Here is a 57,671-nt window from a genome sequence, read left to right as displayed (position 1 = left end):
AGGGAATATACGGCTCTGTTCGGTACGATTGGCTTCACGTATGGCGGAGATAACACGAACAATTTCCGTCTTCCGGATCTACTAGGTCGCACGGTCATCGCCAAGGGAAAGGGAGAAGGTCTTGACCTTATCAATCTTGCGCAAAAGGTTGGGAAACAATCCATCGTCTTGAGTGATAGTCAAGTTCCGCTGAAGGCCCACACGCATACGGCAACGTTTATAGGGAGTGGAGCAGGTTCAAAGCCGGTTACTGTTCCCGCGAGTGCCGGTTCTCTTGGTGTAACCTCAAAGCTAGAGGCCCTGCAAGTAGCCGGTGTCGCCCAACCCCAGACAGGAAAATTTCTCGGAATGGGTGGAAGTGGCACTCAGCAAGCACCGATCTATGCAACGTCCACTACAACAACCACGGCCGTTGAGCTGGGAGGGTTGGAGGTCAAAGTGACCGGTACCGCAGGGCACGGCGCATTTCAATTCGACGTTCCGACAGGGATTACTGGCGGAACTGTTAGTGTGGCTCCTGCCGTGGCTCTTGCAACCGCGGGCGTATCCACCCAGTCACCAGGTTTGGGCATGACGGTTTGCATCGCCGTCGAAGGTCTATATCCCTCAAGACCCTGATCGCCAGAACAACGGAATGAGGAAGGGACAATAATAGGCTACTGTCCCTTTCATCGCCGCTTAGAACTTCCCGCTGATCCCTGCTTTCACACCGAGTGATTTTTCATCATCTGCCGAAAAATTGAAGAGTAAGCCAGCGTCGAGACTCCAGTTGTCCGCCGTATCGAGCGACAGGCCTGCCGAAAGTTGGCCGAAGGCTCTGTTGCTATCCCGATCAGTGACGCCGCCCGTAAAGCCGATTTTGGGTGTCAGGATCCTGTCTTTTTCCAGGGTGAACTGACGGGCCAGTTCTGCGCTCAGGCTAACCCGCAGCTGATCCTGGGTGAAGCCTTCGATCGTCAGGACATCACCATCACTGTTTGTCACTGAGTAATCCTCAGCGGTTTCGGAGAAGTACAGAGCGCGCAACTTGGGGGTTAATGTTGTGACGTCGTCGATATTCCATTGACCGCTAATCGACGTGTCGAACATCCAGCGCGTGGTATCGAAACTTCCGTCCCAGAACTGAGTATCAATACTGTTCGCTGATCCGCCATAAAGCAGGCTTGTATCCCAGAATATGCCCTTGCCAATCTCCAACGAGGCGTTGGGGCCAGCGAACCAGCCATTTCCGGTCAATGTGGCATCCTCTTTGGTCGGGTCGGTCATGTGGTCGTAATGGAAGGACAGGCCAATGAGGACCTTTGGGAAGAGCAAATAATCGGCACCTGCAGACACCATGGCGAAGTTGCCCCACTTGTCGCCATTGTCCTTCCGGTTATGAGCGAGGAAAGTGCCATCGATCCACACGTTAAATGGCAATTGTTCATCGGACACTCTGCCATCGCTGTTGTCCCGGGCAGCTTCCATCTGGGCAAGGCTTGTGGAGAAACCAAGCGTGATGCCCTGCGCCGATGGCGTCATGCGTGTTGTAACGGGAGCCGTGGCTCGTGCCATCTGGCGGCGTTCGAGCAGACCCGGAACCTTGATCGTTGATGATATGAGGTTTTGACGTGTCTGGACGAAGCCATACACGAGCGTGTCGATCTCGTACGCAACGTCGGCTGGATCATAAGCGATATTGTAGGTTATCGTACCTGTATTGGAGACGCCCAGCGTGCTGGTAAGGCGAAAACCGACACTGACCCTGCCCGAGAAGGCCGGATTCGGGGTGAATTTCATATACCATCCCGTCGGAGTCGAGCCACCTGCCTGTGCGAACTCTCCGTTCACAATGGCGAAGGTTCCCGCATTGCTTTGAGTGTTGGAAATGATTTCAGCAGAATCGAACGGACCACCGGTTGCGCCAGCTGCAAGGTTCACGTTGTTTGGCGCAGAGCCAGCCGACACGGTGACCGTCTTGTCATCGACGGTGACGGCGCGCGCGGCGACATGCAGTGTATAGCTAGCCGTTGCGGTGGCGCCGGTGTTGTCTCTAGCCTCGATCGTGAAGCTGTAATCACCCTCGGTATTGGCATCTAGCGAACCAGCCAATTCGCCAGTTGAAACATTGAGGACCAAGCCTGCGGGCAGGGCCGGGCTGCCTGTCGGGATTCCGTACGTCGTTGCTCCTACTCCACCCGTTGCCGAAATCGGCTGGCTGTATTCTTCGCCCGCCATGGCTTCTGGCAGAGGTCCGCCAGCGGGGGAAAATACGAAGTTGGTCGCAGGGCTAACCGTGATTCCGTAGTTCGCGGAACCGCTGTTTGGCGGAGCAGCATTGTCGCTTGCTTCTATCGTGAAGCTATAGTTTCCTGCCGTGGTCGGCGTTCCGGAGATTTCGCCGCTTGCGGTGTTCAGCGTCAAGCCGGAAGGCAGCGCACCCGTTTTGACGCTGTAGCTTATCGGCGCTGTGATGCTGGATGCATTCGCAGTCACCGTCTGGTCATAACGGGAGCCTACCCTTGCTGACGAAAGCGCACCCCCAGCGGGACTGAAAGTAAAAGTCGGTGCCGCAACGGCAACGGTGATCGCTGGCGATGTTGCTGCGGCATTGTTGGCGTCGCCACCATATTCGGCGGTGATGGAATGCGAGCCGACACTGAGCGCGTCGGTTGAATAGGTGGCCGTGGTACCGGATACCGTGCCTGGGCCGAGTGTCGTCGTACCATCCATGAAGGTCACGGTTCCCGAGGGCGATGAGCCATTGGAGAGTGTTGCGGTGAAGGTGACTGAAGCACCGAGCGCCGGATTGGCGTCGGAGGCGACTACTGCGACGGTGGGTGTCGATTGACCAACAACGGTGACGGTGATCGCTGGCGATGTTGCTGCGGCATTGTTGGCGTCGCCACCATATTCGGCGGTGATGGAATGCGAGCCGACACTGAGCGCGTCGGTGGAATAGGTCACTGTAGTACCGGAGGCTGTGACGGTGTCCAGTGTCGTTGTGCCATCCTTGAAGGTCACGGTTCCGGAGGGCGATGAGCTATTGGAGAGAGTGGCGGTGAAGGTGACGGATTCACCGAACGCGGGGGAGGCGTTGGAAGCGGAAACGCTGATGGTGGGGGTCGCTTGACCAACAACGGTGACGGTGATCGCTGGCGATGTTGCTGCGGCATTGTTGGCGTCGCCACCATATTCGGCGGTGATGGAATGCGAGCCGACACTGAGCGCGTCGGTGGAATAGGTCACTATAGTACCGGAGGCTGTGACGGTGTCCAGTGTCGTTGTGCCATCCTTGAAGGTCACGGTTCCCGAGGGCGATGAGCCATTGGAGAGAGTGGCGGTGAAGGTGACGGATTCACCGAACGCGGGGGAGGCGTTGGAAGCGGAAACGCTGATGGTGGGGGTCGCTTGACCAACAACGGTGACGGTGATCGCTGGCGATGTCGCTGCGGCATTGTTGGCGTCGCCGCCATATTCGGCGGTGATGGAATGCGAGCCGGCGGTAAGGGATGTGGTGGTATAGGTGGCTGTTGTGCCGGAGATGGAGATGGAGATGGTGCCGGTGCCGATTGTGTTCGTGCCATCCTTGAACGTCACGTTGCCGGACGGCGAGAATACGTTCGAGAGTGTCGCGGTGAAGGTGACGGATTCACCCAGCGCAGGGGAAGGGTTGGGGGCGGAAACGGTGAGGTTTGGAGTGCTTTTGGTGTAAGTGAAGCCATTGCTCAGCGTTCCGTTACCTGCCGGTGTGGTAACGACAACGTCAACGGCTCCTACACCATTTGCTGGTGTCTTGGCCGTAATCTCAGTAGCGGATTCCACGTCAACATTTGTCGCCAGCTCCCCGCCGATTGTGACGCTGGTTGCGCCCGTGAAGTCCGTACCGGTAATAGTGACAGATGTTCCACCCGCCGTTTTTCCCGTTGATGGGGAAATGTTTGTGACTGTCGGGGGGGCTGCTGCGCGCGTCACGGTGAGGGAATAGGTTTGTTTAGTCACACCATCGGCAGCGGTGACCTCTATCTCAATGTTGTTGGGGCCCGGATTGAGCGCGACTGGGAAGCCCTGCGCGGATGTGGCCGAAACGCCGTTGATCTTGATCGATCCGCCATTGCTGGTCGGCGTCACCGTCAGCGAAGTCACGCCATTGATCACTGAAGCTGTGTAGGTGGTTGTTCCGGAACCAAAGTTCGGTGAAAGTGTTCCGGAATTTATTATCAGGCTTGAAAGAGTTGCATCGGTGGACGCCGAACCGCTTGAAGCACGGCATGTCAGCGTCATCGAGGCCGATCCCTGCGATGTCACGCCAGTACCCGTCAGCGTCGATCCCATGACGTTGAAGGTGTATTGGTCCGTGACATCGATTTGAATTATTACCGTCTCGTCAACTTCTGCAATTGGCCCGGGTCTGTATTCACCGTATCCGCCATTATTACTATACCATAACGCACTGGCAGACGCGCGGTTTTCCGGAGTGTTTGCAACCATTTCACTGGAGTGGGAATTTTTTGTTGTTATTGTGAAGACGAATTCCTCGTCTGCGGCAAAGTTGCTTCCGTCTTGCAGAGTGAACTTTTCTTCTTCGCCGGCCTGCGACGTTATCTGCACGTTGAGACTTAAACACGCATTTGAGTCCGCAAAGGCCACTTGCGTGTTTGCTGCTATCGCCAGAATCGCCAACGTCAAAAGATGCAACCAACGACGTGCCGGGATTTTTACGCACATAAAAAATGCTGACAACAAGGCAAGACAACGAGATGCAAAAGACATGCGTTTGGCCTATTTAGCGGTGGCGAACATGGGCATTCGCCGCAATATTGAAGGGTCTGCATCATTGGTTTTTGCAATGATGAGGAGAAATGTTAGGTGATTTGCTTTTACCTTAGGATGTAAATTAATTTGCATCCAGCACACCCATGAATCAACGCAGGGTAGCATCAACAATTTCGCCCCGCCGTGTCTCGGATCTGCAACAATCCGCGCGAAATATCATCAAAATTACTGGGAATTCGGTATCCGAAATGATACTTTGATGATGCCAGCTTCGCTGGCGAAGCGACGCTATCGCATAGCCTGATTGGTCACCAATTTTGGGCATCGGTGGGTCGCTTAAATGGTATTGGCCCGCCCCATCAATGGGGCAGGCTTGCTTTTATCCGCTTCACCTCGCGTTTTCCAGACGAGGCCGATGCAGGAAATGAGCTTTGAGTACTTCCTGAATCTATAATGAAAGCAGTGGCTTCTGGTTGATACAGGCTTTTCTATAGGAAAAACGGAAAGCTCTTTGTTCTTTCGTTAGATCATGATCTCGCCGCCGGTTACCGGAATGACAGCGCCGGTCATGTAGCTACCCAGATTGGATGCCAGCAGAACATAGGCGCCAGCAAGCTCAGCCGGCTGTCCGGCGCGCTCCATCAGCGTATTTGCGCCAAATTTTGCCGTTTTTTCCGCCGGCATGGTGGATGGGATGAGCGGCGTCCAGATCGGTCCCGGAGCCACTGCGTTCACGCGAATACCCTTGTCTGCAACCATAGCCGCGAGACCAGCGGTAAAATTAGAGATTGCACCTTTCGTGGAGGCATAGGCGAGCAGATTGGGGGAGGGCTGACGCGACTGGATCGACGTCGTGTTGATGATCGCGCTGCCTGCTCTCATCAAGGGCACTGCTGCCTTGGCAAGGAAAAAGGGAGCATAGATATTGGTGCGGTATGTCTCATCCCATTCTTCGGCAGTGATATCCTCAATCGAGGCATAGGTGCGCTGGAAGGCCGCATTGTTCACGAGAATATCAATGGCACCGAGCTTTTCGACGGCTTCGGCAACGAGCGATTTGCAGTGTGCTTCAGACTTAATGTCGCCAGGAACGAGGATCGCCTTGCGGCCAGCTTCTTCAATCCACTTGGCTGTATCTTCGGCGTCCTCATGCTCATTCAGGTAAGACACCAGAACGTTGGCGCCTTCGCGGGCAAATGCAATGGCAACGGCTTTGCCGATGCCTGAGTCCGCGCCTGTAATCAAAGCGACCTTGCCTGCGAGGAGCCCGTTACCACGATATGACTCTTCACCGTGATCGGGCTTCGGGCTCATTTGCGCGGTTGTGCCGGGTGGCTCCTGCTTCTGGTCAGCGTAGGGCGGTGTTGGGTAATTTGTGTCGGCCATGATATGTCCAATCTGTTGCTTGCGGGAAATGGATTCCCTTCGCTAACAACTGGTGGCCTGATCTGTTCCCCGAAAACCGTCCCTTCCGCTGTCCTGCTACACCACATCAAGGTGGTTAAACCGCAAGAAAGCCGCCATCCACAGGCAGCATAGCGCCAGAGATCATTTTACTGTCATCCGACAAAAGCAGGGCAATGCTTTGCGCCACTTCCTCGGCTTCAGCAAAGCGGTTGAGAGGGTGGCGAACCATCATGGGGGCGCTTTTTTCAGCATCGCTCCAGGCCGCTGTGGCCAGTTCTGTGAGAGTTATCGTCGGTGCGACGGCATTGACCCGGATGCCGTGCGGGCCAAGTTCCTTGGCGAGAACACGGGTTGCGCCTTCCAGTCCGGCCTTTGAAGCTGCATAGCAGAGATGATCCTGAAAACCGCGATGCCCCGCAATGGAGGTGATGTTGACGATGGCGCCACCACCACCGGCGGCGATGCGTGCGCGTGCGAATTCCTGCGATGTAATGAGTGCTGCGCGTAGATTGATGGCGAGGACCGCCTCATAGCCATCTTCGGTCATATCCAGGACGCTTTCGAGAACGTTCGTTCCGGCACTGTTGATCAGGTAATCACAGGTTCCTGCTTCCTGCATTGCGGAACGTGCGCTGGCAGCATCTGCAAGATCCACGCGGATGGAGCGCCCGCCAATCTCTGCTCGCAACGCGTCGAGATCGGATTGGGTGCGGCTGAGAGCCACGACCTCTGCGCCACGCTCAGCCATCAAAAGCGCGCAGGCGCGCCCGATGCCTTTGCCCGCGCCTGTGATGATGACGGATTTTCCTGAGAATTGCATGATAGCCTCATATGTCTGGCGTGGAGCCGATGATGGTGATGCGAAATGCCGCCTTTGCGGTCAGGCTATTTCGTCCATGGAATGGCGGATCTGGCGTGCCACTGTCTGGAGCGACATGAAGGCCGCGTAACGTGTGTCATGCAAAGCTGCGACTGTCTGATCCGGATCACAGCGCATCGCCACACGCGACATTGCGGGCATCGCGGTTTGAAGATCGTCGTAAAGCCCTGCCGCGACAGATGCGAGGATGGCAGAACCCAGCAGAACCGGCTCTTCGCATTCGGTGATTTCGACCGGGTAGCCGGTTGTATCTGCTAGCAATTGACGTGTGAGCGGGTGAGAGCCTGCACCGCCGCTGACGCTGATGGTTGATATCGGCGCGCCATGCGTCGCCTGTGTCTCGATGATCTGCCGCAGCCCGTATCCCAGGCTGCATATCCCTGCGATATAAAGCGCAATAAGCGACTCCGGGCCGGTTTCCATTCCCTGCCCCATGATGACGGCGCGGGCATGGGGATCTGCAAAGGGCGCACGATTGCCCAGAAACTCAGGCACGACATGGAGATGATCTGCAAGGCGAACTGCTTTTGCTGATGTCGAAGCGTGCTCCAGCGCCTGGTCTGCAAGCCACTGCGGCAGTGATTTTCCGGCGGTGGCGGCAAGCTGCGCTGCCTGCTCGGTCGATGGGTGCAGTTGCACCAGTTGGTCAATAGCCGCTCCGGCGGCCGACTGGCCACCTTCGTTCAGCCATGCACCCGGCACCATGGCAGAATAGTATGGACCCCATACGCCAGGCACGAACACCGGCTTTTCCGTTGTCGTCATGGTGCAGGATGACGTGCCGAAAACGTAACCAAGGCAGTTTCGTGCGTCTCCACCGGCTGCAACCGTACCGACACCACCAGCATGGGCATCGATCAAACCGGCAGCGACGGCGGTGCCAGCCAGCAAACCCATGGCTTGCGCTGCCAACGCAGTCAGGCCGGTTCCGAGAGCAGTTCCCGGCTCGACAACGCTTTGGCCGATCCTCGGAAAATTCTGATCGGCCAGATCACCCAGCCCGATCTGGCGGAAATAATCAGCGTCCCACCGCGCCTCATGCGCGAGATAGGTCCACTTGCAGGTTACGGTGCAACTGGAACGATCCAATGCGCCGGTGGCTTTCCAGGTCAGAAAATCTGCCAGATCGAAGAAATGCTCTGCGCGCGCGTAGATCTCCGGTCTGTTTTCCTTCAGCCAGAGCAGTTTCGGCGTCTGCATTTCCGGAGAGATGCGACCGCCCACATATTTCAGAACGTCATGTCCCTGTTTGTTGATGCGGTCAGCCTGTTCGACCGCGCGGTGATCCATCCACACGATGATATCCCGTTCAGGGTGGGCGGGATCACCCACGGGCAAGGTCTCTTCGCCAGCGCCACGCACAACGAGTGAACAGGTCGCGTCAAAACCGATGCCTGCCACATGGGCGGGGTCTATACCCGCGTGCGAAACGCTTTCGCGCACGGCTTCGCAAACGGCATACCAAACCTGCTCACTGCATTGCTCGACAATGCCGCCATCTTCGCGATGCATGGAGATGGGCCGCTTCGCGACGGCCAGCAGCTGACCTGAGGTATCAAAGACACCCGCTCGCGCAGAGCCGGTTCCAACATCAACGCCGATCAGATACTGAGCCATCTATTTTCTCCTGCCTGCCTTGTCTTAAACGCGGTCGAAGCTTGTCGGCAAGACCAGCATGTCACGGATGGTGACGGTGCGTTTGCGTGTCAGCATGTAGACGATGGCGTCAGCCACCTCGCTCGGGTCAATCAAGGCACCGGCCTCTTTTGCCTTGCGCAGGTTTTCTTCAGGCCAATCTGCCAGAAGCGCTGATACGACGGGGCCGGGCGATACCTGACCAACACGCACGCCGTGCGGGATCATCTGGCGGCGCATTGTCTGGACAAAGCAGGTGATGGCCCATTTTGATGCTGCGTAAACCGGCTCCCAATAGGTTGGATAGTGGCCCGCGATGGAGCATGTGACGATGATATCGCCGGTTTTGCGCTCGCTCATATGGGGAACAACGGCATGCACGTTTTTCATGACTGCGTTGACGTTGAGGTTGAGCATCTTGTCGATGGCTTCGGGGTTGGTTTCCGTGAGGTCGCCGCCGATATAGGTCCCGGCATTGCAATACAGGATGTCGATATGGTCGACCTTCTGCAGGATTTCAGGGATCATCGCATTGCAGCTATCCGCATCCAAAAGGTTTGTAACCTGCGGAATGGCCTTTTCGCCCAATTTTGCGGCCAGTTCACCCAGAGCTTTTTCATTCCAGTCCACCATCACAACGGTGGCACCCTGCTCCAGCAATGCTTCGGTGGTTGCGAGGCCAATTCCCGATGCCGCTCCGGTGATGACGGCGATCTTGCCTTGTAGTGATTGAGACATGGTATTCTCCTATTATTTTGAAAAAAAGGTCAATGATTTCAGCGCCATTCGCGCCCGATATAGATGGCCAGCAAGATGATGCCCCCCTTGATCACATCTTGCAGATACGGGTTGATGCCCATGAGATTGAGCCCGTTATTGAGAATGCCGAGCAGGATCGCGCCGATCAGAGTGCCAAGGATGAGGCCGCGTCCGCCTGCAATCGCTGTGCCACCAAGGACCACGGCTGCAATGGCATCCAGTTCGAAACCCACACCGGCATTGGGCTGACCGCTCATCAAACGGCCGATGAGAATGATGGCTGCGAGAGCCGATGTGAAACCGGCAATGCCGTAGACGGCGAGTTTTACCCGCTGCGTCTTCACGCCGGAAAGGCGGGCGGCGTTTTCGTTGCCACCCAGTGCGTAGACATGGCGACCGAAGGCGGTGCGCTGGAGAAGCACCCAGGCGAGAGCATATGTCACCACCATGATGATGACAGGCACAGGTACAAAACCTGCGCGACCGACGCCGAACCACGAAATCCAGCTCGGAATACCGCTGATCGGATAGCCACCCGAATAGATCAGCCCCAGCCCGCGCGCCATGCCCATGGTTGCCAGTGTGACGATAATGGCTGGCATCTTGCCCCAGGCGACGAGCGCGCCATTCAGCAGACCGATTGCGATGCCGATGGAGAGGCCAATTCCCAGCGCCGCGATGGCTGGAATGCCCATTTTCACCATCATGCCCGCACACAGCGTGCCGACAAGGGCCATGACCGCTCCGACAGAAAGATCGATGCCGCCGGTGAGGATCACAAAGGTCATGCCGACCGCGAGGATGCCGACGATGGACACCTGGCGCAGGACGTTCATGATATTGTTCAGGGTGAAGAAATTATCGCTCGCCAGCCCCATGATGATGGAGACAACAATGAGCCCGACAAGGGGCAGAGCGAGAGGCGTTTGCAGCAAGCGTCCAAGGGTCAGGCCGTTGGATCTCGTTGCTGCGTCGGCGTTTGCATCAGGCAACATGTTCAACTCTCCCGGTGGTCGCATGGGTCATGATTGTTTCGGAATTCACAAGGTCACCCTCGACCGTCGCCACGATGCCGCCTGAGCGGAAGACGCAGACCCGGTCGGACATGCCGATGATTTCTGGCAGTTCGGATGAGATCATGATGATCGAGTAGCCCTGTTCGGTGAACTGGCGCATCAGGGCATAGATTTCAGCTTTGGCACCCACATCGATGCCACGGGTTGGCTCATCGAAGATCAGCACCCGCATATCGTGGTTCAGCCACCTGGCAATGACGACCTTCTGCTGGTTGCCGCCGGACAGGGTATCGACCCGGGCGTCTGGGCCTTGGGCCTTGACGCGGACCTGATCCATGGCGTCCTGGGTATCGCGGCGTTCTTTTTTCAGATCGATGAACCAGTGGTTCTTGCGATACTTCTTGTAGTTATTGAGCGAGATGTTCTGGAGGATGGAAAAGCTGGTGATCAGACCCTCATCCTTGCGGCTTTCCGGCAGCAGGCCGACGCCGCTGGCGAGGCCATCATCGGGGCCGGAAAAACGCTTTTCGATGCCGTCCATCTTGAGCTTGCGGCGTGCGAAAGAATGCGCGCCTAGCATGGCGAGCACAGTCTCCGTCCGCCCCGAGCCGACGAGACCGGCAAAGCCCAGTATCTCGCCTTTTCTCAAGGCGAACCGCGAGATCGGGCCGCCCTTCTTGAGTTGCAGCTCTTCCAATTCGATCACGATGGGCGCGCTGCTTGTCGTTCCCGTTTTGGGTGGGAAATTATTCTCTATCCGACGTCCCACCATCATCTCGACGAGACGGTCATTGTCCACATCGGACACGAGGCAGGATGCGATGAATTCTCCGTCGCGAAGCACGGTGATGCGGTCGCAGATTTCAAAGATTTCTTCCAGATGGTGGGAGATGAAAATGATCGCGACGCCCTGACTGCGCAAAGTGCGCATCACATTGAACAGGTGTTCGGTCTCTGATGGTGTCAGCGTTGCCGTCGGCTCATCCAAGACCAGAATACGGGCATTGAGGGAGAGTGCCTTGGCAATCTCGACAAACTGCTGCTCTGCGACAGACAGGCGGTGCACCGGCACATCAAGAGGCACATCGACCGCCAGTTGGCGCATGATTTCGGCTGCGCGAATGCGCATGGCTTTTCTGTCCAGAAGGCCGATTGGCCCTCGCAACTCTCTGGCGAGGAACATGTTTTCGACAGCATTGAGATAGGGTATCAGGCTGAATTCCTGAAAGACGATGCCTATCCCAGCCGCGATGGCCTCGTCGTAATTGGCGAATTGATGCTCTTTTCCTTCAATCAGGATCGCGCCGTCCGTCGGCTTTATGATGCCGCAGAGAATTTTCATCAGCGTGGATTTGCCAGCGCCGTTTTCGCCAAGAAGTGCGTGAACTTCTCCTGCGCGCGCTGTCAGATCGACGCCACGCAGGACTTCGATCTGGCCAAAGCTTTTTCTGATCCCTTTGAGTTCAAGCATTCTGCCCTCCTCGGTCGTTGAAAAATCCTGCACCCAAATTGCCGTGGGTGCAGGCTTGGCTGTGGCTTGTTACCAGCTGAAGTCAGCGGCGTTCTTGCTGTCTACAACGCGCACGTCGATCGGAACTTCCTTCGGCACGACAACGGCACCCCACTTCTGGGCAAGCGCCATGGCAAGGCCAACGCGAACCTGGTCACGCGGGAATTGGGCTGTTGTCTCGATGAAGTTGGTGCCATCGGCAATGGCCTTCACTGCTTCAGGCGCACCATCGACCGAGGTCAGCTTGATATCCCGACCGGAACCCTGAATGGCGGCAAGTGCACCCATGGCCCCGCCATCATTCACCGAGAAGATACCGGCGAGTTTCGGATGCGACTGGATCATGTTTTCAACGACGCCGAGCGCGACTGAGCGATCCTGCCGACCATTCTGGGTGTCGACCAGCTTGATTTCCTTGAACTCACCAAGAGCTGCCTTGCAGCCCTCGACGCGCTGGAGGATCGGCACAACGGGAATGCCGTCCAGAATGGCAACTTCACCCTTGCCGCCGAGGGCTTCGCCTAGATGCTTACAGGAGAGGTATCCAGCATCGCGGTTCTTGGAGCCGACGAAAGTATCGACCGGGCCATTGGCGTTGGCATCGATGGCAACGACGATGACGCCTGCGGCCTTAGCAGCGTGAACGGCGGCTTCGATGCCGGCGGAATCCGTTGGGTTCAACAGCAGGATATCAATTTTCTGCTGAAGCATGTCTTCGACATCGGAAACCTGCTTTGCAACATCATGAGCCGCGTCGGTCACGATCACGTCTGCGCCGATGCTGGCTGCGGCCTCTTTCAAGGCTTCTTGCATCGAGACGAAGTAAGGATTGTTCAATTCCTGGAATGTCATTCCAATCTTGAGTTTTTCCTGGGCGAGTGCGGGTGTGATGCACAAAGCCAGTGCGGCGGTGGCCGAAAGAAGCATCTTTTTCATCTAGGTTCCTCCCTTATGGATGAATGCAGGCATAGCTGCGCGTTTCCAGACAGCAGACCGCTGCCCGAATGGTTTAAAGTCAGATTGTCAGGCTCGATCAGTCCGCCATCATGAACGCCTTTTGCGCCGTGAATGTCGTACGGAACTGCGATGGAGACATTCCCTTCAACTTCAGGAAATGCCTGTTGAAATTGGACAGGTTCGAAAACCCCACTTCATAGCAAACCTCTGCGACATTGACGTCGAGGTCCGCCAAAAGCATCTTGCAGGCGAGGTCGATGCGCATCTGGTTGCGGTAGCGCACCAGCGTCGTGCCGGTGTGGCGCTTGAAGGCCCGCGAAAACGTGCTCGGGCTTTGGCCGAACATTTCTGCAAGCTCGCTCTCTTCGACCTGATCGGTCAGGTTCTCGCGCAAGTGAGACAAGGCGCGGTTGATCCCGCTGTCTTCCGTGCTTGTCAGATCAAGTTGGAAGCTGAGGCTTGCAAGCACCTCGTGATCCCCCGCCGCGAGACGGTCGAGAATTTCCCAGAACAGGGCAAGGCGTTTCAGGCCCTGCGCTTCCAGCAGTTTTTCGATGAGAGGGCGCACGGTCGCGCTGGTTGCATCGTCAAAAAGTAATCCACGACGGCTGCGATCCAGAAGCGGGCGCACCGCTTCCATCTCCGGCATGGATGCGCAGGCACCTTCGATGAAGGCGTCGGGAAACTGGATGACAAGCGAACGGGCCGGGACGATCTCGCCCTCCTCAATATCGCTGATCCAGTTCTGTGGAAGGTTGGGGCCTGTCATGATGAGCTGACCCGGGCTGAATGTGCCGACGAAATCGCCGAGATAAAACGTGCCGGATGTCGCCACCACGAGGTGGATTTCATATTCGGGATGGTAATGCCAGCGCACCGTGCGGAACGGGTAGCCATGCGTCCAGGCTGCGAAAGACTCGCCCTTGCGGATATGGACCAGTTCAAGATCGGGTTGCATAGATACTCTCTCCCTCAAACGCTACATCCCCTTAAGGGCTGGCCATTGGCTCCTCTCCAACTGACCTCGAACGTTGGCCGGAGCATCCAGTGTTCAGCCCGATCATTCCACATCATTGCGGAGAAATTGCTGATACTTTTTTGTCGTCACGGCATGGGGTGCTGTATGAGATCATACTTGTACAGGAAGGAGACTTCACAAGTTTGGCATATTTTCGCGCCGCAGCGCAGCAAATTGGCGCTGATCCGAACAATTAAGCCAAAGGTTGAGGTTTTATGCGATGATCGCGCCCGCTGGTAGCGCTTTCAACCCTTATACTTTTCAGGCATCCTGGCGTCTCTATGGTATCGGTTAAATGAGTGAATCCAGTACCATAAGTTGATAGAGCCAAAGACCGTAAGAGAGGCCGAGGGGAACGCTTATGGCTTTGCTACAGCCGCGCCTTGGTCGAGCGTGAGGTGGACAGAAGAAGGCTGGTTTCGCTGCCGGTAATGCCCAGTACCAGACGGATGCGGCGCAGTATGGAATCGAAATCGGCGAGCGTCGGCGCGCTCAGTTCAACGATCAGGTCCCATCTGCCGTTTGTCGAGTGTATCTCGGATATTTCAGGGAAGCCGCCAAGGGCACGGATCACTCTGTCGGTCACATGCCCCTCGATCTCGATCATCATGATGCCGCGCACGGTTGCCGCTGCCGCATCGGCCCGCAGAACGACGGTGTAGCCGACAATCGTGCCGTTCGCCTCCAGCCGTTCTATGCGTGCCCGTACCGTGGCGCGGGATGTCTCTGTTTCCAGCGCGAGGTCGGAGATGCTGCGTCGCCCGTTGTGACGCAGAAGCGTTATCAGTTTCGTGTCCAGTTGATCCATTGTGCCACTTTGCAAACTCGATTGACCGAATTGGTAGGAAGTGAAATCAGTTTTGCCAATATGCATTGTTCATATTGCCATCGTCAAATGGTTCAATTTCATGAGTTCAAAGCGAGGGAGACGCTCATGGAATGCAGGTTGATCGGGGTACCCTTGCAGATCGGTGCCGGACATCTGGGGTGCGAGATGGGACCAAGCGCGCTGCGCATAGCGGGTCTGAAAACTGCATTGGAAGATCTTGGCCATGGCGTGGTTGACCTGGGCAACATCACGCCCGCACCGCTTCGTGAGTTTGCCCATCCCAACAGCGCCGTTCATCACCTGTCTGAGACGGTTGCCTGGACCGAGGCGCTCACGGAAATCGCCTATCGCGAAAGCGAAAACGCGATGCCGATATTTCTGGGCGGCGATCATGCCATTTCAGCGGGCAGCGTGACTGGCGTTGCCCGGCGTGCCGCAGAGGTGGGCAGGCCACTCTTCGTCCTGTGGCTGGACGCCCACACGGATTATCACACCTTGGAAACCACCCGCAGCGGAAACCTCCACGGAACCCCGGTGGCATATTACAGCGGGCGCGAAGGCTTTGAAGGTTACTTCCCCAAAGTTACGCATCCCGTTAGTCCAGACAACATCTGCATGATCGGCATTCGCAGTGTCGACCCGGCTGAAAGCGCCGCACTCGGTGAAACCGGTGTGACCATTTACGACATGCGCATGATCGATGAGCACGGCGTCGGCGTGTTGTTGCGCTCGTTTTTGCAGAGAGTTGAGGCGGCGAATGGTCTGCTTCATGTCAGCCTCGATGTTGATTTCCTCGATCCATCGATTGCGCCTGCGGTGGGCACGACGGTGCCGGGAGGTGCCACGTTCCGTGAAGCGCATCTGGTGATGGAAATGCTCTGCGACAGCGGCCTGGTTTCGAGCCTCGATCTTGTCGAGCTCAACCCGTTTCTGGATGAGCGGGGCCGCACTGCGCGTCTGATGGTGGATCTGACCGCAAGCCTGATGGGCAAGCGTGTTCTGGACCGACCGACGAGAGCTGGCTGAGGAGGGCTGGATCATGGTATTACCGAACCTCAATATCGTCCCCTTCATCAGTGTCGATAACATGATGAAGCTGGTCCTGAACGTGGGCATCGATACATTTATGTCCGAACTCGCCGATACGCTGGAAGAGGATTTCAGACGCTGGGAGCAGTTCGACAAGACGCCGCGTATCGCCTCCCATTCCATGGAAGGTGTCATCGAGTTGATGCCAACCAGCGATGGCCAACTTTACGGGTTCAAATACGTCAACGGACATCCCAAGAATACCAAGCAAGGCCGCCAGACCGTTACGGCATTCGGTGTCTTGTCTGATGTTGGCAACGGCTATCCGATGCTGATTTCTGAAATGACGATTTTGACAGCCCTGCGGACTGCCGCTACATCGGCACTTGCTGCCAAATACCTTGCGCGCAAAAACGCACGATCAATGGCCATCATCGGCAATGGTGCGCAGAGCGAGTTTCAGGCGCGCGCCTTTAAGGCAATCATGGGTGTCGACCATCTCAGGCTTTATGATGTGGATATGGAGGCGAGCCTCAAATGCCAGCGCAATCTTCAGGGCTCCGGCTTTACGATGACGATTTGCGAGAGTGCGGAAGATGCGGTCGAAGGCGCCGATATCATCACGACCGTTACCGCTGACAAGCAATATGCGACCATCTTGACGGACAATATGGTTGGCCCCGGCGTTCACATCAATGCGGTGGGCGGTGATTGTCCCGGCAAGACGGAATTGCATAGGGATATTCTGCTTCGCTCAGGAATTTTCGTGGAGTACCCTCCGCAAACCCGCATCGAGGGCGAAATTCAGCAGTTGCCTGCGGATTACCCTGTCACGGAGCTTTGGGAAGTGATTGCAGGCGGCAAACCTGGGCGCGAGGGCGACGGACAGATCACCCTCTTCGACAGCGTGGGCTTTGCAATCGAAGACTTCTCGGCCCTGCGCTATGTCAGGTCCAAACTCGCCTCCACAGGGTTTTTCGACGAGCTGGACCTGCTGGCAGACCCGGATGAGCCGAAAGATCTGTTCGGCATGCTGTTGCGCTGTGAGGCCAAAGCCAGCCATTCCCTATAGCGACAGTCTCTTGTTCCTGCGGGCAACCATTTGTTCCCGCCAGATTGTGAAGAGGCCGGCTGCGATGACTATGACTGCGCCCACAATCATGTGGGCGTTCAACACCTCTCCGTAGAGGCTCACGCCCATGATGGAGACCAGCACGAGCTGGTAATAGGAAAAAGGCTGCACGGTCGCGGCATCGGCCAGCTCGAAGGCTTTGATGAGCAGGTAGTGCCCGCTCATGCCTGTTATGCACAGGGCCAGCATCCAGACCCAATCGGTTGGCGCCATCGTAACCCAGTAAAACGGGCCGATAAGTGTCAGCGCCAATGCGCCTGGCACGCCGGTGTAGAAGAAGCTTGTCATGGCCGTGTCAGTGCGGCTGGCAAGGCGTGTCAACACGCTGTAAAGCGCGGACAGCAATGCGGCAGCAAAGGTTATCAGCAAAGCCGGGTCAAAACCGCTCTCATCCGGTTTGAGGATGATGAGCACGCCGAGAAAACCAACCAGAATGGCCGACCATCGCCTCCAGCCGACCTGTTCACCCAGGATCGGGACAGACAATGCCGCGACAAAGAGAGGGGCTGCCGCGAAAATGGAGTGGGTATGCGCCAGCCCCACGATGGAAAACGAGAAGATCGCGAGAACAATCTGCACCGCAAGCAAAACACCGCGACTGGATTGAAGCCAGAAACGCTGAGTGGTGGCCGTTTTGCGAAGCCCTGCTTGCGACCTCAGCGCGAGGATGATGACGAAGATCGCGAAAGCCCAATAGCGCAGCATGGCGACGAGGACGGGCGGATAGGCCGAGCCGAGGTGCTTTGAAATGCCATCCTGTGCGGCAAAGATGGTGAAGGCCGCAAGCGCGTATAAATAACCGGCAGATTGGGAGGGCATTAAAGGCTCTATGTTTGTGCAGGTGACTGCTGGAAAGACGCAAGCGTTACTAAAGTTTCGCTCAAGACACAAACGCGCAAGGCAACGGATCGATCCTTTCGCGGATTGCTGGCTGCTGCCCTCATGCGAAAAAGACAACATGTCATACATGTTTGACAAATAGTTGCATATCTGTCTAATAGGATGCATATATAGTGTCGGTGGCCGCCGGGCTGCAGAGGGAGGACAGATGATTATTACCGACGTGGACGTGCGGGTGTTCAAAACCACTACGCGTCGCCATTCCGATAGTGCCGGCCACGCGCATCCGGGTCCGGCGCATCAGGTTGAGCAGGCCATGCTGACAATCCGCACGGAAGATGGTCAGGAAGGGCATTCCTTTACCGCACCGGAAATTGTTCGCCCCCATCTCATCGAGAAATTTGTCAAAAAGGTTCTTATCGGCGCCGATCACCGCGATCGCGAACGACTGTGGCAAGACCTCGCGCATTGGCAAAGGGGATCTGCTGCGCAATTGACTGACCGCACGCTGGCTGTTGTTGACTGCGCCCTGTGGGATCTGGCCGGTCGTTCGCTTAACCAACCTGTATACAAGTTGATCGGTGGCTATCGCGATAAGGTGCTCGCTTATGGCTCGATCATGTGCGGGGATGAGCTTGAAGGCGGCCTTGCGACCCCTGAGGACTACGGTCGCTTTGCTGAAACGCTGGTACAGCGCGGCTATAAAGGCATCAAGCTGCACACCTGGATGCCACCTGTCAGTTGGGCGCCGGATGTCAAGATGGATCTCAAGGCCTGTTCTGCCGTTCGCGAAGCGGTGGGTCCCGATATCCACCTGATGATCGATGCCTTCCATTGGTATTCCCGCACGGATGCGCTGGCTTTGGGGCGTGGTCTCGAAAAGCTGGATTTCGATTGGATTGAGGAGCCGATGGATGAGCAGTCCATGTCATCCTACAAATGGCTGGCGGATAATCTCGATATTCCGGTCGTCGGACCTGAAAGTGCGGCTGGGAAGCACTGGCACCGGGCGGAATGGTTGAAGGCGGGTGCCTGCGATATTTTGAGAACAGGCGTCAATGATGTTGGTGGCATTACACCTGCGCTGAAAACCATGCACCTTGCGGAAGCCTTTGGCGTGGAGTGTGAAGTGCATGGCAACACGGCCATGAACTTGCACGTGGTGGCCGCGACCAAGAATTGCCGCTGGTATGAGCGCGGGCTGCTGCATCCTTTCCTCGAATATGATGATGGCTTCGATTATCTAAAATCCCTGTCCGACCCGATGGACGCAGATGGCTACGTGCATGTGCCTGATCGTCCGGGTCTGGGAGAGGACATCGATTTCAGCTTCATCGAAAACAATCGCGTCCGGTGAGGCCAGAGATGAAGACGATCCTTGCCTTCGGCGATAGCCTGACCTGGGGTGCAGACCCGGCGACCGGATTGCGCCATCCGCGTGAGTTCCGCTGGCCGGAAGTGCTGGAAGCGGGTCTTGAAGGCAAGGCGCGTGTCATTGCCGAGGGGCTTGGCGGGCGAACGACCTGTTACGATGACCATGCTGGACCTGCCTGCCGAAATGGCGCCAAGGCGCTGGAGGTATCGCTTGCTTCCCACATGCCGCTTGACCTCGTCATCATCATGCTGGGGACGAATGATCTCAAGCCCGTGCATGGAGGCGTGGCCGAAACGGCTGTTTCAGGGGTGCGACGTCTGGCGCAGATCGTCGACACATTTCCCTACAAGCCTCGGTCATTCCGACCGAGCCTGTTGATTGTCGCGCCGCCTGCCTGCGTGGCGGGGCCGACGGGTGCGCCCGCCGCAGGTCGGCGGATCGCAGAGTCTCAGCGCCTGTCGCCCCTCTACGAAAAGCTGGCGGAAGAGGTGAATTGTGCATTCTTTGATGCCGGCACCGTTGCCAGCGCGTCATCCATCGATGGCGTACACCTGGAGGGTGAGGCGACCGCCGATATTGGACGTGCGCTGGTGGCGCCCGTTTTAGCCATTCTTTAATTGATCAGCGTCGTCGCAGAGGAGTGCCGATCTGGTCTTGAGTCAATGCCGTCATGGATGAGCGGCCAATGGGAGGAAAGATGAGACATTTCTTTGCAACAGTAGCGGTGGGTGCTTTGTTGATCGGCGCCATACCGCTTGATGCTTTCGCCGAAACGCCGAAAGACCAGTTGGTGGTCGCGACCACGATGAGCAATATTCTGACGCTCGATCCCGCAGCGATTACCGGACGCGAGACCGTGCAGGTCTTGAACAATGTTTACGACACGCTGGTGACACTTTCGGATAAGGATAGAAGCATTCAGCCCCGCCTAGCAGAGCGTTGGGAGGTTGCTGAAGACCGCAAATCCATCACCTTCCATCTGCGAAAAGATGCCAGCTTCGCATCCGGCAATCCGGTGACGACGAAGGATGTGGTGTGGAGCCTGAAGCGCCTCCTCGTCCGCAATCTGGCCCAGTCGTCCTTCTTGAAGACCCGCGGCTATAAGGTCGAGCAGGCGGACACGCTTTTTGTGGCCAAGGATGAGCAGACCTTCGTTCTCAATCTGCCAAAGCCGGATGATCCAAATCTGCTTCTGATGATCCTTGGGCAGAATGGTCCCGGCACCGTCATCGATAGCAAGACAGCGATGGAGCATGAAAAAGACGGCGATATGGGTGCCGCATGGCTGACGCTGAATTCGGCGGGCTCCGGTCCTTTCAAGCTCGGTCAGTGGAAGTCCAACGAATTCATCATCCTGACCCGCAACGATGATTTCTGGGGCGAAAAGCCTGCGATGAAGCGCGTCCTGATGCGCCATCTGCCGGAATCCCAGTCGCAGCGCCTGATGCTCGAAAAAGGTGACATCGATGTTGCCTATTCCTTGCAGGCGCCGGACCTGACCTCGCTTCAGGCAGACAAGGAAATTGCCATCGAATCCACGCCCGGTTCAGGCTTTTACTATCTCGGCGTTTCGATGAAAGACGAGCGTTTTGCCAACAAGAAGGTCCGCGAGGCGCTACGTTATCTGATCGATTACGAGGGGCTGGATAAGGCGGTCATGCCATTCTATGGCAAGTTGCACCAGCGCCCCATCAGCACAGGCGTTCTCGGCTCGCTGCCGGACCAGGGCTTCAAGCTCGATATTCCCAAGGCAAAGGCGTTGCTGGCAGAGGCGGGTTATCCCGAAGGTTTCAAAACCACTTTGCGCGTTCTATCCGAAGATCCGTTCATGAAGGCCGCGACGGCAATCCAGAACACCTTGGCGCAGGCGGGCATTCAGGCCGAGCTGATCAGCGGTTCCGGCGACCAGATTTATGGCGCGATGCGCGAACGTAAATTCGAGCTTCTGGTCGGTCGTGGCGGCGGTGGTCAGCAACCGCACCCGGACAACAATCTGCGCTCCCTTGCCTATAATCCCAACAATGCCGATGAGGCCAAGCTCACCAACTACCAGAGCTGGCGCACGAGTTTCTTCGATGAGAAGCTGAACGCGATGATCGAGGCTGCTCTGGTGGAGCGCGACCCCGCCAAGCAGGCCAAGGCCTATGAAGATATCCAAGCCTATATGAATGACGCGGTTCTCTCGATTCAGCCGTTTTCCGAGGTGGTGGATACAGCGGCCTATCGCAGTGATGTCAAGGGCATGATCGTCAGCCCTTGGTATTCCCGTTTTGAAGGCGTCAGCAAGGAACGCTGATCGGCATGTGCGTCATCCCCTGCGGTCGCGGGGGATGACGTTGTAACGCGGATGCTTCAGGCCTGACACACTGAAACGTATCGCTCGACCACCGTCGAGAGCACCTCGTCAACGGGCCGGGCGTTCCAATTGTAGGAGAAAATTTCCACCTCTTGCGGGCCGAAGAACCCGGCCTGCTCAATCATGCGGCGAAAGCCCTTGAGATCGATGACGCCGTCGCCCATCATGCCACGATCATTGAGAGGATCGGTGGTTGGCACCAGCCAGTCGCAAATGTGGTGCGCAAGGATTTGGCCGTTGCGGCCAGCGCGTGCCACCTGCTCGGCAAGCTCCGGGTCCCACCACACGTGGTAGACATCAATGGCAACACCTGTGCCAGCGCCTAATCTTTCGCAGAGATCGAGCGATTGTTTCAGCGTGTTGAAGCAGGCGCGGTCGGCGGCATAGAATGGATGAAGCGGCTCTATGGCGAGCGGAATGCCAGCTTGCCTCGCATAGGGCAAAAGCTCTGCCATGCCGTCTTCCACCATCTGTCGCGCGCCCGCGATGTCCTTGGAACCTGCGGGCAATCCGCCGACAACAAGAACAAGGCAATCAGCCTTGAGAGCTGCTGCTTCATCGACGGCGCGTTTGTTGTCGTCAATAGCGTCTCGGCGCCCTTTTGCATCCGTTGCCGGGAAAAAGCCACCTCGGCAAAGGCCACTCAGGCTGATGCCGTTTTGCTCAACGATGCGCGCTGCTTCCGCAAGGCCCACGCCGTGGACCTGATCTCTCCAGGGTGAAATGGTGGTAATGCCATGGGCAAGGCAGGCGTCCACCAAGGTGCCGAACGCGCCGCCCTGTTTGATAGTGGCGAAATTGATTGAAAGACCTTCAAGATTCATATGGTCTTCTCCCCCGATTGAAGCGTTTGGAATGTTGCCTTTGCGGCGGATTGCGCAACGCCGAGGCCCTTGGCGGCAAGCACTGTTTCCAGACAAAGCTCACCCTTTGTAATGTGCAGACGCGCGCGTCCGGCATGATCTGCGTAGAGATCACCGTGCGCGCAAAGCCATGCGGCATTTTCGGTGTCCGAGGCCCCCTGCATGCCATCGACATAATGGTGTCCATTGCGCTCGATATGGCCAAGGCCGATCAGCGCCGCCAGCGCCAGATCCTGCTGCACCGCGATGCCGGCTTGCGTCGTCAAATCTTCCGCCGACATGAAATAGCCACCCGCCGTTTCTGCGTTCCATTGTTCCATGCGCATTCTGTTGAGAAGAGAGCGGTAGAAACCCTTGCAGGATTTTGAGGATACGCCGAGATAACCTTGTGCCTTGGCCTCAAGAAACGCATCCTTGGTGCCATCAGACTCGTCGATCTCAAGCGCAACGCGCCCTGCCAACATCTTGACTGGTTTGGACAGTGCCACGGTTCGAATGACCGGCTGCTCGATGAAAAGAAGCGATTGACGCAATCGCTGAAGGGTCGGTTCCGCTGCGATGCGGTCCATCAGTTCGATGACTGCTGCCTCATCCGCAAACTGCTCGTTCCCATCCAATGTGACCTGATAGTCTGGCAAACTGTCAAGAACACTAGCGATCTGGATCAGGCGCTGTGTGTCTTCCACGGGCCTGCCGGATAGTTTCAGTTTGAAATAGCGGATGCCATAGGTCCCGATTTCTTCGCTCAGGCATTCCGGCAAGCCATCATTGTGGCGGGCGGAGTTGATGTCTGCCGGCGTCAACGCATCGACATAGCCCACCGTGTGGCGAAGATGCATCATTTTCTGCGGCTGCAACCGGCTGAGGAAGCCCTTAACATCGAAGCCAGCGATATCAGGCGTTGTCGATGTATCGATATCGGGCAGATTGATGCGGATGGCATCCGCAATCGCCAGATCGTGCAAACGGCAGAGGCCATCAAGGACAGCGCGGTCTACCAGCGCCAGGCCGAAGGAAGCAATCAAACCGTTCAGACCTTCCGCCGATGCCTGCTCATGCTGCTGTGGCTCAAGCGCGGCATGAAGGCTGAAGGCGGTGGCGGGTGCTGCCTCTTTCGCAAGCTGTGCCGCTATATGCACGGAGCGGCGCAATTGCTGCTCATTGTCGGCGTTGCTGAGGTCGACGTTCTTGTCGAACCATTTCGGCACCATCAACTCGGCGGCATATCCCGTGGCCGTTTTCCCGCCTTCATCCTCTATGATGACGGACAGGAATATCTGCGCCGCCTCCGTGACCGTTGCTGCGCCAAAGCGAAAGGGCATGCGCATGCTGAGACGCCGCTCAAAGATTGCGACGTCCTTGACCTTCAAAACGGGTGCGCTGGCCATCTCAATGCACGCCCCTGACGGCCAGCAGATTTTTCATGCGTCTCGTCGCATCATCCGGGTCTGCCAAAACATTGGCCTTGTCTGCCAGGCGGAAAAGCTCGGCGAGATGCTGCGTGGAGCGCGTGCTTTCCTGCCCGCCGATCATGGTGAAATGGTCCTGCAGGCCGTTCAGATAGGCCAGAAACACAACACCTGTCTTATAGAAGCGGGTAGGGGCTTTGAAGATGTGGCGGGACAGTGCGACGGTCGGTTCTAGAACCTTGTAGAAATCGGTTGTGTCGCCCTGCTTTAAACTCGCCAGAGCCTTGGATGCGGCAGGCGCAATCGCGTCGAAAATGCCGAGCAACGCATCGGAATGGCCGTGCTCATCACCTGCTATCAGTTCGGCGTAGTTGAAGTCATCACCTGTGTACATGCGCACACCTGCTGGCAGGCGGCGGCGCATGGCGATTTCTTTTTCTTTGGAAAGAAGCGAAATCTTGATGCCATCGATCTTGTCGGCGTTTGCGGCCAACATATCAAGGCAGGTATCCATGGCCGCCATATGGTCGCTTGCGCCCCAATAGCCTTCAAGCGCCGGATCAAACATTTCACCGAGCCAGTGAATGATGACCTTTTCACTGGCATGGGCCAGAACACGGGCATATGTTTCCAGATAGTCATCTGACGATGTTGCATTGGAGGCAAGTGCACGACTAGCCATCAAGATGACGCGCCCGCCTTTACCCTGAACAAAATCCAATTGTTCCAGATAGGCGTCAACGATCTGGTTGAGGCTGTACTGCGTGCCGGTCAGATGATCCGTTCCAACGCCGCAGGCAATCAGCGCATCCTTGCGGGTCGCAGCTTCTTTCAGCGATCGGGAAACGAGTTCCTGAGCCTGCGGCCAGCCAAGCCCCATGCCGCGCTGCGCTGTATCCATGGCTTCCGCTACGCCAAGGCCCATATCCCAAAGGCGATGGCGAAAGCGTAAGGTTCCCTCCCAATCGATAGCAGGTGTCAGCCACGGGTCATTGTCTGCGAAAGGGTCGGCCACGACATGGGCGGCGGCATAGGCCACGCGGTTGAAATCAGCGGCGCTGCGTTTTTCCAGCGCAATCGGTGTGCCGGTCAGCGTGTAAGTTTCGATTGAGCGGTCGTCGCGCGGTAATTTGAGGTCAGTCATGTCAGCCTCCTCAAACGATTGCGGGAACGTCGAGCCAGCGGCGCTCCTTCCAGGATTTCAGGCCAAGCTCGGCCAGCTGCACGCCCTTGACACCCTCCATCAACCCGTAAGGCCAAGGCGCATCCTCGGCCAGATGGCGAACGAACATTTCCCACTGCGCCTTGAAGCCGTTATCGTAAACCACATTGTCTGGCACTTCCTGCCAGGTCTTGTAGAAATCGATTGTTTGCGGCTGGTCTGGGTTCCAGACCGGCTTTGGCGTGTTGGTGCGATGTTGCGTCCAGCATTTTGTGAGGCCAGCAACTGCCGAGCCGTGGGTGCCATCAACCTGGAATGTGACCAGATCATCACGACGAACGCGCACCGCCCAGGATGAGTTGATATGGGCAATCACGCCGCCTTCCAGCTCGAACGTGGCATAAGCGGCGTCATCCGCATCCGCAACATAAGCGTTACCTTGCTCATCGAAGCGTTGGGGAATGTGGGTCGCACCAAGGCAGCTCACGGCTTTGACCTCGCCAAAAAGATTGTCGAGCACATAACGCCAGTGGCAGAGCATATCGAGGATAATGCCGCCGCCATCCTTCTGGCGATAGTTCCAGGATGGACGCTGGGCTGGCTGCCAGTCGCCTTCGAAAACCCAATAGCCAAACTCACCGCGCACGGACAGAATTTTACCGAAGAAGCCGCTGTCGCGGAGCATGGCAAGCTTGCGAAGACCGGGCAAAAACAGCTTGTCCTGAACCACCCCGTGCTTGATGCCAGCGCTTTCCGCCAGTCTAGCGACGGCAAGTGCCTCATCCATGTTGTCGGAAATCGGCTTTTCGCAATAGACATTCTTGCCAGCCTTGACGGCCTTGGTCAGCAGGCTGCCTCGCATCTGCGTCGTGCCTGCATCGAAAAACAATGTATCATCGGGGTTTGCGAGCGCGGAATCGATGTCCGTCGTCCAGCGCGCCACATTGTGTTTGCGGGCAATCTCTTCGATTTTCGAGCCATTGCGACCCACAAGGATGGGGTCCAGCATGACCTTTTCGCCGCTCTTCAATGTCACGCCACCCTGGTCGCGAATAGCAAGAACGGAGCGAACGAGGTGCTGATTATATCCCATACGGCCGGTAATGCCGTGCATGATGACGCCGATACGCTGCATGAAATTTTCCTCCCAAGGCGCCTCACTCCCGTTAAGGCGCAATCTTCCGTTTTCGAAAATTTGTAACCAGTTGGTTATTTGTGATTGGGAAACGGTATTTCTGTCAAGAAGATTTTCGTGCGAAAAATCACGGCTTAAATCATCCGAGCGGCTGGCCTGATGGCTGCCAGCACCTTCTACCTCATCCCTATTTCGCACTTGCGAAGTATGGAGCGTTTGTTCTTGCTTGGAAAATTTGGCTGGCCGTTCAAAATGGCCGCAGTGCAGCAATGACGGTGTTGACGATATGCTGTCCCCAGCGCTCCAGCTCCGCAGGCGCTGCCAGATCGCGCTGGAAGATCGTGGACAGCGTGAAACGATTGGACAGGTAGAAAAAGCCGAGTGAGGCAATTGTCAGATAGACATCAACCGGGTCCAGACCAGCGCGAAAATCGCCGGTCTTTTCGCCACGCAGCAGCACGTCCTTCAGCTCCGAAATGAAATTGGAATGCATTTCAGGAATGCTGGTGGATTGGCGCAAGTATCTGGCCTGATTAAGATTTTCCGTTGCCAGAATGCTCAGAAATTCCGGATGGTCGAGAAAATAATGCCAGGTAAAGAGGGCAAGCTCGCGCAGGCCATCAACCGGCTGTTTGCGCGCAAGGTCCAGCCGGTGCTCGGCATTGCGAATGTGTTGATAGGCGTCTTCGAGCACCGCCAGATAGAGCGCGTCCTTGTCACCGAAATAGTGGTAGATCATGCGTTTGTTGGTGCCAGCACGTCTGGCGACGACGTCAATCCGCGCACCTGCCAAACCCTTGGCGGCAACCTCACGGCGGGCTGCTTCAAGAATGGCTGCACGGGTGCGTTCCGGGTTTCGTGATTGAACGGCCGGTTTTCGTGTGGTCACACGCTTCTTCTTTTCCGCCGCGTCGATCACGTTTTCTGAACTAATTTTTTTGGCTTTATCCATTTTTAGTGACCGCTTGACAACGCTGTTGAACAGTGATCCCATGTAACCAGATAGTTATAAAACGGCAAGCGCTGTTTATCAGCATCATTTAATTTGGCATTCAATTAGGGAGGAGTTGCCAATGTCCATGATGATTCAAAGACGTGCGGTTTTGACTGCGGGTCTGGCGGCACTGTCGCTCGCGACAGTGGGTGGGGGATCTGCATTTGCGCAGGCGGCGCGTATTCGCCTGCTCTGGTGGGGATCGCAGGAGCGTGCAGACCGCACGAACAAGGCGATAGCCGCCTTCAAACAGGTCAAACCCGATCTCGATATCGCCGGTGAGTTTGCGGGCTGGTCGGACTACTGGCCGCGCCTTGCCACGCAGGTCGCCGGTCGCAATGCGCCTGACCTCATTCAGATGGATTACCGCTATATTTTCGAATATGCGCGGCGCGGTGCTCTGGCGCCGCTCGATGACTATCTCGGCAAGGGTTTGAAGATCGACGATTTCGGTGCGCCGAATATTGATTCAGGTCGCGTCGATGGCAAGCTTTACGGCATCAATCTCGGTGTGAATTCAAGCGCGGTGTTTTTTGATGCCGCCGGCTGGGAGAAAACTGGTGCCAAGCCGCCGTCAGCGGGGCAAACCTGGGAAGAGTTTGCAAAGAATGCAGTCGAGTTCGGCAAAAACAAGCCCAAGCCCGGCTACTATGCCACGGCTGATGCGAGTGGCGTTGAGCCAAGCTTTGAAAACTGGCTGAGACAGAACAAGAAATCGCTGTTCAGCGAAGAGGGCGGCATTGGCTATAATGCAAAGGATGCGACGCAGTGGTTTGCGATGTGGGCCGATATGCGTGAGGCCGGTGCCTGCGTTCCTGCCGATATTCAGGCGCTCGACCAGTTGAACATTGAAAGCAATCCGCTGACAACTGGCAAGGCCGCAACGGCTTTTGCGCATTCCAACCAGTTCGTTGGATATCAAACGGTCAACAAGGCGAAATTGTCGATTACATCATACCCGAAGGTTTCCAAGGATACGCCGTCAGGCCATTACCTCAAACCTTCCATGTTGATGAGTGTGGCCAATGGCAGCGCTGGCATTGCCGCAGCGGTTGATTTCGTCAACTTCCTAGTGGCCGTGCCTGAAGGTGTTGATATTCTGGGCGTCGAGCGTGGTGTTCCAGCCTCTGCATCCATGCGCGAGCAACTGAGCCCGAAGCTCAACGATGTCAGCAAGGCGATGGTGGAGTATATCGCCGAAGTCACACCGAATGTTGGGCCGCTGCCGCCAGCACCGCCTCCGGGCGCTGGTGAGTTTGCCTTCGTTCTCAAGCGCACCTCGGAAGAGGTCGCGTTCGGCAAGATAACGCCGGAGCAGGGCGGGGAGAAGCTCGTCAAGGAAGCGGAAACCGTTATCAAGCGGAAGTAAACACTCATGACGTTCCAATCTGATACGATCCAGAGGGAGGGCCGCGCCGCGGCTCTCCCAAGGCAAGGCCGTGTGCGCAAGATGTTCGACCGCAATGCTCACGCCTATGTCTTTCTGCTGCCCTGGTTGATCGGCTTTTTCGGGCTGACACTCGGTCCGGCGCTGGCTTCGCTCTACCTGTCTTTTACGAATTACGATCTGCTGCAATCGCCCGACTGGGTCGGTGCGGCCAACTATGTGCGGATTGCCACAGCGGACCCGAAATTTGCCGCCGCAATGACGGTGACCTTTACTTACGTCATTCTTTCGGTGCCGCTGAAGCTCATTTTCGCGCTGATGGTTGCGATGGCCTTCAATCGCGGCATCAAAGGCCTGACGATGTATCGCGCGGTGTTCTATCTGCCATCGCTGCTGGGATCGAGCGTGGCCATAGCCGTTCTGTGGCGCCAGCTTTTCGCGTCCGATGGTCTTGTTAACATGGTGCTGTGGCAACTCTTCGGCTTTGAAGGGCCAAGCTGGATTTCAAACCCGAACTACTCCATTTACACGCTGGTCATTCTGTCTGTCTGGCAGTTCGGCTCGCCGATGATCATTTTCCTTGCCGGTCTTCGTCAGATACCGCAGGATATGTATGAGGCAGCGGATATGGACGGCGCTGGTAAGGCGCGTCAGTTCTTCCGCATCACCCTGCCGTTGTTGACGCCGGTCATCTTCTTCAATGCGGTGATTCAGACCATCGATGCCTTCAAGGCTTTCACGCCAGCCTTCATCATATCCGATGGCTCCGGCGGCCCCATCAACTCGACGCTGTTTTACACGCTCTACCTATATCAGGAAGCCTTCGGTTTCTTCCGCATGGGCTATGCCTCCGCACTGGCGTGGATACTGGTTATCATCATTTCGCTCTTTACCGCCTTCTCGTTTCTGAGCGCACGATATTGGGTGCATTACGATGACTGACGCCGTTTCATCATTACGTCCCGGCCAAGGGGTGAGCCGTCCGCTATGGAAATCGGCACTGCTGCACATGGTGCTGATCGCCGCATCCATTGCCATGATGTATCCGATCCTGTGGATGATATCAGGCTCGTTCCGCCCGCAAGATGAGCTTTTCGGTTCGTCGTCGCTCATTCCATCCGCAGTGGATCTGGGCGGTTATATCAGAGGCTGGACCGGCCTTCAGGTGTCTTTCGGAAAGTTCTTCTGGAACTCGTTCTTCATTTCAGTGCTCGCCACCATCGGCAACGTGGCGGGCTGCTCGCTGGCGGCTTTTGCCTTTGCGCGTCTCCGTTTCGGCGGTCGGAATTTTTGGTTCGCGCTGATGCTGGGCACGCTGATGTTGCCCTACCATGTGGTCCTCATTCCGCAATATATCCTGTTTCTGGAAATGGGCTGGGTGAACACGTCTCTGCCGCTGATCGTGCCGAAATATCTGGCGACAGATGCGTTCTTCATTTTCCTGATGGTGCAGTTCTTCCGGGGTATTCCGCGGGAGCTGGATGAGGCAGCGGTTATGGATGGGTGTAGCCCCTTCCGCATCTATTGGAAGATCATGCTGCCGCTCTCTTCACCTGTGCTGGCAACCGCCGCGATCTTCTCCTTCATCTGGACCTGGGATGATTTCTTCGGTCCGCTGATCTACCTCAACGATATCAACACCTACACCGTGCAGCTCGGTCTTCGCTCCTTCGTGGACAGCACCGGAAGTTCGGATTGGACGGCGCTGTTTGCCATGTCCAACCTCTCGCTCGTTCCCGTCTTTCTCTTTTTCCTCTTCTTCCAGCGCCTTCTGATCGAGGGCATCGCCACAACCGGCATGAAACGCTGAAACATCAAGGCTTGGATAATGAAACCCGTTCGATTTGCGACTATCGGTATCAATCACAATCACATTTTCGGCCAGACACAATGCCTGCTGGCTGCGGGCGCAGAGCATGTCGGCTTTCACGCCATCGAAGACGATCTGGCCAAGGAATACTCGGAGGCTTTCGCAGGGGTGCCGCGCGTTGATGACAAACGCCGGTTGCTGGATGATCCCTCCATCGATCTCATCATCACCGCAGGCATTCCCGATGAGCGTGCGCCGCAAGCCATCGAGGCCATGCGTGCGGGCAAGGATGTGATGACGGACAAGCCGGGCATGGTGACACTTGCCCAGCTGGACGAGGTCAAAAAAGTACAGGCCGAAACGGGCCGCATTTTTTCGGTGCTCTATTCCGAACATTTCGAAAACCGCGCGACAGTGAAGGCGGGCGAATTGATCGCCGCAGGCGCTATCGGAAAGGTGGTCTCGACCGCCGGTTTCGGGCCGCACCGTCTACGCGCGCCAACACGACCAGAATGGTTTTTCGAGCGGGCGCGTTATGGCGGCATTCTGGTGGATATTGCCTCGCACCAGTGCGAGCAGTTTCTGTTTTTCACAAATTCCATGACGGCGGATATTCTCTCAGCAAAGGTCTCAAACCGTGCCAACCCGCAATGGCCTGGATTGCAGGATAGCGGCGATATTCATCTTTGCACCGATGATGCCGACGGTTTCATCCGCGTCGACTGGTTCACGCCGGATGGTCTGCCGAGTTGGGGAGACGGGCGTCTCTTCATCACGGGTACGGAAGGCGCAATCGAGATTCGCAAGAATGTCGATATTGCCGGGAGGGCGGGTGGCGATCACCTCTTCCTCACAGACCAGGCGGGCGTGACACATATCGATTGCGCCGATGTGCCATTGCCTTACGGGCCGCAGCTTCTATCCGATATTCGCAATCGCACCGAAACCGCGATGCCGCAGGCGCGCTGCTTCGCGGCCATGGAAATTGCTCTGAGAGCGCAGCAGATTGCGGAGGGCCACAAGCATGGCTAAGCGGTATAAAGTCGGCATTATCGGTTGCGGCATCGGTCGATCCCATATCGCCGAGGGCTATGCCATGCACCCGGACAAATATGTGGTTGCCGTCCTGTGTGATCTCGATGAGGCGCGGCTGAATGCTGTTGCAGACGAGTTCAATGTTGTCGGTCGCACCAGCTCCTCTGACGCGTTGATGGCCATGCCGGATATTGACATCATCGATATCTGCACGCCGCCCGCCATCCATACCAAGCTTGTTCTTCAGGCGCTTTCCTGCGGCAAACATGTCGTTTGCGAAAAGCCGTTGACCGGCTCACTCGCCGAACTGGATGAGGTCGCATCAGCAGAAAAAACGGCTAAGGGCATATTGATGCCGATCTACCAGTATCGATATGGGGATGGCGTTCAACAGGCGCGGCGCATCATTGAAAGCGGTCTGGCGGGCAAGCCCTATGTCGGAACCGCAGAAACCCTGTGGAACCGGGGCGCGGATTATTACGACAACCCATGGCGTGGACGTTGGGCAACGGAATTGGGCGGTGTGTTGATGACACACGCCATACATCTGCACGATATGTTGACCTATCTCATGGGCCCGGTTGACCGTGTGTTTGCCCGCGCTGCGACCCGCGTCAACCCCATTGAGGTCGAGGATTGCGTCTCGGCCAGCCTGCTGATGAAGAATGGTGCGTTGGTGTCTCTGACTACGACGCTCGGCTCCCAGGAAGAAATCAGCCGTTTGCGTCTGGCATTCGAACATGTGACGTTCGAGAGTAATCATTCGGCCTATTCACCGGGTGATGGTCCCTGGCGGATTATTCCCGCCAATGAGGAGGTCGGGGCCAAGATCGAGGCGCTCCTCCGCGACCTGCCGCCTGTTGGCCGCAGGTTCGATGGGCAGATGGCCGCTTTCTACGAAAGCCTGGAAAAGGGCGAAAAGCCGCCGGTGACAACTGATGATGCGCGTGGTTCGCTGGAGCTGATCGCAGCGATCTATCACTCCAATGACACCAATTCTGACGTTGCCCTGCCGATCACAAAGGGCCACCCAAAATACATCAGCTGGCGACCTTAGGTCTGTCGGGAGGAATGATATGGCAAGCAGCATCACACTTGAAAAAATCGTCAAACGCTTTGGCGCTTTCCCTGTCGTGCACGGCATTGACCTTCAGATAGAGCCTGGCGAGTTCACGGTTTTCGTCGGCCCGTCCGGTTGCGGAAAATCGACATTGTTGCGCATGATTGCGGGGCTGGAAGAAATATCGGAAGGCGATCTCAGCATTGATGGAGAGCGGGTCAATGAGACCGCCGCTTCCAAGCGCGGCATCGCCATGGTGTTTCAGTCCTATGCGCTCTACCCGCATATGAGCGTTTACAAGAACCTCGCTTTCGGATTGGAAACGGCGGGCTACAAGAAGCCGGAGATCGAGGCCCGGGTGAAAAAGGCAGCGGATATTCTGCAAATCAACCCGTTGCTACAGCGCAAGCCCAAGGCCCTGTCGGGCGGGCAGCGCCAGCGCGTTGCCATTGGACGCGCCATCGTGCGCGAGCCCAAAATCTTCCTGTTTGACGAACCCTTGTCCAACCTGGATGCGGAGCTGCGCGTCCAGATGCGCGTCGAAATCGCCAAGCTTCACCAGACGCTTGGCAGCACCATGATCTATGTGACGCATGACCAAGTGGAAGCCATGACCATGGCAGACAAGATTGTCGTGTTGAAGGAAGGCCGCATCATGCAGGTCGGGCGGCCACTCGATCTTTACAATCACCCCGCAAACCAGTTCGTTGCGGGCTTTATCGGTTCGCCAAAGATGAATTTTCTGGCGGCGAAAATGGTGGCATCGGATACCTCACGCCGCACGGTCGAGATCGCCGGACAGCAGATTACGCTTGATCGCCCGCTGGAGGCGGCGGATGGCGAAGCGCTGACGCTTGGCATCCGCCCAGAACATATTCAGGCGCAGGAGCTATCCGCGAGCCTCGGGCAGGGGAGCATCCAGCTGGTGGAGCATCTGGGTGGTTCGACAGTTCTTTACACAACCACGGCAGATGGGCAGCCGGTGACAGTCTTGCTCGAAGGGCAGAAACAGTTGCGCATGGGGCAAACCGTTCCGCTCTCTTTCAGTCTCGCCAATGCTCACGTTTTCGGCGCGGATGGGCGCAGGGTCTAGGCCTCAAGGCTTGGCGGCATTTGCGATGATGCCAGCCTCGAAGCCCTTGAATTCGCCACTGTCGATGAAGGTTTCCAGAATGTCACGATAGGGTGTGATGTCGATCTCGTTTCTCGCCAACCATTCGGGATTGTAATAGGTCGCGGCGTAGCGGTCGCCACTGTCGCAGATCAGCGATACCAGCGAGCCTTCGCGGCCCTCTTTCATCATCGCCGCTGCAATCCAGCAGGTGCCGAAGAAATTGGTGCCGGTCGAGCCTCCGACGCGGCGAAACAGCCGGTCCGATAGGACGTGCATGGCAGCGATGGAGGCGGCGTCCGGTATCTTGATCATGTGGTCAATGACGCCGGGAATGAAGGATGGCTCCACCCGCGGGCGTCCAACACCTTCGATGCGCGATGGCGTTGAGCAGGTCACGTCACGATCGCCGGACATATAGGATGCGTAGAATGCTGAATGTTCCACATCGACAACGCACAGGCGCGTGCGCAGATTGCGATAGCGAATGAAGCGGCCGATCGTGGCTGATGTGCCGCCTGTTCCTGCATTCACCACCACCCACTCAGGCTCCGGGTGCTCTTCGCTTTTCATCTGCTCGAAAATGGAATCGGCAATATTGTTGTTGCCGCGCCAATCGGTCGCCCGTTCGGCATTGGTAAACTGATCGAGATAATGCCCGCCCGTCTCGGCAGCCAGCCTTTCGGCCACGGTATAAACTTCTGACGGCTTGTCGACAAAGTGGCACTTTCCGCCAAAACGCTGGATAGCCTCGACCTTCTGCGGACTTGTCGAGTGCGGCATGACCGCGATGAATGGCAAATCCAGAAGATGCGCGAAATACGCCTCGCTGACAGCGGTAGAGCCTGAGGACGCCTCGACCAGCGTTGTTCCCTGCGCAATCTTGCCGTTGCAAATGCCGTAAAGAAACAGGGAGCGCGCCAGACGGTGCTTCAGGCTGCCGGTCGGATGCGTGGACTCATCCTTCAGATAGATCGAGATGCCGCGCAGGCCCTTGAAGGCAGGCTTGACGAGGTGTGTATCTGCCGAGCGACGTCCATCTCCCTCAAGAATACCAATGGCACGACGTGCCCAGTCGCGGTTCTCGCAGGCTGGCAATGGCGTGAGTGGCGGCGCGGATAGGCATTGCGGCGTCGGCACATCGTTCGGTTGAAAAATCTCTTTGTGCTGGGCTGTATGAAGATCACTGATCTGATGAATGCCTGTCACGTTGTTTCATCTCTTTAATAGTTGAAAATCAGAATGGATTTCTAATGATTACTACTAGCTTAGAACGTGATGCGCATAAAGCTAAAAATATTAGAACGAGAGGAGAGTCTCGATGGCCTTGCTGATGGTGCACGATGTGGCATCGGCGTGAGGAACGTCCTCGTATTGCATTTCCGTGATTTGGAGACCCGCTCACCAAGGTCAGTTGACTCTATCCATAATTCCAATAATCTGGATATATGGATCAGGAATGCGCTATACTCACCCTTGCAGCACTCGCTCAGCCCACCCGGCTTGAGACGTTCCGTCTTCTCGTTGCCCATGAACCGGAGGGCATGGCTGCCGGGGATATTGCCCGTGCCCTCGTCGTTCCACAAAACACCATGTCGGCCCATCTCAACATCTTGTCGCGGGCCGGTCTCGTGTCATCGCAGCGTAAAAGTCGCGTCATAGTTTATCGCGCGGAGATGGAAGCGTTGCGAACGCTGACTTTGTTTCTTCTGAAAGATTGCTGCGGCGGAAATGCAGAGCTTTGCGCACCATTGATTGCTGAATTGACCCCATGCTGCCCCAAGGAAAAGGTGCCTTCATGATTGAGAATAAGAGGCTCGACGTCGCATGAGCCATGCCATCGATATTGTTATCTACCACAACCCGGAATGCGGCACGTCGCGCAATACGTTGGCGATGATCCGCAATGCGGGGATTGAGCCCCACGTCATCGAGTATCTGAAAACTCCGCCGTCTCGTTCACTTCTGGAGCAGTTGATTGCCCGCATGGGCATCTCTGCCCGCGAGCTGCTGCGCGAAAAGGGAACGCCTTTTCAAGAGTTGGGCCTTGAAGATCCGGCTTTGTCTGATGCGCAGCTGGTCGATGCCATGATGGAGCACCCCATTCTCATCAACCGGCCTATCGTTGTCACGCCTGTTGGCGTCAGGCTGTGCCGTCCTTCTGAGGCCGTGCTGGATATTTTGCCGGTTGAGCAGAGGGCGGCGTTTACCAAGGAAGACGGCGAAGTTGTTGTCGATGATGCGGGTCGTCGCGTCATCTGACCTGAACCTGCCAAATCCTCATTCCTATCACCCCGGTCTTCGCCCAAGGCCGGGGAGTGTTTCTTTGCCAAGGAGAACGCGAATGCGTCCCGCAGAACCAATATTACGTCTGTCCTTCCTCGATCGGTACCTTACGGTCTGGATCTTTGCCGCCATGGCGCTGGGCGTGTTGCTCGGCTCTGTCTTCACCGGCCTGCCAACCGCACTTGAAGGCATGGCTGTTGGCACAACCAACATTCCGATCGCCATCGGCCTGATCCTGATGATGTATCCGCCCCTGGCGAAAGTCCGTTTCGAAGAACTGCCGCAGGTCTTTGCTGATAAGCGCGTTTTGATGATTTCGCTGCTGCAGAACTGGATCATCGGCCCCGTGCTGATGTTTGTGCTGGCGATCATTTTTCTGCGGGATTACCCGGAATATATGACGGGCCTCATCCTCATCGGCCTTGCGCGCTGCATTGCCATGGTTCTGGTCTGGAACCAGCTCGCTAAGGGTGATAACCAATACGTCGCGGGCCTCGTTGCGTTCAACTCCATCTTCCAGATTCTGTTTTTCAGCGTCTATGCCTGGTTTTTCCTGAGCTTTCTGCCGCCACTGTTTGGGCTGGAAGGCAGCGTCATCGATGTTTCTTTCTGGACGATTGCGGAAGCTGTATTGATCTATCTCGGCATCCCGTTCCTAGCGGGCTATCTGTCACGCCGTATTCTGACTGCCACCAAGGGACGTGACTGGTACGAGACCGTCTTCCTGCCGAAAATTAGCCCACTGACACTCGCCGCACTGCTGTTCACCATTGTCGCCATGTTCAGCCTCAAGGGCGGGGATGTGGTGCGCCTGCCGGGTGATGTGGTGATGATCGCCATTCCGCTGACGATCTACTTCCTCATCATGTTCCTTGTCAGCTTCTGGATGGCGAAGTCCGTTGGAACCGACTATCCTCGCACCACAGCGGTGGCTTTCACAGCGGCTGGCAACAATTTCGAGCTTGCCATTGCGGTCGCCATTGCCGCCTTCGGACTTGCATCTCCGGTCGCATTTGCAGCGGTCATTGGGCCCCTGGTTGAGGTTCCCGTGCTGATCTTGCTGGTGCAGATGGCGCTCTGGATGGGCCGCAAGTATTTTGCAAAGTCAGCCGGAAATCCAGCTGAGTAAAAAGTGTAAGGAGGCGCGGTGGCGCCGCTCGCCGCCCTCTATATCGATTTCAAATCCACGCGCTGTTCCAGCTTTGCGGCATCTTCTTTCCGCTCACTGTAGCGGTCCGTCAGATAGTCGGAGGCATCGCGGGTCAGCAGGGTGAACTTGACGAGTTCCTCGCAGACATCGACCACGCGATCATAATAGGCTGATGGCTTCATGCGTCCGTCCTCGCCGAATTCCTGCCAGGCCTTTGCGACAGATGACTGGTTTGGAATGGTAATCATCCGCATCCAGCGGCCGAGAATGCGCAACTGATTGACGGCGTTGAAGGACTGAGAGCCACCACAGACCTGCATGACCGCCAGTGTCTTGCCCTGTGTCGGGCGGACGGAGCCGGTTGTCAGCGGAAACCAGTCGATCTGCGCTTTCATAATGCCGGTCATCGCGCCGTGGCGCTCGGGGCTGACCCATAGATGGCCCTCCGACCACAAAGACAGATCCCGCAATTCCTGAACCTTTGCATCGGTGTCCGGCGCGCCATCGGGCAGGGGAAGCCCTTCGGGGTTGAAGATCCTGACCTCGCAGCCGAAATGTTCGAGCAGGCGTGCGGATTCTTCGGCCAGAAGGCGACTAAAGGAGACCTTACGCAGTGACCCATACAGAATGAGAATGCGTGGCTTGTGTTGTGAAAAAGCTGGCCGAAGGGCATCCAGATCCGGCTGGCGGATGAAATCGAGTGAGGCTGCGGGAATATCGGCCATGGTAAGCTCCGTTGACATCGTGATGGGTCAGGCCCGTCTCAAGAGGCTGAGGGATAACAAAAAACGGGACCGGTTGAAACCGGTCCCGCTGTTTTAGGGGTTCAAATGCTGGAGGCGAGTATCAAAACTCCTCCCAGCTTTCGGCTGCGGCTGCACCGCCACCGCCGAGGCCTACTGCACCGGCCACCTTGGCCATCATGCGGCGCGCTGGCGATGCCACAGGCTTGTGGTCAGCCTTTGCAGCGACCGGTCTGCCCTGTGCGACAGGTCCATCCGAGCCGACGCGGAAGCCCGCAATGATCTCACGCAGCCTTTGAACTTCGCTGGCAAGCGTTGCGCTGGCGGCTGTGGATTCTTCCACCATCGCGGCGTTCTGTTGGGTGACCTGGTCCATCTGGTTGACAGCAGTATTGACCTCGTGCAGGCCAACCGACTGCTCCTTGGCAGAGGTCGCGATGGCGTCCAGCTGGGTGTTGATGGTGACGACCTGTTCTTCGATCACCTTCAATGCTAGGCCGGTTTCCTGAACCAGTTTCACGCCGGTGCTGACCTCTTCGCTGGAGTTGCGGATCAGTTCCTTGATCTCCTTGGCGGCCTGGGCAGATCGTTGTGCAAGTTCACGCACTTCCTGCGCAACAACCGCAAAGCCCTTACCGGCTTCACCGGCACGTGCAGCTTCCACGCCCGCATTCAGAGCGAGAAGGTTGGTCTGGAACGCGATTTCGTCAATCACGCCGATGATATTGGAGATCTGGTTCGAAGACTGTTCGATGCGCTGCATCGCGGTTACGGCATTCGATACAACTTCGCCGGAGCGGCTCGCGGATTTGTTGGCTTCGATGGCCACATGGCGGGCTTCCTGCGTGCGCTGGGAAGAATTCGCCACATTGGTGGTGATCTGATCCAGTGCAGCAGCGGTTTCTTCCAGAGATGCTGCCTGCTGTTCCGTGCGCTTGGAAAGGTCTTCCGCGCTGCGGCTGATTTCGCGTGCACCGCTGTCGATAGAACCGGTGGCCTGGGAAACAGACCGCAAGCTATCTGCAAGCTGACCGACGGCATCATTGAAGTCGGACCGCAACGTTTCGAAATCACTGGCGAAAGGCTCGCTCAGGCGGAATGTGAGGTCGCCGCTAGAGAGGTGCTTCAGGCCTTCTCCAAGACCGGAGGTAGCCTGTGCCATCTGCTGTGCGCGCTGACGATCAGCCTCGGCAACGCGGGCCCGCTCAGCTTCACTGGCGGTGCGGCCAGATTCTGCTTCCTGCTCAAGCTGCAATGCACGCAAGCCATTGTCCTTGAAGATCTGCACGGCCTTGGCCATCGTGCCGACTTCATCACGGCGATCCGTGCCCTCGACGGTGGCCGTAAAGTCGCCATTCGCAAGCGTACCCATGGTGGCGACCATGCTCTGGATAGGCTTGACCAGCCAAGCGCGGATGGCAACGAAGCCCAGGACCAGTACGGCGAGCAGACCCAGAACAACCGCGCTAAGTGTCACGAGGAAGGTCTGGTTAGAGGCGTCGGTCAATTCACCGCTTTCTTTATCTGAGGCATCAACGATAGCAGTCGTAAGCTCAGTAAAACGGGGCGAAAGGGCTGCGAAACTCTGTTCACACGGTAGCGCGCCTTTCTGGGAAGCCGCGACTTCTTCTTCAGTCGTGGCTGCCAAGCCAGCAGCGATGGTCGGTCCGCAAACATCCCTGAACGCTTTCAACACATCGGCCTTGATAACGGGCAGTTCCGCTTTTTCCGGAAGCGCTGCAATGGCCGTGTCCATGGATTTGACGAAGCTTGCTTCGGCGTCTTTCAGATTCTTTTGGGCAGTGGCATTGTGTTCGGCTGTTCTGGACATCAACAATTCGGCAACAGAGGCACGAAATGCCTGCAGGGCGCGGTTGGAGCGTGCCATGTAAAGAGCCGCTTTTGACTCACTCCCAAGCAGATCGCTGTAGTTAGCGTCGATTTTTTTGATCTGTTGGCCAGAATAGAGTGCCATGCCCAGAGAAAACAGGCCGAATGCGACCATGATGATGAGGAATTTTCCAATGATAGAGATATGCTTCACGTGCCACTCCAAGGAATCGACTGTTGATCCTGCGTCGCCGAAAGCAAATCATTCACCGGGCCGACTATGTCGATCCGGTCCAGGCCAATCTATTGTTTGGCCAGCATGACTGAATCGTTATGTTGGTTAATAAGAGGCCGGAGTCATTTATAATATGTGAATATTCTTACGTCCGTAGTCAAATATTGCTCATTTGCGACCAAACTTGCCAATCGTCAGTTTTGTGATTGTGTTCAGCGTCCGGAAAAAATGGTTTAGGACTGAGTTCTTGTAAGAATAACCCAAAATTGATTCGGTATCATTAAGTAAACAGAAGCATTGCGAGATCGAGGCTATGAAGCTGGCGCGCCATACCGTCAGGTCTTCATATTGCCCGTTGCCAGACTTCTGATGTGCCACGAAAGAGCTTCTTCCAGAAGGTGCGGCGTATGACCGCCGCGCCGTGTCGCGCGCGCCAGATAGTCTTCAAGCATATCTCTGAAGGATGGATGCACGCAGTTGGCAATGATCACCGCCGCTCTTTCGCGGGGTGCCAATTCGCGCAAATCTGCAAGGCCGTTCTCCGTCACGATGATATCGACATCGTGCTCGGTATGATCGACATGGCTGACCATGGGAACCACGGAGGAAATTCTTCCGCCCTTGGCCAGCGACTTGGTGACGAAGATGGAAAGGTAGGCATTTCGCGCGAAATCGCCTGAGCCGCCAATGCCGTTCATCATGTGCGTGCCATTGACGTGGCTGGAGTTCACATTGCCATAGATGTCCACTTCCAGCGCCGTGTTGATGCCGATGATGCCGAGGCGACGAATGACCTCGGGGTGATTGGAAATCTCCTGAGGGCGCAGCACAAGCTTGTGCTTATACCTGTCAAACGATCCAAAAACGCGCTCTGCGCACTCTGCCGAAAGTGTGATGGAGGAGCCGGAGGCAAAATCGAGTTTGCCAGCATCAAACAGATCGAATGTACTGTCCTGCAAAACCTCGCTGTACATTTTGAGGCCATTGAAGGGACTGTTCTTCAGTCCTGAAAGAACAGAGTTGGCAATTGTGCCGATACCCGCCTGTAGCGGTTGCAGACCAAGATTCAGGCGCCCGACGGATACCTCGTTCTCCAGAAAGCGGATCAGATGGCTGGCAATCGCCGCCGTGTCCGCATCCGGGGCTTCGACCGTGGAGAAGCTGTCCTTCTGCTCGGTGACCACGATGGCGGCAATCTTGTCTGGATCGATCGGTATATAGGGCAGGCCAACGCGACTGTTGCAGTCGAGAACAGGAATCGGCTCGCGCATGGGCCGTTTGGTCGGGATATAGACATCGTGCAACCCTTCAAGTTCGAGTGGTTGGCTCAGATTGATTTCGACAATGATCTTCTTGGCAAGAATGGCGAAGCTCGCCGAGTTGCCGATTGACGTGGAGGGCACGATGCCGCCATCCTCGGTGATCGCCGTGGCCTCGATTACCGCGTAATCGATTGGGCCGAGCTGGTTTGATCTAAGGTGTTCGACGGTTTCAGACAGATGCTGATCGACGAACATCACCTCACCACGATTGATGGCGGCGCGAAGTGTCGTGTCGACTTGAAACGGCATTCGACGGGCAAGAATCTTGGCCTCAGTCAGCATCCGGTCAATACCATGGCCGAGTGACGCACCCGTAATCAACGTGATCTGGAAGGGGTCGATCTTTGCCCGTTCAACCATGGCGATTGGAACGGCTTTGGCGTCGCCTGCCTTGGTGAAACCGCTCATGCCGATGACCATGCCATCCTTGATGAGTGCCGCGGCGGCCTGAGGTGTCGTGATTTTATCGATCAATGATGGTCGACGGATGCGCGTCTCGATCATGTTGGCTCCATGATGATAAGGTTGGTTATTCCTGCCTATTGCAGGTCAAGCACGATCCGGCCATCAATGCCGCCTTCTTCCATGCGGGTGAAGATTGCGTTGATGTTCTCAAGCTTGTCCCAGGAGAAATGGGCCGCAACGGCACCGTCACCGGCAAAGCCGAGCGCTTCCTCAAGATCCTGCCGGGTGCCGACGATCGAGCCTCGGACGGTGATCCGTTTCAGAACCGTATCGAAGATTGGCATGGCGAACTTGCCCGGTGGCAGGCCGACCAGTGCCATGGTGCCATGCGAGCGCATCGCTCCGAAAGCCTGCTCGAACGCAGTCGGAGAGACCGCCGTGACCAGAACGCCATGGACGCCGCCGATCAGTTTCTGCAACTCCGCCGCCGGATCGGTCTCGCGGGCATTGATGACTATTTCGGCGCCGAGTTTTGTGGCAAGGGCTAGCTTGTCGGCGTGAACATCAATGGCCGCAACATGCATGCCCATCGCCTTTGCGTACTGCACCGCCATGTGGCCGAGCCCGCCGACGCCCGATATGGCGACCCATTCGCCCGGTTTGACTTCGGTTTCCTTCAGCCCCTTGTAGACGGTTACGCCCGCGCACAGGATGGGCGCTGCCGGGCCCCATTCCAGACTGTCCGGCAGGCGGCCAACATAGTTTGGGTCAGCAAGCGCATATTCAGCAAAACTTCCATTGACCGAATAACCGGTATTTTGCTGCGATCCGCAAAGCGTTTCCCACCCGGTTCTGCAATGCGGGCAATAGCCACAGGCCGTGTGCAGCCAAGGCACGCCGACCCTGTCACCTTCCTTGATGCGTTTCACGTCACGCCCGACACCGACGACGGTGCCGACGCCCTCATGACCGGGAATGAAAGGAACATTCGGCTTGACCGGCCAATCGCCTTTGATGGCATGGAGATCCGTGTGGCAGACGCCGGTTGCAGCCATCTTGACCAGTATCTGGTCAGGGCGCGGTTCCGGCACTGGTATTTGCTCGATCATGAGAGGTTTGCCAAACTCGCGGAGAACGGCAGCTTTCATCAATTTTGTCATCGGCTAGCTCCTGAGGTTTATCCTCAGCTAGCATGCGCTCCAGCCTGCTGGATTGATTTCAATCAAGCCAGAGAGTGGCGCGCTGACGGGCCATACTCGGTTCGGCATAGGTGATTTCAGGAAAAACCGGGCACCACTACGATGAAGGGTGCCCGGCAACCGGCAGTGAGCAAGAGCTATTGCTGCGGCTCGTGGATTGGGCATTTGTTGAAGCCAGCGCGAAATTTCGCTGAATGCTCATATGGGACTTTGCGGGCGCGGTTGATATTGCCAAGTGGCTGATGGGCCACGAGCCCGGTCCAGACACTGAACCGCATCTCTTCATTGACCTTCTGCACCTGCTCGTCGCTCCAGCTGTCTTGCGGCGCCGCCGTTATCGTTGCCACGGTCACGAAAGGAGCGTCATCCTGATCCCATTCTACGGTTGGATCTTCGATGGGCTGTGCCTTGACGTCGCGACAGAGCTGGACCTGAAACTCCCACTCGCCTTGGATCGTCTGCATCTCCCCTTGCACGGTCTCTCTGATCGCATCTTCGCGCACACTTGTGTCGATCTCCCTATCGGTCAGTTCCGTCAGGTCCGGAGAGATCGGCTTGAGGCTGAATTTCGCAACGTATTCCCCATAGCGAAATGGCGTGACGCTGAAATAAGTCTCGCCGAGAGGATCGATGTTAGGTGCGCCGCCGAGGGACTGGACTGTTGAACTTGTGACGCCAACGGCCTCAAGCGCGTTGTTGACGGTCTGGAGAACGCTCGACATAACCGTCTTTGTTCCCTCCATCTTATCCGTCGTCTTTGCCAGCAGTTTCAGGCTTCCAAGAAATTTATCAGCGGTCTTGGCCTGAAACACTGGGCCATTGACCATGACGAAGTCTTGCGTTCGCCCAGCTGCATCCGGCAGGCGTTCGCCGTCTACGCCGACCACCTTCATGGCGAGGCCACGGGGCAGGGCGATCGCGTCCGGAAGAATGTCGCCCGCATTTGTTGAGAGGCGCATGAACACGGTGTAGGTGCCGGGTTGCGCGAACAGCCCCTGGGCAAGCTCAGGAGGCAGACCATCTTTGACCTGCAATTTGCCCTGAAGAATGCCGTGTGCCTTGGCATGCACTGAGCGAACCGCGTGACCATAGTCATTTGCGGTGGTGTCGAGGATCTTGTCAAAGGTGTCGTTCAGACCCTGGATGGTTTCCTCCTCATCGGGCTGTATTGTTTCGAGATCGGGCGAGTAACGGATTGGCGCTGAGATCGGCATGCTGAACTCCTGTAAACGAACAGGAAAAGCTGGACGGTGCCGGATAGTTCCGTGGAAGGGCAGACTAAGCGAAAGAGAAACTGAAACCCCGCTTTACCAGTATTGTCGAAGATACGGAACATGAAGGTCTTGCAGACTGCGGGCAGCATGCAGTGCCGGCGCAAATGGGCACGGCAAAGTCACGCCGTCGATGTCAGGATGGCGCTTTCGCGAAAGCGTCAACGCAGGTAAGACATCCGAATGGATATGATAAAAACGCCCCGGCTCATTTTAAGAAATTTCCGGCAGGAAGACGCCGCCGATTTGTTCGCCTATCTGAACGAACCGACTGCCAGTTGTTTTCTGTCTCTTAAACTTGACGATATGGCCGCCGCAGAGGCGGAGACGGAAAAGCGGTGTGGAAGCGATGAATACATTGCCGTTTGCCTGAGAGACACCGACAAGCTTGTCGGCGACCTGTTCGCCGTGCCGGAAGACGATACGTATTCGGTCGGGTGGAACTTCAATCCGCGTTTCGGCGGCGCTGGTTTCGCTAGTGAGGCGGCGCGCGCCTTGTTCATTTTTCTCTTCACGGTCAAGAATGCGCGCCGGCTTTATGCTTATGTGGAGGATCACAATATCCCGTCACAGCGCCTGTGCGAACGCATGGGAATGCGGCAGGAGGGGCTGTTCAAGGAGTTCGTGTCCTTCACAAAAAGCGACGATGGCGCTCCGATTTACGAGAACACCATGCAATACGCGATCCTGCGGTGGGAATGGGAAGCTTTAGCCGGTGGGGCGCAGTTACCAGAAGCTCAGACGTAAGCAGCCACCATCGCTAGGGGAGGCGCGGACAGCGCAAGCGAAGACCGTGGTTAGAAGCGCAGGCGATGAATGGCCTGCGCTTTGTTGGACCGGCGTCTTGTGAAGCCGGTGTCAAAACATGGTCCTTAGAGGCTGGCCTATGCAGCCGCCCGCATCCTGGCGCCGCTTGAGCGTCTGGTCGCGAACTGACCTACCATCTGGGCCAGCATTTCAGTTTCATGTACCAGTGTTTGAGATGCGGCTGTCGTCTCTTCGACCATGGCTGCATTCTGTTGCGTGACCTTGTCCATCTCGTCGCCAGCATTGGAAACTTCCCGTAGACTTACGGACTGCTCTCTGGCCGCCATGGCAATCTTGTCGATGATGGAACTGATGCCGCCGACCTGCTCACAAATGTCCTTGAGTGAGATGCCGGTTTCGTCAACGAGCTTGACGCCTGCAGCGACCTGCGTTGTCGATGTTGAAATCAATCCCTTGATTTCGCGCGCGGCATTGGCCGATCTTTGGGCAAGCTCACGCACTTCCTGTGCAACGACGGCAAAGCCCTTGCCTGCATCCCCGGCACGCGCCGCCTCAACCCCTGCGTTGAGCGCAAGCAAATTGGTCTGAAATGCTATTTCGTCGATAACGCCGATGATGTTGCCGATCTTTGCCGATGAATCCTGAATTTCGCTCATCGCGCTGATGGCGCGTTCTACAACAGCTCCGCCGCCTTCCGCGTTTGTCTTGGCCAGTGCAACAGTCTTCTGGGCGTGGTCTGCGCCATCCGCAGTGCTCGTGATGCCGTTGGAGACCTCGCCCAAGGCGGCAACTGTTTCTTCGAGAGAGGCGGCCTGCTGTTCTGTGCGGCGGGCAAGATCGTTTGATGCGCTTGATATTTCGGACAGACCCGACCGGATCGTTCCGACGCTGACGATGACCGCGTCAATTGCCTCTTCCAGGGTGGAAACGGCGCTGTTGAAGTGCGTTCTGATGCGCTCGTAGCGGGAATCGACCGCTCCGATGCGCGCCGTCAGATCACCCTTGGACAGTGCGTCCAGACCGGTGGAAATTTGTCCGAAGGCATGCTCCATCGCCTGCGCTTCCGTCACACGCTCGGCTTCACGTTCATGCCGCAGAATTTCCGCCTGCTGCCTTCCGCGATCCGCCTCTGCTTCGGCGTTGAGGCGTGCACGGTCGTTTTGCTGAAACACCTGCAATGCGCCGATCATCTCACCGATTTCGTTGTCCGTTTTTGCAAGCTCCAGATGCGTATCTGTTTCCCCCTTTGCCAGACGCGCCATTGCCTGCGCAACCTTCACCATAGGCCGGGCAACGGAGCGGACCATAAAGAATGCAATGGCCATAGCCAGAACGAAGCTGAACAGACCGGCGCTCCACATCCAGGACGTGCCCTGACTACCCTGGAGTTCTGATTTGGATGCAATTTCGCCTGCGATCGCGACAATACCGTCCGTGACGCTCTGTGATGTCGAAACCACCAGCGAGGCCTGCTGATCGAAGGATGCGAGGTTCGTCTTCATCGCTTCGAATGTCTGGCCCAGTTGGGCGAGGCTGGCGGTCATGTCATTTCCGGAGATCTTGGCCAGCATGGCACCCAAGCCTGCTGCCTTCTTCAGATTTGCGGTGACGATGGCGTCAGCTTCAGCGGAGGGTTGGAGATGATATCGTTCGACTTGAACCAGAATATCTTTCAAGACATTGCTGAAGTTACGTGCAGTGCCTGAAATAATACGTGCCTTGGAGCGAGCCGTATCTTTTTCGCTCTTGGCTGCCAGCTCTTTTTCTGCCGACATCCGCAACACCTCTTCCAGCTTCTGAGAGGTGGTTGAAATCTGCGCGAAAAGCCCGAGTTCCTGTGTCGCGGAGAGAGCCGCGCCATTGTCTTTGGAAATGGCGGCCTCAATCTCCGTGAAGGTACTTTCCAGGCTACTGACGATCGGCTGGATGTCAGGCGTTCCGCCCAGCTTGACCACTTCAGTCAAGCCAGTCTGCGCACGAGCCATCGGCTCTGCAATCTGATCGGCCGATATCACTCCACCTTGGGCGGATGCTTTTACCAGCGCGAGTTCGACGGCATTGATACCTTCCCTGAAACTGCCAGTGTTCTGGATGAGGATACGGATTGTGTTCAGGCTAATCAGGGCGTTGTTGGAATTGGTCTCCGCCTGGTTGGCGACGTCAAGGGCGCTTTTTTCAGCCTGATCAGCCAGGGTCACCATGCTTCCGGTTGCTTCACGCAGAGCGGCGCCGGCTTTCTGGACAGCATCCTGGGAGGTTGCGAGAGACCTGACGGCATTCGACATCATCGAGATGCCATTTGAGAGTTCTGCACTTTCGTCTTTTGACAATTTTAGTGAATTCAGTGTCGCTTGCGCCATCTGGAGGGCGCTGGCGGCTTGATCAATGCGCTGAGGCTCTTTGCTGATGAGATATTGGATAATGGCACCTTCAGCCTTGTTGGCGCCAATCAGGACTTTTGAAGTATCCACAGTTTGAGACACGGCACCTGTCAGACTACCAATTCCACGGATGCCGACGCTTGCAACAAGCACGACCGAAATGAGCAACAAAGCCATCCCGATCGATGTTCTGAAACCGATGGATTTCAGTTTCTGAGATAATTTCACTTTCCAATTCTCCCCCGCAGCGTAACGCCGCCCAAGCATTGCAATGACGCTAGGGGAAATGAATAAAAAACTGCTTAAGTCCTGCGTCGTCATTTGAAACGTTGAAGCGTCGATTGTGCGGGTCGGCGGAGTTTGATCGTCGCTCTTGTGGTCGACAGTGCAACTCCGCCGAAGGCGTAGGCATTACGGGCTCTATCCCAAAATCATCAGGCGGATTGCATATGCGACGATCGAAAGAGCAAGCACGCTCGCAATCCAGATGCCGACGAACCACAACAACCGCCTGGAGAGAGACTGCTGCATCAGTGATATCCCTCCTCGGGATCGATCTTGCCGCGAAAGACCCAATAGGCGTAACCCGTATAAGCAAGGATGATCGGTATCAGCACGCTTGCACCCACAAGCAGGAACGCCAGCGAGCTTTCCGGCGCCGCCGCTTCCCAGATCGTCAGCGCGCCGGGCACGATATAGGGATAAAAGCTGATCCCAAGTCCCGCAAAACAGATGACGAAAATGCCAAGGGCGGCCAGAAACGGCTGCAGATGTTTGTCACGCGCCAATCCATTCCACAGAGCGGCCGCGCAGAGCAGGACCAAAAGCGGCACGAAGGCCGAGAAAAACGCCGTGGGCCAGACGAACCAACGCTCGAAATAAACGCGGTCGATAAAGGGCGTCCAGAGACTGACAACGCCGATGATGGCAAGCGTTGCCACAGCCGCCACCTTGGAAATTGTGCGAGCTTTCGCCTGTAACTCGCCCACTGTTTTGAGGTTTAGCCATGTCGCGCCGAGCAATGCATAGCCGATGACCACAGCCAGGCCTGTTGTAAGACTGAAAGGTGTCAGCCAGTCCCACCACCCGCCGGAATAGGCGCGGTTGGTGATCTGGATGCCCTGAACCAGCGCGCCCAGAGCGATGCCCTGCATCATGGCCGCAATGGTGGAGCCGATGCAGAAGCCCCAATCCCACCAAATGCTGCCACGCGTCGTGCGCCAGCGGAATTCGAAGGCGACACCACGAAAGATAAGCCCCAGCAACATGAGGATGATGGGCATGTAAAGGGCAGGCAATACAGTTGCATAGGCAACCGGAAAGACCGCCATCAACCCGCCGCCGCCCAACACCAGCCACGTTTCGTTTCCATCCCACACCGGGGCAATGGAATTTGTCATGACGTCCCGGTCATGCCTCTTGCGGAAAAACGGGAACAGGATGCCGATGCCGAGATCGAAGCCATCGAGGATGACATAGGCCAGCACCGCAAATGCGATGATGGCAGCCCAGATAAATGCAAGATCAAACATCATGATGCCCTCCTGAAAGGCTCTGCGCGGGACCGGGCGTTATCCCGGCCGTACGGGTCGGGGCGTGATCCAATTCGTGATCCTCATCCAGCATAGGTGTGCGTCCCATCAGTCGCAGCAGGTAAAATACGCCTGCACCGAACACCAGGAAATAGACGATGATGAAAGCAAGAAGCGATGCGCCAACGGCAGGTGCATCGATGGGCGACAAGCTGTCGGATGTGCGCAACAGGCCATAGACCGTGTAAGGCTGGCGGCCTACTTCCGTCGTGTACCAGCCAGCCAGCACGGCGATGAAACCTGATGGACCCATGAGAAGGGAGGCTCTGTGAAGCAGGCGATTGTCATAAAGACAGTCTTTCCACCGCGCCAAGAGCGACCAGAGGCCGACAAGGAGCATCAGCATCCCAAGCCCAACCATGACCCGGAAGGTTATGAAGGGGATCAGTGCCTTGGGGCGATCATTTTTATTCCACTCTTTCAAACCCTTGATCTCGCCGTCCAGCGAATGGGTGAGGATCAATGAGCCGAGCTTTGGTATCTCAAGCGCGTATTTGGTGACTTCGGCCTCATCATCAGGAATTCCGAAGAGAATGAGCGGTGCACCACTGTGGGTTTCGTAATGCCCTTCCATCGCGGCGATTTTCGCTGGCTGATGTTCCAGTGTGTTGATGCCGTGCAGATCGCCGACGAATATCTGGATGGGGGTGACGAGAGCTGCCATCCACATGGCCATGGAAAACATGACGCGTGCCTGCCGATTGCTCTTGTCTCGCAACAGGTGATAGGCGCCGACAGCGCCAACCCCGAAAGCCGTCGTCAAAAAGGCGGCCAGCACGGTGTGAACGAGGCGATATGGAAATGACGGGTTGAAGATGATCTTCCACCAGTCGGCTGGCATGAATTGTCCGTTTTCACCAATGGTGAAGCCCTGAGGCGTCTGCATCCAGCTGTTGGCGGACAATATCCACGTTGCGGAAATGAGAGTGCCGACCGCCACCATGCCGACGGCAAACATGTGAAGGCGATCGCCTACACGTTTGCGCCCAAACAAGGCGATACCCAGAAATCCGGCCTCGAGGAAAAAGGCGGTCAGAACTTCATAGCCCATGAGCGGCCCGATGACCGGTCCGACCTTGTCGGAAAACACGGCCCAGTTGGTACCGAACTGGTAGCTCATGACGATACCGGAGACGACGCCCATGCCGAAGGTGATGGCAAATATGGGTTTCCAGAACTCGAAAAGCTTCAAGTAAACGGGATCGCGCTTCCACAGCCAGAGCGCATTCAGAACGGCGAGGTAACTCGCTGTGCCAATTGAGAAGGCCGGGAAGATGAAGTGGAATGAGACTGTAAACGCAAACTGAATGCGCGCCAGAAGCTCCGCACTGAAACCATCAAACAATTTGACCTCCATCAAGGCATGATCTTGATTTCCGTTCTACTCTTGTTTGTGCTGGGTGACCCCATGCCAAATTACCGCGTGCCAAAATATCACACGTGGCGTTCTGACGCTCCCGTCTGGTCTACGATCAGCACCGCGCTTACCGCTCTCGATGCGGGTGATGAACGCCGACGTGATAGTGTTATGGAGGGGTTTAATGGAGACTTCGTCGATCGGACAAAGATCGTCAGCGCTGCCGATCTCGAAACCGGATTGAGCGAATTGGTTTTTCACGCTCTACGCGCAATGTGTCGCCCGGAGCCCAGACGATCAGCGCCGGTTTCAAGTCAGCTGGAAAAAGCCGCCAGCGGTTTGGCGGCTCATCTTTAACAGAAACCGTTCAGCTTGAGGATTTTGTGCGCATCAATGGCGGCGCGAAGCTTGTCCTCGGAATTGCGATCGCCATCGTTTGCATCCGGATGGTGCATCTTGAGACACTGCTTATAGCGTGCCCTGATTTCCTCCGGCGTCGCATCTTCCGGCAGCCCAAGCGTCTCAAATGCCTTGGCCTCAAGGACCTTGAGTTTGCGACGCTGCAAATCCGCAGTCTGCGCCTGTCGGGCCGCAGCGCTCTTGCGGGCGTTCATGGCCTTTGCGGAGCCGGACCGCTCCGTGCGGGGGAGTGGAACTTCGGTCGCCTTGGGCGCGCCAACGCCGGCCGTTTGGCGGCGGCCTTCTGCCGCTTCACGCTGATAGCGCGCCGTAACGGGGTCGGAGAGGTTCGGCGAGAAATTATAACCCTTGTTATATTCCCGAACGTGCTCGGTACAAAACAGCAGGTACAGGCCTTCACCGTCGCGGCCAACGGGCGCACGCAACGTGCCGCCCTTGTCGCAGCCATCCCACTGGCATTTCGGCCCATTGGGTTCACTTTGCGGAACAGGTTTTTTGCGGGGCGACCGCAGCCCTACGAATATCTTTGAATCAGATGACATGCGCTCCTTATAGGTAGTGATCTTCACGGCGGCAAGGATACAACACAGCCTCTCACAGACAATAATATCGACAGAGTTTGGGCACGGCCTTGTCTGTGAAAGAAGCGGCCCGATACCATTGCCTCGCCGCGCTCTTTTTTCCAGATTTTAGTGTGAGCCAAACAGGCCCAGCACCGTCGGTACGTCATTAAGTGCACGGGCCGCACTAGCCACATTTTGCACCATGCGGACGAAGAGTTATGGCGGCTTATCGAAGCAATCCGTCGATGTCGAACTCGTCCCAGCCGCCGAGCTTCGAGGCCGCGTCCTTGGAGCTGGATTCTGATGTCTCTGGAGGTTTCGCAGCCTTCTTTTTAAGGGAGCGGGTCAGCTTGGCCTGATAGGCAGCCCGCTGCCGCTTTTCAGCTTTCGCCTCCGCATCCTCCACCCGCCACTCTTCCACGGCGCCACGGTCGAGAATGTCTTCCACCACCTTGGGGTCGAAGACATGGAATGTGATCTGGCGGGCGCGTCCGTTCAGTCTGACGGTGCGCGTGCCAGCGCTCGGCAGGCGACCATCGGCAAGCCAACGATGGCGCTCGCTGGTCTTGATGGTCAGGATATCCTCGATTTCGCGAGGGATCATGGGCATCGCGACGGCCTCCATCACCACTCTTGAAACAACGGCTGCAGCGGCGTTGAAGGCCGTCTTTTCCGCCGCCGCCATCGCCAGTGTCAGATCGACGCCTTCCAGCGATATCGATTTTTTCAAGCTGGAAGGCAGCCTTGCCTGTATTTCCTGAAGAACGCCCTTTGCACGAACTGCCGACCCCATCGTTACGGCGGTCGGCAAGGTCCATGTCCTGATCAGTTCTATCCCATTTTTTTCACGCTTCGGCATGCCGCACAGATGGTGATTTAGCGCTCTCAAGTCAACGCGCATCCTTGCGATCATGATGGCGCGATCCGGGTCGCCCGTTACACGAACGTTCAATACCCGGCGCGATGCCTTGTGTAGCGGTGTGTAGACGGGCCTTGACCGAAGACTTGTCTTCTTTGCGGCCGCAGTGAAACACAAAATAGGATACTGAAATGAAAGCCATCAATCTTTATGAGAAACTCGGTCTGTTCTCAACGCACTGGGACCCGCATGTGGTTGCAGACTATAATGAAAACGACGTGATGGTCGTCCGTTTCAAGGGTGAATATCCGTTTCACAAGCATGACACGACGGATGATTTTTTCCTCGTGTTGGAGGGAGAGATGGAACTCGACATCGAGGGGGAGCCATCTCGAACCGTGAAGGCTGGCGAAATGATCGTCGTGCCCAAGGGCGTGGTTCACCGCCCACGGGCTGAGAAAGAGGTAAAGGTGCTTCTGATAGAGCCGAAGGGGGAGCCGAACTCGGGCGATTCCGGACTGGCGCCAGCGCTCAAGCCCCGTCTCTAGGACTGGCTTGCCACGCGCATGGAAAGCCATCGCCCCGGCGTCATGCCGAAGGTTTTTCGAAAATGACGGGTAAAATGGGCTTGGTCAGCAAAGCCTGCATCTGCCGCTGTCTGAGCCAAACCTTTCCCGTCCGCCATAGACCATTTTGCCAGTTCCAGCTTGCGCATGATGAGGTATCGATGCGGGCTGGTTCCCAGCAACCTGCGGAACTGCCGGGCGAGTTCGTAACGATCCAGTCCAGACGCCGCCTCCAGCGCTTCGGAACGTATGGTGTCGCTGCGGTGGCCTTCTATGAAGCCGCGGGCACGCAGCACGGCAGACCTTGCAGACTTGGTGATTGTCTTTGGCGGCGCACCAGCGTGGCGCGAAAGCCCCGATGCTAGCCGCATCACGACATCATCCATCATCAGGTCGCTTGGTTCTTCGCTAAGATCGGCAAGAATCTCTGCCAGCGCCTGCTGCAAGTCATCATCGGCGATAACAGGGTTGGCGACGAATGGCAGGGCACTTCGATAGCCATCCACAGCGCCGATCAGATCAGGCGGCAGATAGATGATGCGATAGATCAAGCCATCTTCGGTGCCAGCCGCACCATCGTGCAACTCGTCCGGGTGCAGCACGATGACATTTCCCGGGCTACTGAATCGGTCGCTGCCGCGGTAGCGAAAGGTCTGTACGCCGTGCAGCGTCAAACCGAGCGCATAAGTGTCGTGCCGATGCGGCGAAAACGCATTGCCGTGGAAACGTGCCTCGATCCGTTCGACACCGTGCGACGGCACCGCGATGCGCATGCCGTCAGCAAAGATGGCGTTGCGCGAAGGAACACGACTGCCCGCCTCGCTTGCTTTCAAGTCTTCGTTTCTCTCGACACCCCGGACGGAGTTCAACCGCATGTTCGACACCAAAATCGCAATAAATATCCCCGATGACCTCGCGGTCTGGAAGATGCCAGCCTTCCCCTGCAAACCATAGGGGGAAGGGGTTGGATATGTCCACACAATGACGAGAGTATGGTGCACACCACCTATCCGGGCCTTTGGATCGCGTTGTCATGACCGTCGTGCCTAGCCAATTGACCGGGTTTTGATTGGACCACGCGGTAAACAGGTCAGCGGCTCAGCGGAAACGAAGTCACTTTATTTGATGAATCCGTAGATTAAGCGGAACCTAAATTGACGATTATAGTTTCGGGTGCGGGGAACAGGGATATATCTCAATGACAGAGCAATCGCATCAACTGTCGCGTTATCTAAGCGACGGCATGATCAGGCAGGCCATAAAACAAAGTCGTGTCACGGAAGTGCCGTGCAATGACGGTGGAATGAACAGGCTTCTGGAAACGTTACTTGCGGCAGAGCGCAACGAGAAAAAGCGTCAAGCCTGACAAAAGCATGGGTGGACGATCTTATCGACCACCATTTCTTTTGCTCCAAACACCCGCGTCCGTATTGCCTCGTCCCATCGCAATAACAGCAAGATTCAACTGATGTTGCAGGTGCTCTATCTCGTCCTGCATGGCCTTGATAGCAGACTTAGCGTCACCGTCATGGCAATCCAGTATGTAGTCTGCGACATCCGCTTCATTTGCCCTTTGACGCAATGATCCGATCTCCCTTGATTGACAACTGACATCATGGATGAAGGGCTCAACTTCATCCGATGTTCTCATTATGTTCCATTTGAGTTTGGAGTCAAGCGCTCCTGCTGGCGTCTGTGCGACCACGGTCACGGACGCTGTCATTTCCCGCAAGGGAGTAGTTGCGAACCAACTTTGGCGTGCTAGAAGGCGAACAGATTCAGTTTGCGCGGAGAGGGTCAAGCTCGTGGACAAGGTCAACACCGGAGCCGGCAAGGGCCGACGTACAGCATTATGGGCGAGTGCAGCGATTATCGCGGTTCTTGTTGCCGGTGTCGTCGGGGGCAAAACCTATTACGAGGCAAAGGTCAGCGAACTCCTGGCGCGCAGCGGTGCAACGGCCCGCTCCGTGGAGGTCGATTTTCTTGGACAGGTTCATGTTCGCGACGTGACATTGCCTTTTGCTGATGGCAAAAATCTGAAAATTGCGGCTATCGATGGACGCCCGAAATTTCGCTTTCTGGACGGCGCGCTTGAGTTCAGCGACGTCAATATCGATGTGCCGACAGGAACGATTTCGATGGCGCATGCACGCGTCGAAAACGCCGCCTTTGAGGAAGCCCTGCGCTCTGACATACCAAGCGACGGCAGCGCCAAATCTCTTGCCAAGCGGCTCGAGCAATTTGCTGCGGTTCGTATCTTCACGCCTGAGATGACCGTTACACAGTCCATTGCCAGTGCAGAACAAAAGGTCGTTTATAAAAACGTCACGCTATCGGACATAGCCGGTGGACGGATCGCTCAATACACCGTCGACGCTGCCGACTACGATATCCAGTTGCAATTGCCGGATAGTACCGGCCAAGTTCAGAAGAAGCGCACGGTCGTCTCGACCGGCGCCATCGTTGGTCAGGCCTTTGATGCGGCTTACATGGCAAGGCTCTACACTGAAAAAGCGGGCCCTGAGGATAAGGAGGCAAAGCCTGTCTACGGCCCTGTATCCGTTCAAAAGATTTCGTTCTCTGAGGGCGAAGGTCGTTTCAGCTATGATGAAATACGCAGCGATGGGTTTACCGCCCGCATGCAGGCCGAGCCGCTTCTGGACACGCTGAAAACACTCACGACGCTCGATGCGAATGCTGAACCTTCGCCACAGGAAATGAAGGCAATTTTCGCCAAGGCTGTGTCTGTCCTTGACATGATTGGCAAGAGCAACATGCAATTGCTGGGCTTTAAGGCAGATATGCCCAACGAGAGCGAGGGGCTGTCTAGCAAACGTGTCATGGTCGGCATTGATCGTATGGATATGCAGATGGATGGCCGTAAGGTCAGCTTCGGCTTGAATGGCATGTCCTTGAAAAGTGGTGACGACACGTTTGAAGTGGGCGAGGCAAGCCTTAAAGGCTTTGACTGGAGCGCCACGATTGATGGTCTTTCTGAGATTATCGGGCTTGAAGACAGACCGATCGAGGCGTTGACGTTCACGCGCTTGATTCCAGAGCTGGGCAGGATGCGCCTGGCTGGAATCAATGTCGATGTTGCAGCGCCAGAAAAGACGGATGAAACAACAGCTGAGATGCCTGAGCGCGTGCAGTTCAAGCTGAAGAATTTCGAGATGGGCTTGACGAAGCCCTATAATGGCATCCCAACGGATATCGACATCAGGCAGGACGAGCTTTCTGTTCCCATTCCCGCGGATTCGCCGGAGGAGGTTTTCGTTGAAGCGCGTAAATTAGGTCTTGAAGCTATCGCCTTTTCCTATGCCATCTCTGCCGGATGGGATGAGCCAAACAAAAACCTGCTCATTCGCGAAATCTCGCTCCGTAGCCAGGATTTTGGCAGTATCAATCTTTCCGGCTTGGTCAGCGGGTTCACGGAAGAGTTCTTCACGTTCGACACTGGCCGCGCTCAGGCCGCCATGTTCGGGCTCGCGGGTCGCGAGATGGAACTTGTGATCAGGGATGAAGGCATGATGGCGAAGGCGATCAAGCTTTATGCTCTGCAGAATGAAATGACAGAGGATCAGGTTCGTGGTGCCCTGACATTTGTGTCCAGCATGATGTTGCAACGGGTCGCGGCTGAGCAGCCAAAACTGCAAGCAACTGTCGAAGCATTGCTCAAATTCATCAGCTCGCCAGGAACGCTGACTGTAACCGTCAAATCCAATGGCGCAAATGGCCTTGGCCTTCTTGACCTAGTTGCAGCCTCGGAAAATCCCATGGGCCTGCTCGATAAGGTGGATATCCAGACGAAGGCTGAATAGAAGGCCCAAGCTTCATTTGTTGGCATTTGTGAGGAGAGGGTTCACGCTCAAAACGTGAACCTGACCGTCACCTCTGACTGTGAGCAGCTATCGACGTATCGCTCGTCGCGTCCCTTCGGCAGCCCAAGCGATAACGAGCTTGTTCGTCACCAGCCACACGACAGTCAGGAAAGCAAATTCAGTTCTTTCGGACGGTTTAGGCAAACGCCTGAGCCAGCACGAGGGTGCTACAGGTTTCCAAAGCGTGAAAATTGACACATCAAGAAAAGGCTGTCCACCAAACCGGCTAGTCCCAAATTATCGGCGATTACCGTTGGAATGCAGACGCGCTAGGAAGCACGTCTAACGCAGGTTATTGGTTTTATACATGAGAAAAGAATTGGCTGGGGAACCTGGATTCGAACCAAGATTAACGGAGTCAGAGTCCGTCGTTCTACCGTTGAACTATTCCCCAACGCCATCGGGAGATGCCTAAGCGCTCCGTTGGTGCGTCATATAAATGATTTGCTTAGCGATGCAAGACGAAAAATGCATGGGACGCAACATTTCTTAAACGACGGCTCTCGTCCCCTCCAGATGTGGCTGATTCTAGGCAATGACTGATGCGAGCTAGCTAAGTGAGCTGGCTCTCACGCGCTCGATGATCTCCTTGAGTTCGGACCGTTCGTCAGCATTAAGTGCTTCCACGCCGGGTACCCGCACTGGACCCACGTCTGTTCCCAGCAATATCATCGATTAAGCTGCGTGCGGTCTCGTATTTTCCTGTTTTCAAAGCCCGGTGGATATCGCGGGATAGTTCGGGGGAAAGACATTACAGGCTAGGCATAAAACCCTGGGCACAATGGAACGAAATACGGGCGCACATTCTTCAAAGGCGAATTTGATACCAGCAATGTTATTGTTAAGCGCGACGAGCCGAAAATCACTCATGGACAATGCGTCACTATATACATGATCGATGACAGGAACGGTTGAAGCTTCCTGCAGCTCAAGAAAGTATTTGGCCATATAGCTCGTCCCAGGTAGGGATCCGTCGGACAATGCCCAACGATTACGTCACCACTTTTCAAGATGCATGATGTGCGAGTGCCTTCGCGTCTTTCACGGGATGCAAGAGTTGCGCTGACCCGAGACTGGCAATCGATATGATCGTGAGAGGCATTCTAGTCGTGAACGGATTATCTGTTAGCGGACAGGCGCGTGCATTACTGAACGATGACATCGTTAAGGCGCAGGAATAATAGCGCGCGCAATGGAAATTTGGCTTTCCGAGAGAGTCGAAGCCCATTAAACGAAAATACCACAATATAAACAATAACTTACTGTTTTTCTGTATTTTCTGTCGCGGGTGCTGTTGACTATATCAGGGGTGTAGTTCTATAACCCGCTCACTGACGAGGGCGGCGGCGCTGCTAGCGACGATGTCCTTCGTTCTTGGA

General features: G+C 56.2%; 52 protein-coding genes and 1 tRNA gene (1 of these 53 running past the window's edge). 22 read left to right on the top strand and 31 right to left on the bottom strand.

Annotated features, from left to right (window positions below; all coding sequences use genetic code 11):
• A protein-coding gene (locus RQI55_RS21650; protein ID WP_311272921.1) for a tail fiber protein crosses the window boundary here: on the top strand, positions 1–618 show its 3' portion. 219 nt of this gene lie to the left of the window's left edge; only the last 618 of its 837 coding nucleotides appear in the window; the start codon falls outside the window, past its left edge; the stop codon is at positions 616–618.
• 60 nt (positions 619–678) lie between these two features.
• Here the strand turns inward: RQI55_RS21650 and RQI55_RS21645 are convergent, their stop codons facing one another.
• Positions 679–4,263, bottom strand: coding sequence for an Ig-like domain repeat protein (locus RQI55_RS21645; protein WP_311276930.1), 3,585 nt, complete (start codon positions 4,261–4,263; stop codon positions 679–681).
• Between RQI55_RS21645 and RQI55_RS21640 the strand changes: the two genes are divergently transcribed.
• Both RQI55_RS21640 and RQI55_RS21635 read left to right on the top strand, forming a co-directional pair.
• Entirely contained in the window at positions 4,223–4,351 is a 129-nt protein-coding gene (locus tag RQI55_RS21640; protein WP_311273760.1) for a hypothetical protein, read from the top strand. The two genes, RQI55_RS21645 and RQI55_RS21640, sit on opposite strands and share 41 nt — an antisense overlap.
• Positions 4,352–4,633: 282 nt before the next feature.
• Positions 4,634–4,852, top strand: a complete 219-nt coding sequence (locus tag RQI55_RS21635) for a hypothetical protein (RefSeq protein WP_311273756.1) — start codon at positions 4,634–4,636, stop codon at positions 4,850–4,852.
• A 425-nt stretch (positions 4,853–5,277) separates the two neighbouring features.
• Here the strand turns inward: RQI55_RS21635 and RQI55_RS21630 are convergent, their stop codons facing one another.
• The 9 genes from RQI55_RS21630 to RQI55_RS21590 all read right to left on the bottom strand — a co-directional run bounded on the left by RQI55_RS21630 (position 5,278) and on the right by RQI55_RS21590 (position 14,745).
• Positions 5,278–6,141: an SDR family oxidoreductase gene (locus tag RQI55_RS21630; protein ID WP_311273755.1), complete on the bottom strand. Its 864-nt coding sequence runs from the start codon at positions 6,139–6,141 to the stop codon at positions 5,278–5,280.
• A gap of 115 nt (positions 6,142–6,256) precedes the next feature.
• Complete coding sequence (locus tag RQI55_RS21625) at positions 6,257–6,982, bottom strand: SDR family oxidoreductase (protein ID WP_311273754.1); 726 nt, start codon at positions 6,980–6,982, stop codon at positions 6,257–6,259.
• Positions 6,983–7,042: 60 nt separating this feature from the next.
• Positions 7,043–8,659 (bottom strand): FGGY-family carbohydrate kinase, encoded by a 1,617-nt coding sequence (locus RQI55_RS21620; protein WP_311273753.1) that lies wholly within the window; start codon positions 8,657–8,659, stop codon positions 7,043–7,045.
• A gap of 24 nt (positions 8,660–8,683) precedes the next feature.
• Positions 8,684–9,415: an SDR family oxidoreductase gene (locus tag RQI55_RS21615; protein WP_243257928.1), complete on the bottom strand. Its 732-nt coding sequence runs from the start codon at positions 9,413–9,415 to the stop codon at positions 8,684–8,686.
• Positions 9,416–9,453: 38 nt separating this feature from the next.
• Entirely contained in the window at positions 9,454–10,431 is a 978-nt protein-coding gene (locus tag RQI55_RS21610) for an ABC transporter permease subunit (protein ID WP_311273752.1), read from the bottom strand.
• A complete protein-coding gene (locus RQI55_RS21605) occupies positions 10,421–11,923 on the bottom strand; it encodes a sugar ABC transporter ATP-binding protein (RefSeq protein ID WP_311273751.1) in 1,503 nt (500 codons plus the stop codon). The genes RQI55_RS21610 and RQI55_RS21605 overlap by 11 nt, the downstream gene beginning before the upstream one ends.
• A gap of 69 nt (positions 11,924–11,992) precedes the next feature.
• A complete protein-coding gene (locus tag RQI55_RS21600) occupies positions 11,993–12,898 on the bottom strand; it encodes an ABC transporter substrate-binding protein (protein ID WP_192067272.1) in 906 nt (301 codons plus the stop codon).
• Between the two features lie 97 nt (positions 12,899–12,995).
• Entirely contained in the window at positions 12,996–13,877 is an 882-nt protein-coding gene (locus RQI55_RS21595) for an AraC family transcriptional regulator (protein WP_311273750.1), read from the bottom strand.
• 430 nt (positions 13,878–14,307) lie between these two features.
• Complete coding sequence (locus RQI55_RS21590) at positions 14,308–14,745, bottom strand: Lrp/AsnC family transcriptional regulator (RefSeq protein ID WP_311273749.1); 438 nt, start codon at positions 14,743–14,745, stop codon at positions 14,308–14,310.
• A 126-nt stretch (positions 14,746–14,871) separates the two neighbouring features.
• Between RQI55_RS21590 and rocF the strand changes: the two genes are divergently transcribed.
• Both rocF and RQI55_RS21580 read left to right on the top strand, forming a co-directional pair.
• Positions 14,872–15,792, top strand: coding sequence for an arginase (gene rocF / locus RQI55_RS21585; RefSeq protein WP_243257934.1), 921 nt, complete (start codon positions 14,872–14,874; stop codon positions 15,790–15,792).
• Between the two features lie 13 nt (positions 15,793–15,805).
• Positions 15,806–16,867 (top strand): ornithine cyclodeaminase, encoded by a 1,062-nt coding sequence (locus RQI55_RS21580; RefSeq protein ID WP_311273748.1) that lies wholly within the window; start codon positions 15,806–15,808, stop codon positions 16,865–16,867.
• On the opposite strand, the gene RQI55_RS21575 is transcribed toward RQI55_RS21580, so the two are convergent.
• Complete coding sequence (locus RQI55_RS21575) at positions 16,862–17,746, bottom strand: DMT family transporter (protein ID WP_311273747.1); 885 nt, start codon at positions 17,744–17,746, stop codon at positions 16,862–16,864. The genes RQI55_RS21580 and RQI55_RS21575 overlap by 6 nt on opposite strands.
• A gap of 229 nt (positions 17,747–17,975) precedes the next feature.
• On the opposite strand from RQI55_RS21575, the gene RQI55_RS21570 reads away from it, so the two are divergent.
• From RQI55_RS21570 to RQI55_RS21560, 3 genes are all read left to right on the top strand, one after another.
• Positions 17,976–19,124: a mandelate racemase family protein gene (locus tag RQI55_RS21570; RefSeq protein ID WP_311273746.1), complete on the top strand. Its 1,149-nt coding sequence runs from the start codon at positions 17,976–17,978 to the stop codon at positions 19,122–19,124.
• Between the two features lie 8 nt (positions 19,125–19,132).
• Complete coding sequence (locus RQI55_RS21565) at positions 19,133–19,759, top strand: SGNH/GDSL hydrolase family protein (protein ID WP_311273745.1); 627 nt, start codon at positions 19,133–19,135, stop codon at positions 19,757–19,759.
• An 80-nt stretch (positions 19,760–19,839) separates the two neighbouring features.
• On the top strand, positions 19,840–21,438 hold the full coding sequence (locus tag RQI55_RS21560) for an ABC transporter substrate-binding protein (RefSeq protein ID WP_311273744.1): 1,599 nt from the start codon (positions 19,840–19,842) through the stop codon (positions 21,436–21,438).
• A 56-nt stretch (positions 21,439–21,494) separates the two neighbouring features.
• Here the strand turns inward: RQI55_RS21560 and RQI55_RS21555 are convergent, their stop codons facing one another.
• The 5 genes from RQI55_RS21555 to RQI55_RS21535 all read right to left on the bottom strand — a co-directional run bounded on the left by RQI55_RS21555 (position 21,495) and on the right by RQI55_RS21535 (position 27,019).
• The gene (locus RQI55_RS21555) at positions 21,495–22,322 is read right to left on the bottom strand and encodes a sugar phosphate isomerase/epimerase family protein (RefSeq protein WP_311273743.1); all 828 of its coding nucleotides are present in this window, start codon (positions 22,320–22,322) and stop codon (positions 21,495–21,497) included.
• Positions 22,319–23,749, bottom strand: a complete 1,431-nt coding sequence (locus tag RQI55_RS21550; protein ID WP_311273742.1) for a mandelate racemase — start codon at positions 23,747–23,749, stop codon at positions 22,319–22,321. Before RQI55_RS21550 ends, RQI55_RS21555 begins: the two co-directional genes overlap by 4 nt.
• A 1-nt stretch (position 23,750) precedes the next feature.
• Positions 23,751–24,914: a dihydrodipicolinate synthase family protein gene (locus tag RQI55_RS21545; RefSeq protein ID WP_311273741.1), complete on the bottom strand. Its 1,164-nt coding sequence runs from the start codon at positions 24,912–24,914 to the stop codon at positions 23,751–23,753.
• Between the two features lie 10 nt (positions 24,915–24,924).
• The gene (locus RQI55_RS21540) at positions 24,925–26,067 is read right to left on the bottom strand and encodes a Gfo/Idh/MocA family oxidoreductase (protein WP_311273740.1); all 1,143 of its coding nucleotides are present in this window, start codon (positions 26,065–26,067) and stop codon (positions 24,925–24,927) included.
• Between the two features lie 247 nt (positions 26,068–26,314).
• Positions 26,315–27,019 carry a TetR/AcrR family transcriptional regulator gene (locus RQI55_RS21535; RefSeq protein ID WP_409233759.1) on the bottom strand — a complete coding sequence of 235 codons (705 nt, stop codon included), beginning with the start codon at positions 27,017–27,019 and terminating at the stop codon, positions 26,315–26,317.
• 121 nt (positions 27,020–27,140) lie between these two features.
• Here RQI55_RS21535 and RQI55_RS21530 point away from each other — a divergent pair, with 121 nt between their 5' ends.
• The 6 genes from RQI55_RS21530 (at position 27,141) to RQI55_RS21505 (ending at position 33,446) form a co-directional block, all read left to right on the top strand.
• Entirely contained in the window at positions 27,141–28,430 is a 1,290-nt protein-coding gene (locus RQI55_RS21530; protein ID WP_243257943.1) for an ABC transporter substrate-binding protein, read from the top strand.
• A gap of 81 nt (positions 28,431–28,511) precedes the next feature.
• A complete protein-coding gene (locus RQI55_RS21525; RefSeq protein ID WP_409233762.1) occupies positions 28,512–29,390 on the top strand; it encodes a carbohydrate ABC transporter permease in 879 nt (292 codons plus the stop codon).
• Positions 29,383–30,258: a carbohydrate ABC transporter permease gene (locus tag RQI55_RS21520; protein ID WP_311273737.1), complete on the top strand. Its 876-nt coding sequence runs from the start codon at positions 29,383–29,385 to the stop codon at positions 30,256–30,258. Before RQI55_RS21525 ends, RQI55_RS21520 begins: the two co-directional genes overlap by 8 nt.
• A gap of 18 nt (positions 30,259–30,276) precedes the next feature.
• A complete protein-coding gene (locus RQI55_RS21515) occupies positions 30,277–31,290 on the top strand; it encodes a Gfo/Idh/MocA family oxidoreductase (RefSeq protein ID WP_311273736.1) in 1,014 nt (337 codons plus the stop codon).
• Positions 31,283–32,350, top strand: a complete 1,068-nt coding sequence (locus tag RQI55_RS21510) for a Gfo/Idh/MocA family oxidoreductase (RefSeq protein WP_311273735.1) — start codon at positions 31,283–31,285, stop codon at positions 32,348–32,350. The genes RQI55_RS21515 and RQI55_RS21510 overlap by 8 nt, the downstream gene beginning before the upstream one ends.
• A gap of 19 nt (positions 32,351–32,369) precedes the next feature.
• Positions 32,370–33,446, top strand: coding sequence for a sn-glycerol-3-phosphate ABC transporter ATP-binding protein UgpC (locus RQI55_RS21505; RefSeq protein ID WP_311273734.1), 1,077 nt, complete (start codon positions 32,370–32,372; stop codon positions 33,444–33,446).
• 3 nt (positions 33,447–33,449) lie between these two features.
• Here the strand turns inward: RQI55_RS21505 and RQI55_RS21500 are convergent, their stop codons facing one another.
• Positions 33,450–34,604: a PLP-dependent cysteine synthase family protein gene (locus RQI55_RS21500; RefSeq protein ID WP_409233761.1), complete on the bottom strand. Its 1,155-nt coding sequence runs from the start codon at positions 34,602–34,604 to the stop codon at positions 33,450–33,452.
• 308 nt (positions 34,605–34,912) lie between these two features.
• Here RQI55_RS21500 and RQI55_RS21495 point away from each other — a divergent pair, with 308 nt between their 5' ends.
• From RQI55_RS21495 to arsB, 3 genes are all read left to right on the top strand, one after another.
• Positions 34,913–35,266 (top strand): helix-turn-helix transcriptional regulator, encoded by a 354-nt coding sequence (locus RQI55_RS21495; protein WP_192067242.1) that lies wholly within the window; start codon positions 34,913–34,915, stop codon positions 35,264–35,266.
• 25 nt (positions 35,267–35,291) lie between these two features.
• Positions 35,292–35,726 carry an arsenate reductase (glutaredoxin) gene (gene arsC / locus RQI55_RS21490; protein WP_311273733.1) on the top strand — a complete coding sequence of 145 codons (435 nt, stop codon included), beginning with the start codon at positions 35,292–35,294 and terminating at the stop codon, positions 35,724–35,726.
• Positions 35,727–35,808: 82 nt separating this feature from the next.
• Complete coding sequence (arsB, locus tag RQI55_RS21485; RefSeq protein WP_311273732.1) at positions 35,809–36,879, top strand: ACR3 family arsenite efflux transporter; 1,071 nt, start codon at positions 35,809–35,811, stop codon at positions 36,877–36,879.
• Between the two features lie 38 nt (positions 36,880–36,917).
• Here arsB and arsH read toward each other — a convergent pair whose 3' ends face one another.
• The 5 genes from arsH to RQI55_RS21460 all read right to left on the bottom strand — a co-directional run bounded on the left by arsH (position 36,918) and on the right by RQI55_RS21460 (position 43,848).
• Entirely contained in the window at positions 36,918–37,625 is a 708-nt protein-coding gene (gene arsH, locus RQI55_RS21480) for an arsenical resistance protein ArsH (RefSeq protein ID WP_311273731.1), read from the bottom strand.
• A 121-nt stretch (positions 37,626–37,746) separates the two neighbouring features.
• On the bottom strand, positions 37,747–39,687 hold the full coding sequence (locus tag RQI55_RS21475; RefSeq protein WP_311273730.1) for a methyl-accepting chemotaxis protein: 1,941 nt from the start codon (positions 39,685–39,687) through the stop codon (positions 37,747–37,749).
• A gap of 356 nt (positions 39,688–40,043) precedes the next feature.
• On the bottom strand, positions 40,044–41,534 hold the full coding sequence (locus tag RQI55_RS21470) for an acetyl-CoA hydrolase/transferase family protein (protein WP_311273729.1): 1,491 nt from the start codon (positions 41,532–41,534) through the stop codon (positions 40,044–40,046).
• A 35-nt stretch (positions 41,535–41,569) separates the two neighbouring features.
• Positions 41,570–42,595, bottom strand: coding sequence for an alcohol dehydrogenase AdhP (adhP, locus tag RQI55_RS21465; protein ID WP_311273728.1), 1,026 nt, complete (start codon positions 42,593–42,595; stop codon positions 41,570–41,572).
• Between the two features lie 176 nt (positions 42,596–42,771).
• The gene (locus RQI55_RS21460) at positions 42,772–43,848 is read right to left on the bottom strand and encodes a catalase family protein (protein WP_311273727.1); all 1,077 of its coding nucleotides are present in this window, start codon (positions 43,846–43,848) and stop codon (positions 42,772–42,774) included.
• Positions 43,849–44,088: 240 nt separating this feature from the next.
• Here RQI55_RS21460 and RQI55_RS21455 point away from each other — a divergent pair, with 240 nt between their 5' ends.
• Positions 44,089–44,652 (top strand): GNAT family protein, encoded by a 564-nt coding sequence (locus tag RQI55_RS21455; RefSeq protein WP_311273726.1) that lies wholly within the window; start codon positions 44,089–44,091, stop codon positions 44,650–44,652.
• Between the two features lie 137 nt (positions 44,653–44,789).
• On the opposite strand, the gene RQI55_RS21450 is transcribed toward RQI55_RS21455, so the two are convergent.
• The 4 genes from RQI55_RS21450 to RQI55_RS21435 form a co-directional block, all read right to left on the bottom strand.
• On the bottom strand, positions 44,790–47,282 hold the full coding sequence (locus RQI55_RS21450) for a HAMP domain-containing methyl-accepting chemotaxis protein (RefSeq protein WP_311273725.1): 2,493 nt from the start codon (positions 47,280–47,282) through the stop codon (positions 44,790–44,792).
• A 192-nt stretch (positions 47,283–47,474) separates the two neighbouring features.
• Positions 47,475–47,585: a DUF2474 family protein gene (locus RQI55_RS21445; RefSeq protein WP_082249920.1), complete on the bottom strand. Its 111-nt coding sequence runs from the start codon at positions 47,583–47,585 to the stop codon at positions 47,475–47,477.
• Positions 47,585–48,589: a cytochrome d ubiquinol oxidase subunit II gene (gene cydB / locus RQI55_RS21440; protein ID WP_042618711.1), complete on the bottom strand. Its 1,005-nt coding sequence runs from the start codon at positions 48,587–48,589 to the stop codon at positions 47,585–47,587. Before cydB ends, RQI55_RS21445 begins: the two co-directional genes overlap by 1 nt.
• Positions 48,579–49,991 (bottom strand): cytochrome ubiquinol oxidase subunit I, encoded by a 1,413-nt coding sequence (locus RQI55_RS21435; RefSeq protein ID WP_243257957.1) that lies wholly within the window; start codon positions 49,989–49,991, stop codon positions 48,579–48,581. Before RQI55_RS21435 ends, cydB begins: the two co-directional genes overlap by 11 nt.
• A gap of 63 nt (positions 49,992–50,054) precedes the next feature.
• Between RQI55_RS21435 and RQI55_RS21430 the strand changes: the two genes are divergently transcribed.
• Positions 50,055–50,360 (top strand): hypothetical protein, encoded by a 306-nt coding sequence (locus RQI55_RS21430; protein ID WP_243257958.1) that lies wholly within the window; start codon positions 50,055–50,057, stop codon positions 50,358–50,360.
• On the opposite strand, the gene RQI55_RS21425 is transcribed toward RQI55_RS21430, so the two are convergent.
• Together RQI55_RS21425 and RQI55_RS21420 are read right to left on the bottom strand one after the other, a co-directional pair.
• Entirely contained in the window at positions 50,357–50,965 is a 609-nt protein-coding gene (locus RQI55_RS21425; RefSeq protein WP_042618709.1) for a J domain-containing protein, read from the bottom strand. The two genes, RQI55_RS21430 and RQI55_RS21425, sit on opposite strands and share 4 nt — an antisense overlap.
• 247 nt (positions 50,966–51,212) lie before the next feature.
• On the bottom strand, positions 51,213–51,845 hold the full coding sequence (locus RQI55_RS21420) for a hypothetical protein (protein WP_311273757.1): 633 nt from the start codon (positions 51,843–51,845) through the stop codon (positions 51,213–51,215).
• 191 nt (positions 51,846–52,036) lie between these two features.
• Between RQI55_RS21420 and RQI55_RS21415 the strand changes: the two genes are divergently transcribed.
• On the top strand, positions 52,037–52,393 hold the full coding sequence (locus tag RQI55_RS21415; protein WP_042618708.1) for a cupin domain-containing protein: 357 nt from the start codon (positions 52,037–52,039) through the stop codon (positions 52,391–52,393).
• Here RQI55_RS21415 and RQI55_RS21410 read toward each other — a convergent pair.
• A complete protein-coding gene (locus RQI55_RS21410) occupies positions 52,390–53,184 on the bottom strand; it encodes an AraC family transcriptional regulator (protein ID WP_409233760.1) in 795 nt (264 codons plus the stop codon). The two genes, RQI55_RS21415 and RQI55_RS21410, sit on opposite strands and share 4 nt — an antisense overlap.
• A 425-nt stretch (positions 53,185–53,609) precedes the next feature.
• On the opposite strand from RQI55_RS21410, the gene RQI55_RS21405 reads away from it, so the two are divergent.
• Positions 53,610–53,777, top strand: a complete 168-nt coding sequence (locus RQI55_RS21405; protein ID WP_192067220.1) for a hypothetical protein — start codon at positions 53,610–53,612, stop codon at positions 53,775–53,777.
• A gap of 21 nt (positions 53,778–53,798) precedes the next feature.
• Here the strand turns inward: RQI55_RS21405 and RQI55_RS21400 are convergent, their stop codons facing one another.
• Positions 53,799–54,122: a hypothetical protein gene (locus RQI55_RS21400; RefSeq protein ID WP_311273723.1), complete on the bottom strand. Its 324-nt coding sequence runs from the start codon at positions 54,120–54,122 to the stop codon at positions 53,799–53,801.
• A gap of 94 nt (positions 54,123–54,216) precedes the next feature.
• Between RQI55_RS21400 and RQI55_RS21395 the strand changes: the two genes are divergently transcribed.
• Positions 54,217–56,232: a hypothetical protein gene (locus tag RQI55_RS21395; RefSeq protein WP_311273722.1), complete on the top strand. Its 2,016-nt coding sequence runs from the start codon at positions 54,217–54,219 to the stop codon at positions 56,230–56,232.
• A 380-nt stretch (positions 56,233–56,612) separates the two neighbouring features.
• On the opposite strand, the gene RQI55_RS21390 is transcribed toward RQI55_RS21395, so the two are convergent.
• Positions 56,613–56,686: transfer RNA gene (locus tag RQI55_RS21390), tRNA-Gln, on the bottom strand.
• Positions 56,687–57,671: the final 985 nt, after the last annotated feature.

The organism is Rhizobium sp. WCS2018Hpa-16 (assembly GCF_031843705.1).
GTDB lineage: Bacteria > Pseudomonadota > Alphaproteobacteria > Rhizobiales > Rhizobiaceae > Agrobacterium > Agrobacterium tumefaciens_C.
This window is presented reverse-complemented; position numbering and strand designations above follow the sequence as displayed.

Excerpts from the sequence above, each read along its gene's own strand:
- RQI55_RS21415 (WP_042618708.1), top strand. The coding sequence starts at position 52,037 with ATGAAAGCCATCAATCTTTATGAGAAACTCGGTCTGTTCTCAACGCAC.
- RQI55_RS21505 (WP_311273734.1), top strand. The coding sequence starts at position 32,370 with ATGGCAAGCAGCATCACACTTGAAAAAATCGTCAAACGCTTTGGCGCT.
- RQI55_RS21630 (WP_311273755.1), bottom strand. The coding sequence starts at position 6,141 with ATGGCCGACACAAATTACCCAACACCGCCCTACGCTGACCAGAAGCAG.
- arsC (WP_311273733.1), top strand. The coding sequence starts at position 35,292 with ATGAGCCATGCCATCGATATTGTTATCTACCACAACCCGGAATGCGGC.
- RQI55_RS21510 (WP_311273735.1), top strand. The coding sequence starts at position 31,283 with ATGGCTAAGCGGTATAAAGTCGGCATTATCGGTTGCGGCATCGGTCGA.
- RQI55_RS21525 (WP_409233762.1), top strand. The coding sequence starts at position 28,512 with ATGTTCGACCGCAATGCTCACGCCTATGTCTTTCTGCTGCCCTGGTTG.
- RQI55_RS21545 (WP_311273741.1), bottom strand. The coding sequence starts at position 24,914 with ATGACTGACCTCAAATTACCGCGCGACGACCGCTCAATCGAAACTTAC.
- RQI55_RS21645 (WP_311276930.1), bottom strand. The coding sequence starts at position 4,263 with ATGACGCTGACATGCCGTGCTTCAAGCGGTTCGGCGTCCACCGATGCA.
- RQI55_RS21575 (WP_311273747.1), bottom strand. The coding sequence starts at position 17,746 with ATGCCCTCCCAATCTGCCGGTTATTTATACGCGCTTGCGGCCTTCACC.
- RQI55_RS21430 (WP_243257958.1), top strand. The coding sequence starts at position 50,055 with ATGCCAAATTACCGCGTGCCAAAATATCACACGTGGCGTTCTGACGCT.
- cydB (WP_042618711.1), bottom strand. The coding sequence starts at position 48,589 with ATGATGTTTGATCTTGCATTTATCTGGGCTGCCATCATCGCATTTGCG.
- RQI55_RS21470 (WP_311273729.1), bottom strand. The coding sequence starts at position 41,534 with ATGATCGAGACGCGCATCCGTCGACCATCATTGATCGATAAAATCACG.
- RQI55_RS21615 (WP_243257928.1), bottom strand. The coding sequence starts at position 9,415 with ATGTCTCAATCACTACAAGGCAAGATCGCCGTCATCACCGGAGCGGCA.
- RQI55_RS21555 (WP_311273743.1), bottom strand. The coding sequence starts at position 22,322 with ATGAATCTTGAAGGTCTTTCAATCAATTTCGCCACTATCAAACAGGGC.
- RQI55_RS21550 (WP_311273742.1), bottom strand. The coding sequence starts at position 23,749 with ATGGCCAGCGCACCCGTTTTGAAGGTCAAGGACGTCGCAATCTTTGAG.
- RQI55_RS21460 (WP_311273727.1), bottom strand. The coding sequence starts at position 43,848 with ATGCCGATCTCAGCGCCAATCCGTTACTCGCCCGATCTCGAAACAATA.
- RQI55_RS21620 (WP_311273753.1), bottom strand. The coding sequence starts at position 8,659 with ATGGCTCAGTATCTGATCGGCGTTGATGTTGGAACCGGCTCTGCGCGA.
- RQI55_RS21600 (WP_192067272.1), bottom strand. The coding sequence starts at position 12,898 with ATGAAAAAGATGCTTCTTTCGGCCACCGCCGCACTGGCTTTGTGCATC.
- adhP (WP_311273728.1), bottom strand. The coding sequence starts at position 42,595 with ATGACAAAATTGATGAAAGCTGCCGTTCTCCGCGAGTTTGGCAAACCT.
- RQI55_RS21605 (WP_311273751.1), bottom strand. The coding sequence starts at position 11,923 with ATGCTTGAACTCAAAGGGATCAGAAAAAGCTTTGGCCAGATCGAAGTC.
- RQI55_RS21405 (WP_192067220.1), top strand. The coding sequence starts at position 53,610 with ATGACAGAGCAATCGCATCAACTGTCGCGTTATCTAAGCGACGGCATG.
- RQI55_RS21425 (WP_042618709.1), bottom strand. The coding sequence starts at position 50,965 with ATGTCATCTGATTCAAAGATATTCGTAGGGCTGCGGTCGCCCCGCAAA.
- RQI55_RS21570 (WP_311273746.1), top strand. The coding sequence starts at position 17,976 with ATGATTATTACCGACGTGGACGTGCGGGTGTTCAAAACCACTACGCGT.
- arsB (WP_311273732.1), top strand. The coding sequence starts at position 35,809 with ATGCGTCCCGCAGAACCAATATTACGTCTGTCCTTCCTCGATCGGTAC.
- RQI55_RS21560 (WP_311273744.1), top strand. The coding sequence starts at position 19,840 with ATGAGACATTTCTTTGCAACAGTAGCGGTGGGTGCTTTGTTGATCGGC.
- RQI55_RS21530 (WP_243257943.1), top strand. The coding sequence starts at position 27,141 with ATGTCCATGATGATTCAAAGACGTGCGGTTTTGACTGCGGGTCTGGCG.
- RQI55_RS21520 (WP_311273737.1), top strand. The coding sequence starts at position 29,383 with ATGACTGACGCCGTTTCATCATTACGTCCCGGCCAAGGGGTGAGCCGT.
- arsH (WP_311273731.1), bottom strand. The coding sequence starts at position 37,625 with ATGGCCGATATTCCCGCAGCCTCACTCGATTTCATCCGCCAGCCGGAT.
- RQI55_RS21445 (WP_082249920.1), bottom strand. The coding sequence starts at position 47,585 with ATGCAGCAGTCTCTCTCCAGGCGGTTGTTGTGGTTCGTCGGCATCTGG.
- RQI55_RS21610 (WP_311273752.1), bottom strand. The coding sequence starts at position 10,431 with ATGTTGCCTGATGCAAACGCCGACGCAGCAACGAGATCCAACGGCCTG.
- RQI55_RS21495 (WP_192067242.1), top strand. The coding sequence starts at position 34,913 with ATGGATCAGGAATGCGCTATACTCACCCTTGCAGCACTCGCTCAGCCC.
- RQI55_RS21590 (WP_311273749.1), bottom strand. The coding sequence starts at position 14,745 with ATGGATCAACTGGACACGAAACTGATAACGCTTCTGCGTCACAACGGG.
- RQI55_RS21595 (WP_311273750.1), bottom strand. The coding sequence starts at position 13,877 with ATGCAACCCGATCTTGAACTGGTCCATATCCGCAAGGGCGAGTCTTTC.
- RQI55_RS21625 (WP_311273754.1), bottom strand. The coding sequence starts at position 6,982 with ATGCAATTCTCAGGAAAATCCGTCATCATCACAGGCGCGGGCAAAGGC.
- RQI55_RS21540 (WP_311273740.1), bottom strand. The coding sequence starts at position 26,067 with ATGCAGCGTATCGGCGTCATCATGCACGGCATTACCGGCCGTATGGGA.
- RQI55_RS21580 (WP_311273748.1), top strand. The coding sequence starts at position 15,806 with ATGGTATTACCGAACCTCAATATCGTCCCCTTCATCAGTGTCGATAAC.
- RQI55_RS21535 (WP_409233759.1), bottom strand. The coding sequence starts at position 27,019 with ATGGATAAAGCCAAAAAAATTAGTTCAGAAAACGTGATCGACGCGGCG.
- RQI55_RS21455 (WP_311273726.1), top strand. The coding sequence starts at position 44,089 with ATGGATATGATAAAAACGCCCCGGCTCATTTTAAGAAATTTCCGGCAG.
- RQI55_RS21565 (WP_311273745.1), top strand. The coding sequence starts at position 19,133 with ATGAAGACGATCCTTGCCTTCGGCGATAGCCTGACCTGGGGTGCAGAC.
- RQI55_RS21420 (WP_311273757.1), bottom strand. The coding sequence starts at position 51,845 with ATGCCGAAGCGTGAAAAAAATGGGATAGAACTGATCAGGACATGGACC.
- RQI55_RS21515 (WP_311273736.1), top strand. The coding sequence starts at position 30,277 with ATGAAACCCGTTCGATTTGCGACTATCGGTATCAATCACAATCACATT.
- rocF (WP_243257934.1), top strand. The coding sequence starts at position 14,872 with ATGGAATGCAGGTTGATCGGGGTACCCTTGCAGATCGGTGCCGGACAT.
- RQI55_RS21410 (WP_409233760.1), bottom strand. The coding sequence starts at position 53,184 with ATGCGCATCGCGGTGCCGTCGCACGGTGTCGAACGGATCGAGGCACGT.